Here is a 57671-nt window from a genome sequence, read left to right as displayed (position 1 = left end):
TGGTATCCAAAACGCCCAGCAAATACCGTCTAATCACACCATAGCGGGTAATTAGCGTCGGCGCACTGAAGATTATTTGTTCCACTACTGATGCATAAATCCGATTCAATGATCATTTTTTGTTTTAACAATATCAATGACTTTCCAGATATTGTCAATCATGAACGTGGGTTTACACTTTTCAAGAGCAAGGGGTGTATTATAGCCCCAGTTAACCGCAGCAACATCGACCCCAACCTTATGACAGGCTTCAATATCTCGGACTTCGTCACCGATATATAACATTTCACTAGGTTTAATATCATGCTTACGCAGCACCTTCTTGATTTTTTTTGACTTCGACATCAGTGCCGAGCACATGATAAATTCAATCTCATGACTGATGTCGTAAGTTATTAAGAAATCAGAAACAGTTTTCTTTATATTCGAGGTGAGAATGCCAATATGCTTGGTTTCCCGTCTCAACGCCGTAAAAAACGCATGAATATCTGGGGCAAAAGCATGGATTTCATTTGATTCCTTGCGCATCATTTTTTGCCCATCCCGCAGTGCTCGAGGAAATTGATAAAATGGGATATCAACAATTTCCTTTATCTCTTTCACATGAAGATTCTTAATATGCTGAAGTTCTTCCATGGTGACAGTGCTGTATTTATATTTTGTTGCCAGTTCGTTGTATATATTAAAGGCTTTCTCTTCAGTATCCGCAAGGGTACCATCAAAATCGAAAACCACACATTTATAGGCCATAGATGACTCCTCAATTTAATTGTTTTTTTGTTTGTATCCAATCACTTTGCTTTTTAATTTCTTTTCTAATGAATCATAAAAAAAATAGTAATCCAGACCTAATCGCTGCGCCTCATGCATCGCTGCGCTACCAAAGCGGATTAAATCATCCTTAGTATTTGCATGGTCAGGAAATTTTGAAATTCCAATATGGCATTTTAATGTAAATGCGTTTTCCTCAATAACAAAGGGCACATCAAACAATTTCGATATCAATTGACAAATCTCCATAACTATTTTAATACCCGTGTCACACGGATAAAACAAAACAAACTGATCCGTATAACGACGAACGAAAAGCCCATATTTCCCAACACAACCATATAACCGCTCACTCAACGACTGCATCAAATGATCTTCAACAGCCTGACCAAATGCGTCACCGACCAAATGAATTCCCTCAACGTGAATAAAAATCAAAGCCAGGTTCTTATCAGGGTTTTTCCCGTTCTTGTCAAAGTAATTATCCAAAACCTGTTCCAACTTATAACGATTGGGTAATTTAGTGACTGGATCCTGAACAAACGCGGCTTCCAAGGCTTTGCGTTTTTCGATAGTTTCTGATACATCAATACCAAGCAGAATATTAGTGTTTTTTCCATCTCTTCTGGAAAAAGTCGCATGATCCCACTGAATATAATGGATATTTCCTTTGTAATCTCTAAAGGGTAATGGTCGTCGAAAATCTAAATTTTCATTAACAAACTTTCGATGTGCACGGTTAAGATTTCCAAAAACATCTCGAAGATTTTTATTTTCGATCTCATCATCAGTAATTCCACTCAATTGCTGAACCACGTGATTAATGTTTCTAACTTCAAAATTACTGTCAAATTCAATAAATAAAAGCCTGCTGTTGTTAAGCACCTTATCTGTGAAAATCAGTTGTGCATTTAGTTCTTCACGTAAATCGACCTGTTTTGTGACATCCTGAAGAATCCCAATGGTTCGAAGATGCTCATTTTCTTTAGTGAAATAATGTCGAATTCGCAAATAGATATCCCGAATTTCACCACGGTTGTTTTTTATCCGGTAATGTGTATCCACTTTTTCCTGCGCCTGAAATGCCCGTAAGAAGGCTTTCCAAACCCGGTTCTGATCATCCTCATAAGCCATCCAGTAGATGATGTCAAGATTCGGCTCGACCTCACCTTCTTCATAGCCAAGTATACTATAAAGCTCTTTTGACCAGTAAATTTTTTTTGTTAAATAATTCATTTCCCAATAGCCCAAATGGGCAAGATGCTGAATTTCTAACAGTTCTTCTTTCTGCTGACTGATATACTCATCCTTTTCATAGGTATTTTTCAAATCTGTACCGGTTACCACCATGTAGGTTTTTTCACGTCCCTTTTTACTGTTTATCTTCAACGGTTTAAAAACTAGATGAATTGGAATTACCTCACCACTTTTATGATAAAACTTGATATCCCTTTCATACACACCCTTTTCAGCAATCGCTTTTTTTAATTGGTCCATCTCGTCTTCAAAAACATAGTCCATCGGAATCCGTTGGATACTTTTTCCGATAATTTTATCTGCTGGTTTTCCCTGATACTTCAAAAATGTTTCGTTTGCTTTATGTATGATTCCATTTTTATCAACTACAACAATACTATCTGTCACTTGATTGAATACTCCCTGAAACACCTTTTCAGCCTGTTCCCACTCTTCCCGCCGATTATTGATTTTAACGAGATGATAGATAATTGTCCCTGCCAAACAAAAAATAACAATGGTTCCTAATATTACCATTGTTGTTATATTCTCTCCTAAAAAAATATTTATCTCATTTTGCATAATGAACACCTTGCTTTCTGATGTATCATGTAATCGGCATATCAACCAAGCTATTTGTTCAAAGATGATACTTAGGATATTTGCCTTCAATTCACAGATATATTATAATACATACTGTCAACAAAATCCATTACTGTCCATTTTTATTTTTTTAAATTGGACTATCTATTTTGAACTACATCTATTTTTGTCGCCGACATGTAGATAACAATGAACATATTTGGAATCAATCATACACCAATAATCTAATCGTCCTTGCTTGTAACAAGCATCCGGCAGAAGGAAAATTAATAAATCACTTAAAAAGCTTTGACAAATTGTGAATTCATGCTACAATAGAGCTAACACTTTACCAGACTACAGCAATAAAGCAAATATGAACAAGGAGGTTCACATGCTTTTCAATTATACCATCGATGGATTCGAAAACATCCAGCATCAGGATTATTTTGCCTTGCAGCAAATCAATCATAAACTTATGTCACTTTACCGGTCCTTTGGATATCATCAGATTTCCACCCCCACCTTTGAAACCTACGACCTTTACGTCAATGAAGATTCTATCCCCAGCGATGATCTCTTTAAGCTGGTGAATCATCAGGGCAAGGTCCTTGTCTTGAAGCCCGATGCCACCTTGCCGGTGACCCGTATGGCTGCTATGAACCATCCCAATGCTCAGGATGTCATTAAATTTTCTTATGAGACCAACATTTATCGTAATTTTTCATCACCAGAGATCATCAAAAAAGAGATTACCCAAATTGGGATCGAATATTTTGGCAACAACAGCCCGGAATGTGACGGCGAAGTGATTGCCCTGGCGATCCGTTCCCTGCTTCAAAACGGCATTAACGATGTCCATATTGATCTGGGCCATGTCGGCTTCATCAATTTTCTTTTTGACGATTTGGCCTTTTCCGCCAAAGAGAAGGCTACCCTATTTAAATACATCGAAAACAAAAACATTGGCGACATCGCCAACTATCTGGAAAAGCTGGCCTTGCCGGATGATAAAAAAGCCATCATTCTTAAACTGCCACTGCTTTATGGCGAGCCTAAAACGGTATTAAAACAGATGGAAGCCCTGTGCATCAATGATAAAATGCGTCAGGTTGTCGAAAAAATTTCTGAAATCTACGCCCATCTGGAGATCATTGGCCTGGCTGATTATGTCAGTTTTGATCTTGGTTTTACCAATCAGATGAACTATTACAGTGATATCAACTTTAAAGGTTATATCAACAGCTGTGGCGAGCCGGTGATCAGCGGCGGACGCTACAACCATTTATCGGAAAAATTCGGTATTCCCCGTCCGGCCTGCGGTTTTGCCATCGATCTGCTCAAAGTGATTGATTACATGGAGCAACATCAGCTACTGCCCCGGGATGACCAGCGGATCCATGTGCTTTTTTATGAAAAAGCACAAAAAGCCAACGCCTACAAAATGGCCGAGCAATTGCGATCTCAAGGAGCCATTGCCGAAGTTTTCTTGATGAATGAAACGAAAGAAACGCATGCTTTGTCTTTCCAGGCAAATGCCCTTTATAAAAATGCCGCCCTGTACTTTATAATGGACGGCAAACTCTTTTCCGAAAACAACGGAAATTTTTCAGAAATCAAAACAATTAGTTCCGAAAGCGAGGTGCAATAAATGGTCATCCGATTCGCCCTGGCCAAGGGCCGTGTCGCCAAAAAAGCGATTGAGCTGTTAATTGATCTCGGTTATGTTTTTTCCGACTACTCAGAAAAAAGCCGCAAACTGATCTTTACCGATACCACCGGTGCAATTGAGTTTTTTCTGGTGAAATCACCGGATGTTCCCACGTATGTCGAAAAAGGCGCCGCCGATATTGGGATTGTCGGCAAGGATGTGCTGCTGGAACACCCGGCCCAGGTTTATGAGATGCTAAACCTTGACATCGGCAAATGCAAAATGTGCGTGGCTGGCTTTGAAAACCGTCCCATCCCCTATGGTAAAAAAATGGTGGTCGGTACCAAATACCCGGTTATCGCCAAAGAATACTTTCATACCAAAAACCAACTGGTCGATATCATTAAAATCAATGGCTCGGTGGAGCTGGCCCCGCTGATTGGTCTGGCCGACTGCATCGTCGATATCGTCGAAAGCGGTAGCACCTTGAAAGAAAACGGACTATCGGTGCTGGCAGAAATCTGCGAGATCAGCTCCCGATTGATTGTCAATCAGGTCAGCCTGAAAACTAAACGGGAAATGATCGACCCCATTATCAAGGCATTTGAAAACCAGTTGTAGTTATTAGTGACGAGAGCTGGTTATTTAATTAAATCGAGAGGAATAAAATGAAAACTATCACTTATAAACAAGGGATGGACCTTGACACCATCTTAAAACGCAACGACGATGAGCGGGAGGATATTCGCAACGCCGTTCTGGAAATAATTAAGGGCGTCAAAAAAGAAGGCAACGCCGCTCTTTTGTATTATACGCAAGCTCTTGATCACTGTGTACTCACCCACTTGCAGGTCACCGAAGCAGAAATTGATGAAGCCTTTGCCGCGGTTCCCGCTGAACTTCTGGATATCATCCGGGAAGCGGCCGAGAACATTCGTGATTTTCACGAAAAACAGTTAGAAACTACCTGGACCTACACGCCCCAACCTGGGGTCATCCTGGGTCAGCACATCACACCGATTGAACGGGTCGGCCTCTATGTCCCAGGTGGCAAAGCAACCTACCCTTCGACCGTGCTGATGGATGCCATTCCGGCGCTGGTGGCCGGGGTCAAGTCCCTGGTGATGGTGACGCCACCGGGTCGGGACGGCAAAATCAATCCCACGATCCTGGCGGCCGCCAAAATTGCCGGCGTCCACGAAATTTATAAAATCGGCGGCGCCCAGGCGGTTGCCGCCCTGGCCTATGGCACGGAAACCATCAAAGCGGTTAATAAGATTGTCGGTCCCGGGAATATTTATGTCGCCACCGCTAAAAAAGAAGTTTTTGGCAAGGTCGATATCGATATGATTGCCGGTCCCAGCGAGGTCCTGATCATTGCTGATGAAAATGCCAACCCGGTTTATGCCGCCGCTGACCTGCTGTCGCAAGCCGAACACGATGAACTGGCAATGCCGATTCTGGTGACGACCTCAGCGGAGCTCGGCAATCAGGTTATCGATGAAGTCTACCGCCAGATCAGTGAAGACTTAAGCCGCAAAGAAATCGCCAAAAAATCTGTCGATGATTATGGCTTTATCTTTATTGTCAAAGATCTCGACGAGGCCTTTGAGCTGTCCAACCAGATTGCGCCCGAGCATCTGGAACTGCTGATCGAACACCCGATGGATTCGCTGGAAAAAGTAAAAAATGCCGGGGCCATCTTTATGGGTGCCTACACCCCAGAACCCCTGGGCGATTATTTTGCCGGGCCCAACCACACTTTGCCGACCTCCGGCACAGCTAAATTCTCTTCTCCTCTGGGAGTCTATGATTATTTGAAAAAATCCAGCATCCTATCCTATGATCAGGCCGCATTGCAGTCAGTCTATCCCAAGATTGCCGCCTTTGCCCGTTGTGAAGGATTGGATGCCCATGCCAAAGCAGTTGAAAGGCGGTTTGAAGACTAATGGAATCACTGATACGAAAAAATATTCAGCAATTAATTGCCTACAAGGTCGATGCCCCGCAGTTTGAGATCGTCGTCAATGCCAATGAAAGTCCTTATGACTTTCCCATGCAGCTCAAACGAAAATTCTGCGACGAAATCTGTAACACTGATTTAAATCGCTACCCGGAGGCCTGTTTTCCGGAACTGATCGCAGCCATTAGTGACTACACCGGTGTCCCGGGCGAAGGCATTATCTGCGGTTCCGGCTCGGATGAGCTGATTGCGATGATCAACCAGGCCTTTGTCGATCCCGGTGATGTGGTGGTCTCCCACTCACCGTCCTTTGCCATGTATGATATCTGGGCCACCATTGCCAATGCCCGACATATCATGGTCCCCGATCTGCCGAGCCACATTCCCGACGTGGAGGGATTGATTGCAGCGGCTTGTGAGAATCAGGCCAAACTGCTTTATATCTGTAACCCTAACAACCCCACCGGCTATATTTTTAGTCGAGCGGATATTGTCAAAATATTGGATGCGGTTCCTTCACTGGTGATCCTCGACGAAGCCTATATCGAGTTCTTTGGTGAATCAGGCGTTGATCTGCTGGAAAAATACCCCCGCCTGCTGGTGCTGCGGACCTTGTCTAAAGCCTTCGGTCTGGCTGGTATCCGCTGTGGCTATGCCCTCGGCAACAGTGAAATAATTGATATTCTTTACAAGGTTAAGGGTCCCTACAATCTCAATGTGCTGACCCAGAAATTGGCCGTTATCGCCCTTAAAAACTGCGATGCGATCCTGCGTAATCTGGAAATTTTAAGGGCCGAGCGCCAAAATGCGATGCAGGTGCTGGAGACCTTTCCCGGCCTGACCCTTTATCCCTCCGGCGCCAATTTTATTTATTTTGAAAGCGACCGGGCTGAAGCCATCTATCAGGCGCTCCTGAAACGAAACATCCTGATTAAACGCTTTGCCGAGACAGACGTGACTCCCGGCAGTATTCGTTTTTCGATGGGCAAACCCCAGGAAAACCAAAAGATTCTGGATATTATCCGGGAGGTCGTGTACAATGAAGCGTAAAAGCACCTTAAGCCGGTCCACTACCGAAACCGAAATTTCGCTATCACTTAATCTTGACGGCTCGGGAATCGCCCAGATCAACACCGGCGTCGGTTTTTTTGATCATATGCTGACGCTCTTCACCAAGCATGGCAAATTTGATCTGACCATCGACGCTCATGGTGACGAGGCTGACAACCACCATGCCATCGAAGATATTGGCATTCTGCTGGGAAAAGCCTTCTATGATGCCTTGGGTGACAAGGCTGGCATCAATCGCTATGCTTTCCAGTTCACTCCTATGGATGAGGCCCTGTGCCGCACCTGTGTGGACATCAGCGGCCGCAGTTACCTTGTTTTCGATGTCCCCCTGACCCGGGAATTCATTGGTGACTTTGAAACTGAAATGCTGGAAGAGTTCTTTAGCGCTTTCACCAGCAACAGCAAAATGACCCTCCATGTGGCTTCCCTCTACGGCAAGAACAACCACCATATTGTGGAAGGAATTTTTAAATCGCTGGGCCGAACACTAAAAGACGCCTGCTCGATCGCAGCTGGCAACACCGAAATTCCATCCACTAAAGGAATAATAGAATAACAGGAGGACAACCATTGATCGCAATTGTCGACTACGATGTCGGAAATTTAAAAAATGTCGCTACTGCCCTGGGTGATGTCGGTCTTTCCGGCACCATCACCCGAGATAAAAAGATTCTGGATGCGGCTGACGCCATCATTCTACCCGGGGTTGGAGCTTTCTCTGACGCCATGGATAACCTCAGAAAATTTGATCTCATTGATGCTTTGAATGATAATGTCAAAAAAGGCAAAATTCTGATGGGTATTTGCCTCGGGATGCAGCTACTTTTTGATAAAAGTTATGAGGACGGTGAATTTTTCGGACTCTCTTATATCCCTGGCGAAATTGTTCGGTTTGATGCCCCAGGGATAAAAATCCCCCACATGGGTTGGAACAATCTGGTGATCAACCGGGAAAGCCCATTGGTTAAAAACATCGGCACCGAAGACTATGTCTACTTTGTCCATTCCTACTATGCCAAACCGGACTACTTTGATGATGTGGTGGCTTATGCAAAATACAGTGTCAAGGTACCGGCGATTGTTCAAAAGGACAACGTCATTGGGATGCAGTTTCATCCGGAAAAAAGCTCCAATGTGGGCTATAAACTACTAACAAACTTTAAGGAGATGATATCATGATTGTGTTTCCGGCCATCGATTTAAAAAACGGCAAATGCGTCCGCCTGATGCAAGGGCAAAAGGATGCCGAAACCATATATTTTGACAACCCGGTGGATGTCGCCCTGAAGTGGCAGTCCAAAGGTGCCCAATATCTGCATCTCGTCGATCTGGATGGTGCCTTTGACGGCCAACCGAAAAATCTGGAACTGATTAAGGATATTGTCGCCGCGCTGGATATTCCCGTCGAACTGGGCGGTGGTATCCGGACACTGGAAATTGCCAAAGACTATATTGACAGCGGCGTCGCCCGAATCATCATTGGTACCCAGGCGGTAAAAGATTTCGATTTTATTGTCAAACTCCTGGATCTTTATGATGAAAAAGTCTGCGTCTCCATTGACGCTAAAAACGGTCTAGTTTGTACCGAAGGCTGGGTTGAGAGCAGCAATATTGAGGCCCTTGAGCTGGCCAGCAACCTGGAAAAACTGGGGCTGTCGACACTGGTTTATACCGACATATCAAAAGACGGCATGATGACTGGTCCTAATTTTGAGATGCTCAAGGTACTCAATGACAACTTAAAAATTGATATTATCGCTTCCGGCGGTATCTCCAAATCAGCCGACCTGATCCGTCTTCAGGAAATGGGACTTTACGGTGCTATTACCGGAAAAGCCCTTTATGAAGGAGCCATCGATCTGGAAAAACTGTTGCAAGAGGAGCTGAAATCATGCTGACCAAACGGATCATCCCCTGCCTGGACGTGGATCACGGCCGGGTAGTAAAAGGTAAAAAATTTCAGGATATTCAGGATGTTGCCGATCCGGTCGAACTGGGCCGATACTACTCCGACCAGGGTGCCGATGAGCTGGTTTTCTACGATATAACGGCCAGTTATGAAGATAGGGACATCTTTATCCATATTGTTGAGAAAGTTGCTGAAGCGATCCGCATCCCCTTTACCATCGGGGGCGGAATCAGCAAGGTTGAAGATTTCCGCAAAGTGCTGATGGCTGGCGCTGATAAGGTCTCAGTTAATTCATCAGCCGTTAAAAACCCCCAATTGATTCGCGAGGCGGCCCTTCGTTTTGGCGCCCAATGTGTGGTTTTATCGATCGATGCCAAACGCAATAATAAAGGTTCCTGGGATGTCTACGTTAAAGGCGGCCGGGAAAACACCGGTATCGATGCGATTGAGTGGGCGAAACAAGGCCAGGACCTGGGGGCGGGAGAGATTTGTATCAACTCCATCGATACCGATGGGGTAAAAAAAGGCTATGATCTGGAGCTCAACCAGAAACTCTCCCGTCTTTTGACCATTCCGATTATTGCCTCCGGCGGAGCCGGAAAAATGGAAGACTTTGCTGAAGTATTAAAAGTAGGCGCCGATGCGGCCCTGGCGGCATCCGTTTTTCACTATAAAGAAATTCCCATTGCTGATTTGAAAAATTATTTACATGATCAGCAAATACCTGTCAGACGGGTATAGAAAGGTAAAACATGGATTTAGAAAATATAAAATATAATGAAGCGGGACTGGTTCCTGCCATCGTTCAGGATTATGAAACCCGTCAGGTGCTGATGATGGCCTGGATGAATGAAGAAGCGTTGAAAATGACCCTGGATACTAAAAAAGCCACTTTTTACAGCCGCAGCCGCCAGGCTCTGTGGGTAAAGGGCGAAACTTCCGGCAATACTCAAACCGTGGTAAAAGTTGATTATGACTGCGACGGCGATACGCTGCTTCTTCAAGTCATTCCAGCAGGCCCTGCCTGCCATACCGGCAACACCTCCTGTTTCTATCGCAGTCTGGCAGTGAATCCCGAAACAAACCTGGGCAACATGGAAGTATTGACGATGCTTTATCATCTTATAGCTGACCGAAAAACAAACCCGGTAGAAGGTTCCTACACGAATTATTTGTTTGAAAAAGGCGTTGATAAAATCTGTAAAAAAATTGGTGAAGAAGCGGCTGAAACAATTATTGCTGCTAAAAACAATGATCCTGATGAACTAATTTATGAAGCTTCAGATCTGATCTATCACTTGCTGGTATTGCTCAATAATCAGAATGTCGACCTGGAATCGCTATTCCATGAGCTGACTAAACGCCATAAATAAGTCTTTCAAAAGCCGATTAAATAAACGTTAATCGGCTTTTTTTAGACTATTTTATCCAAACAATAAGGGGCGCTTGCCACACCCCCTACTGCTCCAATTAACAACAATCACCGCCGCAAAAACTACGATTGGCCATTTTGGCTTTCATCAACATCATAACCAGTTCGTCCTGCGTCATTCCTGACCAGGTTGCTAAATCAAGGTTCGATGGATAGGAACCGCGACGTTTTATTTCACCATCCACTACAGTAATTGGCAGTGCATCCGAGCCATTTTTTTCAATAATCTCACTGATTTCCCTATTTCTGGTGAATACTTCCGGATTTTCAATCAAACCGTATCGCAACACTTTTTTTCCTTCACTCGTTAACGCCCGAAGCATCGTTTTAATCCTTAAGACTTCCCGATCCGCTCCCGATCCGCAACCATTGCCACTATCGCATATTACCGAATCATATATCTCAATTGTCTTCATTTTTATCAACTTAGTTCATCCCTATTTATCTTGAAGTCAATCAGATTTCGATGAACTACCTTTCATATTAGTATGATTCTAAAATAATCGAATTGACTGATTCTGTCAAGTTATCTTGCAAATCACTTAAGATGTTATACAGTTAGTTTGATAAAATATTTATATTAAAGCCAACCATATTTTTATTGCACTTACGTTATTAATCGTGTATAATATAGATACTCCGAAGTTTAAGATTTCTAAGGTGCTTGCTATGAACTTAAACCCGTAGGGTATAATCGGAAACGGTTATGTCTCCCATTGTGGAAAAGGGGCTTGACAGAATAATTTTTTTGTCATTTTGCATTGTTTAAGTGCAGAAAAAAAAGGCCATTCCATCAGGAGTGGCCTTTTTTTTCCCTGAACGTCCCTGAATTTTATTTATTTGTAACCGAAATACGTAAATCAGGACACTTTCTTTTAGACGCCAAAGCCGGACTAACCAACCGGTTTTTGGTTGTTTTTTGAAAAAATGTCTTATGTAAAAGCCAAGCCCGATTATTATCAAATCTCCGGGCTTGGCTTTTATCATCAACCTCCTGCAACAGGAGGAAAAATCGCCATATATCCATCTTCTTTAATGGGAACGGCAAGCATGGCATCAACTTTCCCGTCAACCCCATCGACGATAAGAGCTGCAATTTCCGGCGCGGTGATACCCAAACTATCGATGACATCCTGTCCTGTCATTCCCGGGGTATAATCCATTTCGACGATCTTCCCTCGGCCCTCCCGAAAATTTGCAAATAATTTTATTTTGATTGACATGTTTCCTCCTAAAACGAAAGGGACGATCAAAGATCGTCCCTTAAATTTATTCTATAATAAACCTAATTTTTCAAGACGTTCTTCCGTTGGAATACCATCTTCATCCCAGCCGCGTTCTTTGTAGTACAGTGGCAGCAATTCATCCAGTTTATGAACCCAACCTTTTGTTGGTCCATCTGGCATTGCTTCTTCTAATAAACGTGGTGGCAAGGTATCTTCTTCTGGTGAAATACCAGCTTCTAAATTAAAGAGTTTTTCCAGATTCCAGATTCGTTCACCAGCTAACAAAACATCTTCAGCCGTCCATTCGGTTCCCAGAACCTCGTTGAGCATGTCAGCATATTGCTGAGCACCCAAAGCAAATGAGGTGAACAGACATAAGCCAGTGGAATCGATAACTGCAGTCAGATCCTGGAATACTTTTGCCCATACTTCTTTACCTGAGAGATCAAAACGATCCAGTTTTTCGGGTAAACCAAGGATTTCAGGAGAAATCAGGTAGCCACGAACATGGCATCCACCACGGTTGGAGGTTGCATATTGAAGACCCATCCCCTGGATTCCACGAGGGTCATATGCTGGCAAGTCTTGTTTCTTAACCGACATGGAGTATTCAGGAACGCCAAAGAAATCAGCCAATCGGTAGGAACCACGGGCCAGTAAATCACCAAAGCCTTCTCTATTCCCCATTTTTTTGAGCCAATGAACTACTGACTCAGCGTTTCCGAATTTTAGGATCACATCATCATCAAGCATTTCGTCAGTGATATAACCACGTTGGTACAATTCCATGGCAGCAGCTAAAGTCGCACCAGCAGAAATGGTATCTAAACCCAGTTCATTACACCAGTAGTTCGCATCGATAACCACTTCCATATCGTCGATACCTAAGTCACCTGCAAACACCCAGAGGGTTTCATATTCAGGTCCACCGATGCCATCAGGACTCTTATCGCTTTTGACCCAGCGACCACAGCCAATTGGGCAATGATGACAAGGATTACGCTTGATCAGATATTTTTCAGTCATGGTTTCGCCGCTAACAGCTTCAGCGTCCGGATCGACACCTTCCTGGAAGTTTTTAGTCGGGTATACCCCATGTTCATTGATAATATTAACCAGGACAGCGGTTCCATAGGTTGGTAAACCACCACCCGTAACGCCATTCTCTTTTAACATTGCACGGCATTCTTTAGTAACTGCTTTTAATCCTTCTACATTGGCAATTTCCGGTTTTAAATTTCCTTTAACAGTAATAGCTTTTAAGTTTTTCGAACCCATTACTGCCCCAACACCGGAGCGACCAGCAGCTCGATCTTTTTCATTCATGATCGCTGCCATTTGAGACAGCTTTTCACCAGCTGGACCAATCGTTAATACCTTTGAGCCTGGTTGTTTTTCAGCCAGCAAATCACTGGCTTCTGTGGTGTATTTCCCCCACAGATCCAAAGCCGGTAAGATCTCTACCTTGTCTTCATCAATATTAATGTAGACCGGGAGACTGGCTTTCCCTTCAATGATAATGGCATCATAGCCAGCATACTTCAGGTAGGCGCCCCATTCTCCACCAGAGTTTGAAGAAGCAATGCATCCTGTTAACGGTGACTTTGTAACGACCATATACCGACCACCGGTAGGAGTCGCTGTCCCTGACAACGGACCATTGATAAAGACGATCTTATTTTCTGCCGCAAAAGGATCAACCTGCGGATCAACCTCATCCATATACAGCTTTGTTCCTAAACCACGACCACCAATATATTTTTTTGCCAACTCAAAATCCAGATCTTCAGTTGTCACTTCATTGGTCGTCAAATTGACACGTAAAATTTTCCCCATGTAACCAAACATTTCGTACGCCTCCTAAATTTTATTTATTTGTAACCACTATCATTATACCCAAATTTTACCTTTTATTCAATCGATTAAAGGAAAGTAAATGACAAGCGCAAAAATTTATAGCTTTTTTAGGATTCGCTGCGCAATTTTTGATCAGTTTTTGAGCGCAAATTTTATCAGTCCACCAAGCCGATCGTTTTTAGAATGTTATAACCCAGTCTCCGTTCCTGACCTTCATAGGGATAAGCGTGCATAACAATCATCGGATTAAAATTAAGTTCGATAATTCCATAGTTTGAATCGGGATTGCGGTAGTCTTCCAGGATAATATCAATGCCACAAAATTTGGCACCAAAGGCCCTGGCCGCCTTTAAGGCAATCTCTGAAAAGTACGGATGCATTTGATCCGTGAAATCGATACTGTCGCCGCCGGTACTGATATTGGAATTGCCCCGCAGCAAGACCATTTTCCCTTTTGCCGGTATCGACTGATTAGACAGCCCCTGTTTTTTGAGAAACATTTGAGCCTGGTCATCCAGCTCAATTTTTTTAAGCGGACTGGTATGGCCATCGCCGCGATAGGGATGTTTATTCTTTTCATCGATTAATTGTTGGATCGTGGAAACCCCATCACCAACCACATTGGCCGGGCGACGATGGAGCACCGCTACAACCTCATCACCCATGGTCAGGAAACGGTATTCCAGCCCAGGAATGTAATCTTCAATTAAAATTGTATTGTCGTGTTCAAAGGCAATGCGAGCTCCTTCTAAGAGTTCCTTCAGGGTACCACCCTGATCAAAAATGCAGATCCCTAATCCAAAATTGGTGGACTTGGGCTTGATCACAACTTTATTGCCGACATATTTTGTCAATTTTTGTTTTGCTTCCATAAAGGAAAAGTATTCTTCGCCATCGGGAACCGGCAAACCATTTTCCTGCAGAATTTTTTTGGTGACAACCTTATTTTCCATTAGCAGCGGGGTAACATAATTATCAGCACTGGTCTTTGTCGCCTGCTTAACATATTCCCGGCGACCGTCTTTTTCCAATCGGACAATATTGTCAGACGCATCCATTGGGATTACTTTTATTCCCCGGGTCAGTGCCTCCTTGATTAAAACCTGGGTCGACATTTCCCAGTTTTCGAACCCCTTCAGACGATAGTGATCCGCATCAGACTGTTTTTTATAGGCTTTAGCCATTTCCAGATTGGCATCCAGACAGCCCTTTTGCTGCATTAATAATTTCAATCGATGGGCATAGGTCGTTTCCGGTTGTCTTACCCGGTTCTGCATTTCCTTGATGCAGCGATCCTGTTTTAAATCAAGGTATTCATTAACCTCTGCCACCTTTTCCAAAATATCCTCAGCCCAGGCTGATTTGAGTGTCCAGTGTCGGTGATCCAGCAATTCCAAATCTGGTTCAAGCCCATGTTCGGCCACCGCCACTTCATTAATAAGCGCTTCCTGCTGCCAGGTGTCAAAAAATTCTTCTCCTTCCAACAGTAAAAAGAGCATAAAAATATTCATGAAGTCCAGATCTATTTTTGCGATGCCACACTTATCAAAAACATTGAGATCGATGGTGCGGATCTCCAGGTATTGGATCCCCTCTGCTGCTAAGGAGTCCAGTACGTTTTTATAATCCTTCGGTTTTAAGCGGATCTGGGCATACAGCTCTTTCGCTTCAGAAATATCTCCCCGCTCCACAAACTCATTGATACTCCGGATATAATCCTTAATGGAACTGTAGTCCGGATAAAGATCGATTTCATTTTTATAACCACTGCAACTGCCATTGCGGGCCGAGGTTCCGCCGGGACTGAGATAGGTTTCATTACCACAATCGCCCATACATTGCAGGCATTCCTCAATGTATGAATTATGGAGACCGGGCGTACAGCCCATTAAATAAATAATTAGCCAGCGATAACGTAAAAAATTACGTAAGACCTTTAAATAAATTCGATCTTTAAAATCTTTATAGCTCTCCTGCGTACCCAGTTCCTGCCAGATGGTTGTTAGAAATTCCTCGCCAAAAGAAAAGTTATAGTGGATACCGGAGATCAGTTGTCGCTTGCCACCATATTTAACCATCAGTTTTTCCCGATATGCCCGGGCTTTTTTTCCTTCTTCTCCCTGATAAGAGGCAATCGGGATCTGGTTGTCATCAGGAATACTACATGGCATCGAGTATGGCCAAAACAGCTCATTATTCACGCCAATCTCACCGATCACAATATCCGTAAGCGCTTCCAGAAAATCATAGGTTTCGTCGACTGAATAAAAAACCGGTGTAACCAGTTCAATCTGGCTTTCTGAGAAATCGGTAGTGATATATGGATTTTTAAGCTTATCGCCAAAAATCGGCGGATGTGGCGTCAATGCCAGTCTTCCCTGTGGTGTCACCCGGAGTCCTTCTCTTTCTACTCCAAACCCCGCCGTTAAAATGCTTTCCGGTGTCATTTTATTTTTTAATATTTCGATCATGCGCATAGCCTTTCCGTTGTTGTACAGATAAATCGGTGTGAACTGTACAAAATTTTTTTAATTATACCATAAAAAAGATTAATTCTAACTAACTATTTCCCTTTGATTGCTAGGGAATAATCGCGATTCCTGCAAAGTCCCAATCGTTCTATCCATATTTCACTACTTATTTGTTTAAAGTATTGACAAATAAAACAGAAGATGTTAGACTCTACTCATTGAGTTAGTAATTCCTAACTCAATTTTAATAATTATTATGTTAGTTATTGCTAACCAATAGGAGGAAAACCATGTTACTATCAATGGCGACACCCGGAGAAACAAATCACATCAAAAAAATCACCGGTAAAGATACTACGCATCAATTTCTGGCGAGCCTTGGTTTTGTCGAAGGCGCTGATGTAACAATCATATCTGAGCTTTCTGGCAACATTATTTTAAACATTAAAGATACCCGGGTTGCCATCGATAAGAACATGGCCAACCGCATTATCATTTAAGGAGATCAACATGAAAACACTCAAAGCTGTAAAATGTGGGGAATCCACTAAAGTTGTAAAACTCCATGGCGACGGCCCCATTCGGCGCCGGATCATGGATATGGGCATCACCAAAGGTGTTGATGTCTTTGTCCGAAAGGTTGCCCCCCTGGGTGACCCCATCGAAATCACCGTGCTGGGCTATGAACTGAGCATTCGTAAAGCCGATGCCGAATTGATCGAAGTTTTTTAACAATTACAATGCAAGAATTTAACAGCCATGGCTGTTAAATTTTTGCACACAATGTTAGTCAATGCTATCAAATTAACGAGGAGAACTTATATGAACTTAAAAATTGCACTCGTTGGAAATCCCAACTGTGGTAAAACAACCATGTTCAATGCGCTCACCGGCAGTTCCCAGTATGTGGGCAACTGGCCGGGGGTCACGGTTGAAAAGAAATCCGGCAAATTAAAAGGCCACAACGATGTCGAAATCATCGATTTGCCTGGTATTTATTCGCTGTCCCCCTATACTCTGGAAGAAGTGGTCTCCAGAAATTATTTACTGAACGAAAAACCCGACGTCATGATTAATATCGTCGATAGCAGTAATATTGAAAGAAACCTCTATCTGACAACCCAGTTGCTGGAAACTGGTATTCCGATGATTCTGGCCCTGAATATGACCGACATTGTCAAAAAGCGTGGTGATCTCATCAATATCAAAGCGCTTGCCAAGCGGCTGGGTTGTGAAGTAATGGAAACCTCTGCTGTTAAGAGCGAAGGATGTGCTGAACTGGCCGAGAAAGCCATTACCCTTGGCAAAAGCAGACAGAAATCAAAACCACTGCCGATTTTTTCAACTGACATCACCAAAACCTTAGGTCAAATTGAATCCATCATTAAAACCAAAAGCACCACCGAACATCCGGATTTTTATGCCATCAAACTTTTTGAGCGTGATGAAAAAGCCATCGAACAGCTTAACCTTTCAGATACGGTAATGGCTGAAATTACGGCACTTACCGTATCTTGTGAAGAAGCCATGGATGATGACAGCGAAAGTATCGTTACCTCAGAACGCTATCAGACCATCGGTCGCATCGTTTCGGATACAATCAAAAAGAAAGCCAGCACCGGCATGACCCCCTCGGACAAAATCGATCGGATTGTAACCAATCGCTTTCTGGCCTTACCTATTTTTGCCGCTATTATGTTCTTAATGTACTTTGTCTCCGTTACCACGGTAGGTGCCTGGGTAACCGACTGGACCAATGACGTGCTCTTTGGCGAAATTATTCCCCCGGCTGTAGAGGCACTTCTTGTTTCCTGGGGTACCGCTGAATGGCTGAATTCACTGATTCTTGATGGCATCATCGGTGGTGTTGGTGCGGTTCTCGGTTTTGTCCCCCAGATGTTTGTCCTGTTTCTCTTCCTTGCCATTCTTGAGGATTGCGGTTACATGGCCCGGGTTGCTTTTATCATGGATCGGGTCTTTCGAAAATTCGGTCTGTCCGGCAAGTCATTCATACCATTGCTGATTGGAACCGGCTGTAGCGTTCCCGGAATTATGGCCTCCCGAACCATTGAAAATGAGCGGGACCGCAAGATGACAATCATGACGACCTCCTTTATTCCCTGCTCGGCCAAGCTGCCCGTGATCGCCCTGATTGCCGGTGCCTTATTCCCCGGATCGGTCTGGGTTGCACCGTCGGCCTACTTCATCGGGGTAGCAGCTATCATTGTTTCCGGTATCATTTTAAAGAAAACCCGGGGCTTTTCCGGTGATCCGGCCCCCTTTATTATGGAACTGCCCGCATATCATGTCCCCGGTGCTAAAGGGGTTCTGATCCACATGTGGGAACGGGGTAAATCCTTTATCAAAAAAGCCGGTACCGTTATTTTTGTGGCCAGTATCACCATCTGGTTTTTGTCAAGCTTTAACTTTGCCCTGGAAATGGTCGACACCAACGAATCGATTTTGGCCGCCCTTGGCATGATCATTGCGCCGGTCTTTATTCCCCTCGGTTTTGGTACTTGGGAAGCGACTGTTGCCACCATAACTGGTCTGATTGCCAAAGAAACAGTAGTCAGTACCTTTGGCGTCCTCTTTGGTTTTGCCGAAGTGGCCGAAGATGGTGCCGAACTGTGGCCCCAGCTGCAAATGGCCTTTACCCAGATGGCAGCCTTCTCGTTTTTGGTTTTTAATCTGCTCTGTGCCCCCTGCTTTGCTGCCATCGGCGCGATTCACCGGGAAATGGGCAGTGCCAAATGGACACTGATTGCGGTGGGTTATCAGACCGCATTTGCCTATACCATCGCCCTGATCATTTATCAATTGGGACTGTTTTTCACTGGTGGTGGTTTTGGTATCGGAACCGCTGCTGCGATCCTAATGATTGCTGCCCTACTCTATCTGCTCTTTAGAAAACCAGTCAGCAAAACAAAACAAAAACAATTGATACCGGTCAAAGAAATCTAACCTTTATCCTAAAAAAGCCAGACGCGAATGATGATCATTCGCGTCTGACCTTTTTACTTTTTTTGCTACAACCCCAACTCTTGTTTGAGTTTAGCTAATTCCTCATCCACCGACGCATTTCCGCCGTTACCATACTTTTCTTCCAGCGCTTCGGCGGGGTCAATCGGTTCAATGTTCAGTTCGGCCATGGCATTGGCCTCATCCAGCATCCGGTCGGCCTTTTCTTCCATTCGGGTAAAGGCATCCATGGCATCCTCGGTTTGATTGGCTGAGCTGCTGGCTTGATTGATGATTTCCTGGGTTTTGGCAATCGACACCTTGGACTTGATCATGGTTCGACGGGCCTGCAGGGTTTGGATATCGGAAGCCAGTTTATCATGCATCTGTCGCATCTTCATGGCATTTTCATGAGCTGCGGCATAGATATCCAGCAGTTCAGCATCACGGTTTTTCAGTTCCTGTTTTTTTGCGAGAAAGATCCGGGCATCGCCCTCGTTCCCAGCCACCAGCGCTTTTTTGGCCAACTCGGCATACTTTTCCACCTCAGCCTTGTTATTGTCGAGCAACCGTTTCGTACGGGTTTCTTCGCCCATTACTTCAGCAGTACTTCGCTTCACTTCGGCCAAATCCTCGAGCAGATCAATTAAATACTGATCAATCATCTTCGCCGGATCTTCCATCTGATCCAGAAGATCGTTAATGTTGGCCCGGATAATATCACCGAATCGTTCTAAAATTGCCATTTTTTTCCTCCTTTGAATTTTCTAATCAGTTTTTATCCTGATCGGACGGATTATCCTGATATTTCTTCGCCAAATCTTCAATTTCCACATCGTCAAATTTTTCCAGCGGGGTACTCAGTATTTCGGCGGTACGCTTATCCTCGAGATTCTTCTGCTTTTTGGCATGGCGCCACCAGACGAATAACAGAATGGCTAATATTACCACTGCAAATACAATTCCAATGGTCGTCATGGCTGCGATCCATGGTGACCTGGTAACGGTCATGATCCGGTCAGCCGCATCTCGGAAGGCGTTACTGAAGAACTCCTCGTCAGTGAGATTGCTGTCGTAATAATTGCGGTCAATGTAATCCAGCAAGATATCAGCCGCCTCCCGATCGATAACTGTTTTGGCCTGAGTACCGGCCACATAACGATCCATGTAAAAATCATTATACTCATAAAATACAAAGAGCAGATGGGCTTCATCCGTAAACAACTGATCATAAAGAGCATTTGCATAACTGTCCAACTCACTTTCGGTGGGGTGATACGAACCATTGATGTTATCAATTATCACCACATACGGTTGTACCCCGGTTTTCTGATAAAAGTATTTTAGCCCTTCCTCCATTTTTGTCTGATTTTTAATCCATCCCAATTCGTCGCGATAATATTCCGTTTCGTTGACCGAACCCGCTGGCAGTGGCTGCCGATTGATGGTTGATTTAGTGACTTCTGCGGGACCTGTTATGACGGATGCCACGAAAGCCCCGATAATCAGCACCAGAATCAGCACAATCAGTAGAATAATGATAAAACCGCAGCCACAGCCCACCGGTCCGCCGCTGCCGCCGTCGTGATTGCCACCCCCGGGAGTACCCCCTGAACTCATTCTGGTGCCACTGCCAAACAATCTACTCCCCGAACTGCCCCCGGAACTGCCAAATGACCCCCAGGAACCACCGCCACCACTGCGGTGACTGCTCCCGATGCCACCGCTGCGACCACCGCTACTGCGGCTCCCGCCACCTGAACCGCCACTGCTGCGGCCGCCTGAACCGCCACTTCTTCCCATGATACCCCTCCATTTATTTGCGCATTGTTACAATGGCTTTCTACCCCAAATGCGACCTTTCATTCATCATTGAACGTTGCAAAAAAAGAAGCACTAACGATCATTTTCTGATAAAATAAACAGATAAAAAAGCTTTACCAAGGAGAAAAAACACCAATGGCAAAACAAAAAGAAGTGAAAACCAATGCCATGCGCATTTTGGATAAATTAAAAATTGACTATACCCACCAAAGTTATGAATGCCATGAATTTGTCGACGGCTTGCAGACTGCCGATCTGCTGAAGCTGCCTTATGAACAGGTCTATAAGACCCTGGTGACGGAAGGAAAGAGCAAGAATTATTTTGTTTTTGTGATCCCCATCGATAAGGAGCTGGATATGAAGAAAGCCGCCAAAGCGGTTGGCGAAAAAGCGGTGGCAATGATTCATTTAAAAGACCTGACTGCGATCACCGGCTATGTCCGGGGTGGCTGTACCGCCATTGGCATGAAAAAACAGTTTAAAACCGTCATTAACGACACCGCCAAAGAGCTGGACACCATCTACATCAGCGGTGGAAAAATCGGATTGCAGATTCAGTTGCGCCCCGATGATTTCTGCACTGCGGCAGCGGCTGTTTATGGGGATATTATTACATCCTAAACCGCAATATGTTTTAAAGGATATTTTTCGGACGTTCAACTGCGCTGATTATTCAATCGGTGGCGATGATACGCCGATGTTTTTATCGGTGCTTTTAAAATTGGTTTGCTGATAACTATCATCTTATCAGAAAATTTTAAGCTGGATCTAGTTTCTTACTTCATCGATTTACCCTTTCTTTTATGAGTTGTTCCTGTGTATCCGCTAAGTTTTGATAACAATGGAAACGGGCAATCCCATCTTGAACCGATGCTTTGCAGATCGTTTCAAGCTCATCCAAGTGATTCAGAATCACTTGATACACCGGTTCCCCATGCTTCGTTAGAAATTCATCCTGGAGGATCTGAATAATCCGGTCCGCTGATAACCCCATCTCAACGCCAATATGAAAAGCGGCAATGGCCGTTCGGCGGTGATGGTTCTTAAGCAGATAATTGTACAGATCAATTGATTTAGTAAAAGATGTAATCAATTCTTTCAACGTTATATTCATAAACCAGTCTCCCATCAGGTTGCGATCTTTCCTATCAAATAAATTTAATCAATTGCTTATTATATGAGCATTATTGCCAGGAATAAACAGGAATTTAAATTATTTTACTTCGATTATTAATTTTTCTGGAGGCTGTACTTGTCACCTGTTAAGAAATTGTCTCATTAAGAGCATTCTGATTTCTTTGTTTCAGACAATCAAAACGTTCCCCTTGTTTTAATTACAATGCCTTGTTGGCTGCCAGCTCGGCTTCTGGCAGCTAAAACCAGAGCTTTTGCAGGAAAGTGCACCGATTGTGCAACAAAACGAAAAAAACTGGTTTTTGGCAAATAAATGCTTTAGTATAAAGCGTGTAGGAGGGAAACGCATGAAACTGATATTTAAAACGGATGCCAGCATCACCAAAGAAACGGCGCTGATTGTGACGCATCCTCAGGACACATTGATCAAGCAGCAACTTGAACGGGCTGTTGTGATGACTGAAAAAAACATCACCGCCATTAATCCACGCAACAGCCGGAATATCCAGGTGCCGATTGGAACCATCCTGATTGTCGAATCCGAGGAACGGATGTGCAATTTGCGCCTGACAACCGGCGAGATCTATCTCTACCCCAAGCGGCTCAAGTATGCCGAAGCGGATTTTATTAACCACGGCTTTATCCGGATCAACAATCAAACCATCATTAACAGCAAAGCGGTTAAACAATTTGTCCCCACCACAAACGCCCGCATCGAACTAACCTTAAGTGACGGTTCCACCTATTTTATCAGCCGTCATTACATTAATAATTTCAGGAGGTCACTATCATGATCAAAAATTTAAGTCAATCGTTCTTCCAGGTATTTTCCGTTACCCTGGTGTGGGTCACCCTGCTGTTGACGATCTTCTTCAACGGCCAAACCGTCGCTTTGAATTATCTGTGGAATTTAATCGGCATTGCTGCCATTTGCGCCCTACTGTTTGGTGTTGTTTACAGCGGTTTGTGGAACTATCTGACCTTAAAACCGGTCGTCAATATTCTGATTACTTCCGTTTTGAACATTGTCGGCGGCTTAACCGCTGTATGGCTGTTCTCTACCGACATGTTTTATTTCATTGCCCCCTGGATTCCCGGCATGACCCTGCTTTCGCTGCTTCTGCACACCCTCGCTTTTTATGTCTATGCCAAAATCGATGTCAACCGAAAAGCCGCACAACTCAATGACCTGGTCAAAAACAAGCAGGCGTAAGTCGGCTTCAACCCTTAAGATTAGCGTCTAAATAGTCGTCGATAATGTGCTCAAAATGAATTTGGCGGTATTAAATTTTGCCCACCGGCGCCATATAAATGACAAACTCCTGATCACCATCAAGATTAAGCAACGAATCGGCTCGTTGCTGATTATAGGCGGCAATGGCACAGGTTCCGGCGCCGATGACTTCACAGGTCAGATAGAGATTTTGACAAACGTGTCCGGCATCCAGAGCGATGACCTTGTAGGAGGCCTCGGCATAACGCCATTCCATTCGATAGGGAATGGTTGTCCAGATAAAGGTAACCGCTCCGGAACCGACAAAATACTGATTAAGAGCCGCATCAATCATCCGGTCTTTAAGATGATCCGGTGTTGATTCCAACACCAGTTGATGCCGGGAGGGCAGGTAGCGATAAATCCCCGGCTCCAGGCCGGTGACATGAAATACTACCAGATACGTCTCCAGGGCATGCCGGTTTCCGGCTGAGGGCACCGTTCGCAGGGCATTTTTCTGACGCCACTCCCGAACCCCCTGGGTAGACCAGAGCAGAAATGACAATTCGTCCAGAGATAGGGGCTGAGCTGTAAATTTCCGCCGGGATTCCCGGTGTGCAATGGCTTCTTTAAAGGCTATTGGGCCGATTTCAAGGGCCTCGGGTTCAGGCAGGGGGATTGTCCGGGCATCCGGTGGCACTGGTTTTTCAATTGGTGGCATCGGTATCCCGCTGTTCTGGTCGGTGCTGCGAAAATCGGTTTCCTGACGGATATCATCTTTTAAGAAGTATTTTAAGGTGCTTTTGTTTTCAGGTTTCATATCTTTCCTGCCTTTCCTATTTTGAGGGATAATTGGTTTAACAATTTATCTGATAAGATAACAAATTGAGGATTGCTTATTATATAAGCTTTATTGCTGGGGATAAACAATAATTTATAAGTTTATTTTATTTTTTCAGGTTGAGTTGGGATGCGCTGGCATAAAAAAGTTCAATCCGGCTTTGATTACCATGGATCGAACTTTTTCTTTGAGAAAGATTAAATTATTTCAGGTTAAAACCTAAAATTGAACAAAAATTTTATAATATTTTGTAGTACTTAAATTTTCCGAGACAACTTTTACCCATAAATAATGATTGCCTAAAAATTGAACATTACTGCCATACAAACCTTGAAAACTATTATCATCAGGGGTACTGGTTCCATCATTGACACTAACCGTAACTGAAGAAGCATTATCGGTAATTGGATTAAATGGGACACCAGTTACTTGCGGCGTATTAATCGAAACTTCTAAAAGTATGGGATCATTTAACTCTCCGGTTTCCCCAAATGAACCCAGATCATCCATGACAACTACATAGTCCAGTGTTGTGCTCGACTGGCCAGAAATAATCAACTCAGCACTTGAACTTCCAGGTGTTGTCATGCCTACGGCTAATACATCCAATGCTTTCACTGGTGCCGATGCATTGCTTACGCCTGCCTCAGCTTTGATTCGTACATACAGATCGCCTGTTGCCGTAGCTGTGATATCACCTGACTGTACGCCTGTTGATGGTACGTCTGCCCAACTACCTGTCGAAGATGCCGCACCGTCTGCCACGATTGCGTACTCTAAAATGCCGCCAAAGTCGGTACCATAAGTAAATGTCAATTTCGTTTTGGTACTATCCGCGCCCGCAGCACTGACAACAAAGAACTTGCCTGCTCCTTTTGCCGCTCCTGCATCAGCCTGCATTGCTGGTGGCGCTGGTGGATTGATAATCACCGGCGGATTTCCTGTGTAACCAAGGGGTGGATTCCTGAAACCAGCATTATCACCAGTAATGTTGGCACCAGTGACGTTGCCATTAAACCGGGCATTATCGCCTTCGATAATGGCATGCAATATACTAACGTTTTGACCAACGGAGACATTATCAGAAAATTCATTAACCTCAAAACGATCAATAAAACTATCACCGGAAACGACTAAGCCTGAAGCACTTTTCTGAGTGTCATCGATACCCGCAATCAACCGCATAACCGTTGTTCCCGGAGCCAGCTCAAGATTGATATCCGGCGCTTGAACCAATACATCTTTAAAAGCCCCACTCAGAATAATGGGTTGCCCTTCAGGAATGTCGATGACCTCAAAGTTACCAAGGGAGTCCCAACGGCTGCAAAAAACAGAAGATCCGCTGATCGTTGTCAATCAGTTGACCTCCTGCGCCATTGCGTATGGATTATTATGTCAGTGTGCTATTTTTTTCAGGATGAACACGTCATCGATATTGGTGCTGAGAAAGGCCATGGCCGCCATCAGAATTGTACTAATCAATCGTTTTTATTTCTGCCGGAATCCACATTTTCGGGTTGTAATTGAGGGTGTATTTATACTTGGAAACATCGTTGCCGCCGAGATCTTCCACCACATAGGTCACGTTGTCGCTTAATCCGATAAAATGCTTTTTATAACTGCCGTCTTCATCTTCGACAATCACTTCCAGCTGATTGTCGGCCGTGTCGGCGGTGATTGACATCTTTCCGGTCATTTGAAATAAGACGTCCCCCTCAATGCAATTGATCACTGTCAACTGCCGGATCACATTGAAATTGTCGGCCTGTTGGGAAAGGTTATACGAAACTTTTTCCGCTTCGCTTTCGCAGCCGGTAAGCATTAATAAACCAAGTAGGGCAATAAATACTGCTGTTTTTTTCATCATCATGGTCCTTTCATCTGTTTCTTTTATCAAACCGGCTACTGGGGCTGGCCAAGCAGCGGCCATTTTTCGGTATCGGTAAAGTGGTTCACCAGGGTGTGCGCATTTGTAATGATCTGCTGATCAAAATCCAAATAATTTAACAGGGCAATGGCATTTTTGGTCCGGGCCGGGCCGGGATGCAATTGATAATCAAAGCTGATGCTGTCATCGGTGATGGTTTCCTGAAAGTGATAATTGGCGTAACGGGCGGCCAGAATATTGGTGAGTTCGATATCATGGGTGGCAATCAGGCACAGGCAGTTCTTTTGATCCAAATAATCAAGAATGGCCGATGAAGCGGCGATCCGCTCGATGGTGTTGGTGCCTTTTAAAATCTCGTCAACAAAGCAGAGGCAAGGGTAGCGATCGACCTGATCCAGGGTGCGTTTGAGGGATTTTATTTCCGCCATAAAATAACTGTCCCCGGCTAAAATGTCATCCTTCACCGCCATGGAAGTCACCGGTAAACAATGGGCCATGGCAAAACTGCTGGCGGTGCAGGTATAAATTGTCTGGGCAAAAATGCTGTTAATCGCCAGGGCCTTGACAAAGGTCGATTTGCCCGAAGCGTTGGACCCGGTAATCAGGCTGTTTTGAGTCAGCTCAATATCATTGGCGATGGGGTCATCCAACAGGGGATGGTATATGCCGGTGGCGGCCACGCTAAAGTCTTTGGTAAACACCGGGGTAACCGTGCCGGGCAGACTTTCCCGGAATGACGCCAGGGCAATGGCCAGATCCAGTTCGCCGATGTGCTGATAAAGGCGATGAAACGCCGCACTGTTTTTTGACACCAAGGCAATGGCTTTATTATAGGTGCGGAAGTCATAGAGGGTGATAATTTTCAGATAGTCCAGCAGCAGATCAAGATCCGAGGTGCCCCCCATCATCACGCCGGAAAGCTTGCCGGCCAGCGCTTTAAACGGGCTGGCGTCCTGGCGGATGGCGGCCATTATTTCGCTGAGTTCGGCGGTTTTTTCAAAATCCAGCAGTCGGTTGGCACAGCGGAGGATGGCCGAAAAATAATGGATGGTCAATAAGTTTTTGGCGATTTCTTTCTTGAAATAATAATAGACCACGCCATTAACCAGCAGTGACCCCACCAGAGCCGCAGGTCCCACCGACAGATTAAACAGACAAAGCCCCAGACCGAAAAGCGGCAGCATTGCCAGAATGGTATAGATCCGGGGATTTTTCAGGGCTTTTAGCTGACTTTCAAAAATCAGGGCGGTGACGTCATTATAGCTGGCTTTTCCCAGGCGGGACAGGATCATCTGGATTTCCAGCCGTTCCCGGGGATGGGTGGCAAAGTAGGTGATGTATTGCTCCCGGTCTTTAAGGGGTTTATCGGTCCACAGCGGTTGATGCAGGGTGGCATAGAGGTACTCGTCGCCCACCGAGGTCAAACAGGTATCCAGCCGTTTAAAGACGTCATCCATATCCAAATCGCTCCAGGTCAGTTCATCAATGACCCCATCAATCTGTTCGTATTTTAATTTACGATCCCAATAATCCGACACGCTGCCCCAGATATCGGGATTAAAACTGGTGGGGGCCTTGCCGAATTCGTTTGCTAAACGCTGACGAAAGAGCTGGCGGGCTCGGCGACTGGAGACCAGCCCGAAAACAACAATGGAGATTACGCCAATGATGATAAAAAATAGTATTTCCATTAAACTCCTTTATCTTCAGGTCTGTGAATCGCAATTTGCTTGCATAGCCACCTGAAAAACATGCGTTAACTATACGCTTTCAGGGGGGTAATGTCAAATTTGATTCTTCATCACGAGATTAAGCAGCGCTGCTGACCCGATGGATTCCTTCCCCGATGCTCATTGTCAGTTGTTTTATAAGATAAGTGTGCCTGGCTACCCTCAATTACCAAAACCACGCCCTAAACCCGCAGCATCAGCCATTCCCGAAGCCGTTCCGGCAGCGCCAGCAGCAACGAAAAAACAAACGGCAATGCCACCGGATAGCGGCCTTTGAGCCTTTTCCTGGCCAGAATCGCGTCGATCTCCCCCGTAGCTTTGCTAAGATCGGCACGTTTCTGTTTTTTGCGAAAAGCCAGATCGCGCTGGTAAAAAGGATGGTACGGGGACTGGCTGTTTTGCATACGTTCATCCGAATTTTGCGACAGCGTCCGGAAAAAGTCGGTGTCCATAGCGCCGGGTTCAAGTACCGACACCTGAATCCCAAAGCCCTGCAGCTCCAGTCGCGCAGCATCACTGATGGCTTCCACGGCGTGCTTCGAGGCGCAGTAACCACCATTGACCAGCCCCGTCAGCCGGCCGGACACCGAACCGATGTTGATGATCTTGCCAGCCCCTTGCTGTCGCATGATGGGCGCCACGGCCTGAATCATCCGCACGATGCCGTAAACATTAACATCAAACAGATGCGCCAGTTCCTCCAGGTCAATCTCCTCGACGGCGGACCGGACCGAATAGCCGGCGTTGTTGACAAGCACATCAATCCGGCCGTACGCATTCATAACGGCGGCTATCGCCTGCTTGATGGAATCCTGATCAGTGACATCCAGCGCAACTTTCAGCGCCGCCGAGACCCCCTCCAGACGCTCAAGCGATCGGGCGGTCGCGACCACCCGATCGCCTTTTTCGGTCAAGGTCCGGCACAGTTCCCGCCCGACCCCGGACGAACACCCGGTAATTAAAACGACTTTTCCTACCATTGTTTTCACTTCCTGTTCTATCGGCGATGGCAAAACGTTGGTGAGTTTTGCCATCGTCCAATTTGTTTTAGACTAGCTTAGCAAAAACAAACAGAACTGTCATTGCCAAATGACAACTCGGTATTTAGAAAAGTGCTCCCCAGTACCGACAACTGATCGGTACAGAATTGGCCACGAACCGGGCTGCCGACTTACAGCTCCCGTTTGATGCGGCTTAAAGAACTCGGGGTGACGCCGATGTAGGAGGCGATGTATTCCTGCCGGATCTGTCCGGCCAAATCGGGATAGTTGGCGACAAATTCAAGATAGCGTTCTTTGGCCGGCAGCCGCTGGAAAGCCAGCCCCTTTTCATCACTGATAATAAAAGCCTGGCGGAATAATTTTTCATACAAATCCCGCAGTACCGGCGCTTCATCAAACGCCTGACGCAGCACCGGGACGCTAATCTGCGCCACCTGACAGTCTGCAAGTGCTTCAATCCCATATTCGGATGGCCCATCGTCCAGCAGATTGTAAATGCAGCACCAGTCGCCTGTCTGGGAAAAGCATTTGGTGATGTCTGCACCCGCTGCATCGAGGTAAAAACCCCGCACGACCCCCTGCAGAATCAGACAGACAACTTTTGTGTTTTCGCCCTGCGGAAGCAGAATTTCACCTTTCTGATAATCCCGCACGCGAAACAGCGGAGTCATGGCCTGAATCAGGTCAGGGTCAAACCCTTGCTGGTTCAGATAGTCAGGCAGATTGATTGCATTTGCCATTTTTTCCACCTTTTTCATGGGGACTTCTGTTGATCAATAATACTTTCATTTGTTCTTCCTTTCAAAGCTATTATTTATTTTTGATTTAAGTTAAGCATGTCTGACACCAGGGTATACACTATCAGAAAGATGTTTAGGTACACCCGATATTTTACTGCTAGATCCGGTTGTTCTTCTCTGCTGATTGCCGCTGGCGGCTCACCCTGCAAGCCTGACCCGACCGGCAGCCTTTGCGCTTAACATCAATAATAGATTGCGTTTAGCGGACTTTCCATCCCGATGATGCGCTTGTTCAATTTAATCATCGTATCGAGTTTTTCAACGGGCACTGCCACCGCACCCAATTTACAGGCCACTGAGCAGTGATAACAATGAATGCATTTAGCGCCTTCAATCGTTACGGCATCATCCAGCCGGATGGCGCCCACCGGGCATTCTTTGACACATTTTCCGCAGCTTTTGCAGCGATCGGCTTTAATGGTGATGGGCAGTTCCCGTTTTTTGCCGATAATGTGAACCAGCGGATAGAGCAAGTCGACCCGTTTTTTCCGAACCGCAAATAGCTCTTTCTGGCGATCGTTGGCAATCGGTGCAAAATCCTTGGCCTTTATCGCTTCATAAAAATCACCGATTAAGGCTTCGGTGGTTTTTGTCGGAAACGGATCGGGGTGATGAAAATGCGGCGCCGTCACCTTCATGGCGCCGATCACGGGAATATTCAGGGCTTCCAATACTTGTGCCGTATTGGAAAAAGCCTTCCCCGAGGTGATCCCGCCATAGTTCAAATACAAAAATGCCCTGAACTGATAGGTCTGCCCGGCCGACTGCAGCGCCTGTAAAAACATTTTCATCGGTTCGAGCATATCCATATGATAGGCCGGGGCGCCAAATCCGACGATATCGGCCGCATTGATGGTTTCCAGAATCGGTCCGAAATCTTGCCGGTACTCGCCGCGGCCTAAATTGATGTGTTCGACCGCATGTCCGTCTTTTTCAATGATATTTTTAAGCACCTGAGTGGTTTTTTCAGTGGTGCCATTTGGTGAAATATAGATTAATTTGAACTGCACTGCTGCCTCCTTTTAAGCGGCATCATGTCATGCCAAGTTCGTGAAAACATTGTTAGCTCCTTCAAAATCAATAAGAATACGAATAATACCGGAATGTCCGGATCATTACGCCTCAGTTAAGTTGCAACTGGGTACCGGGTGGCTGATGCCAGATGCTCTAAGTTTACTGATAAACACATAACATCTCCCTCTTTTTCGTTATTAACGATATTTAAAATCACTGACTTAGCAATTTATAAAATCGACCTCTGCTTTTTCCAACGGTCTCGATAATTTGTTTTGCTGTACTGAAACAAGCAGCCGTCTTGCCTGGGCCAGTGATAACCCGGTTAATGAACTTGCCTCCTGATTGACTATTTTTCTATTTTTCATCAGGTATTCAACGATTAATTTTTAATTCGCTCATTAACCACTCATATTCGCTCTTTATCCGCTCGTTTCTGCGCATCATTAAAATCTTCTTTCTCATCAACCGTTTGTTTTTTCATGACCACAAAAAAAATCGATTGACTTGAAAAAAATTCTACTCGACTTTCATCTTCAAATGATTCCTAGCACCAGGGCTTCTTAATGATTATTTAAAACGGCATCGGCGATTAAGCGATCGAATTTTCTGATGTCGACGCCTTTTCGCAAATTGACCTTAATGTGACCGGCACGTGTCCATAGTTCAACTTCGGCATTTAAATCGAGTAGCTTACCGGCATTTTCGGTCGACCACATATTAATCGCTGAGTATGGCAGGGAGTATACTTCTACCTTTTTACCGCTCAAACCCTGCGCATCTCTGACAATTAAACGTTGTTGGTAAAAACCGCACTATCTCTGATTGTCTTATATGCAGCGACAGCTTGTTCACCTTCAACCAGCAATTCCTGGACATCTTGGGGAATCGGACACTCCGAAATGAAGGTCCATGATAAAATTAGACTTGTTTCTGCCATTTTTTTCTCCTCTTTTGTTTGATTCAATTTTTCTGCTTTATAATCGTTAACTATGCGTTTATAGCAAATTTAAGTGGTGCCTGACACGGGGGCTTTCCAAAGTTTTCAATCGGGATAAATACTTTGTTTTAATGTTTGAAAATATTTTCGAGTATTTGCTTTTTTTTCAGGTGTAAGGTCATAATTCAATTTTTTTTCAGAGATAATTTTCCTAAAAACTCTTCGTACATAATCATCTACAATACTTGATAAGTTTTTTAAACTTTCATAATTATTTTCTTTTAAATATTTTAAATTGTCACCGTGGGAACAATCCGAACGTACCCCGTATGCTTCTTTCATATAATTAATAATTTTTTCTCTTTCCTCATTATTCTTACCAATATAAACTGCTTTAATATATGATATATTTGTTTTGTGCTGTTTATTTATCGCATACAGGCATTCTAAAATTGAGCAATATTTATCAATCTTACTTGTTATCACGCCTGTCCTTCTTGCCTCTTGTAACAGTATTAGGGCCCTTGAATAACTATTTCCTTCCTTACTAATTGCTTTGTCAATTTCCCATACTGTTGTACCCTCACTGCTCGTACAATTGATATGTACCATTTTTGATTCATCCGGTAGCAGACAGCTATACACTTCATACATTCTTTCAATTGCCTCTTTTACTTCATCAGCTGTTAAAAATGTCTCTGCTATAGAACCATTACTTAAAGTTACTGCCATTTCCCTATCAGACTGTGAATTATAAGCACTAAACAGATTAAGCCAATAAATTTTCGTAGTCGAAATACAAGAATCTTTTATAAACCAACTTCCTATAGAAAATGTTTGTGCAAAATTATTTAAATGTATTGCTTTGATGCCATATTTTTCATCACATTCATTTTTTGACCATGTAAATTCTTCTTCAATAGTTGGCATAAAACAAACCATCATTGGTTTTCTTAATAATGCATTATACATATTCACACCAATTTGATTTTTTAAGTTTGTCTTTTTTATCAAATCCATTACATTCATATTATTAATAATAAATTCTACATTTGTTCCAATTATAGCTCCCTCAATATTGATATCTTTTTTAATATCAACAGGTATAAATTCAAAGCTCCTTTCGCCAATATTTAGTTATCTAGTCTATTCAAAAATATATTCATTTTTATCCTTTCGAAAGCTAAAAATAATAATCTATCAGCAAATCAACTAAACTGCCGGTGGGGCTAATCCAGACCTGCAGCTCCTTGGGGATGTTGGCATCACTGCGGACGTCCCGGAACCAGATGCCGGATTTGGTTTCGAGTTGTTTTAAGTATTTGCGGCCGTTGGTGGCAAAGAGCAAGGGCGCCTTGTAGCCGTTCCAGTTGCCGATGATGTAGGGGGCGTCGGCTTCCCGGACGGTTTGGGCGTAGGACTTGCACTGGTAGTCGATCACCGAGGAGCTGTAGATGGCGGAGCGTTTGGCTTCAATCATACCGACCAGTTTGGTGCCGACAAACAGGGCGTAGTCGGCATAGCCGCTTTTTCTGACGGTGGAGTCGGTGGGCCACTCGGCAATGGCCCGGGCTTTGCCCTTTTCGGGGCGGGCGCCACTGGCATAGGTGAGACTGACGGTGTCCGCCTCCCAGCCGACTTTGCGGAGCTGGCTGTCGATCAGGTATCGGGTCTGGGCTTCGCTGAGCTTAAGATGATCTGCTGCGGTTTTGGCCTGTTTGGCCCGTTGCGGAAGGGTGGCCGGGGTAACAGAAAAGTGTTTTTCAACAATGCTTTGCAGTTGGGCGATCAGGGCTTCTTTTTCGGCCAGCGCTTTTTTAAGAGTCTCTGTTTCAGCCGCTTCCTGTTTTTCATAAGCCCTCCGACTGGCTTGGCTATTTCCGGTATAGAGTCGTTCCTTGACAATTTTCCGGGGTTCTGGCAACGCAAAAACAACGGGCTGATAGCCCCAGTCGCCGTAGACCTGCATAAACCAGACACCCAGTTGCCAGGCCATTTCCAATAAGATCACCGCCTTGTCACTGCTGCCGTAGTCCTCATGGACCGCCCGGTTTCAGGCTTTACGCAGGGTATAGAAAACATCGTCAATTTCCGGTGAAATCAGCCCTTCCCGTTTCAGGACTTTGAGGCGATTGGCATGGGTGTTTTCGAGCTCCGGGGGCGTGACATTGTCAAAATCCAACATCAGATTGACCATGGTTTCGCCGAACAGTTCCAGTTTGATCAGGCAGGTATTACTGTCGGTGTGGAGGTAACCTTCGGCCAGGCTACCCAGGATGGCCAGTTCTGGAAAACGATCGTTTAAAAATGCATAATTTAATTTCATAAAACATCCCATCAGTTGTTTGATTGAGTCATCTTTATTTAGATGTAATGCTTGGAATTATTGTATCATTTAATTGCCGGTAATGAAAGATTATAAAACAAAAAGACGATCCGGCCCCCACTTGGATAACGAATGAATAAAAACGGGCCAACAAAAAAACAGCGACCTGACATCGCTGTTTTTTATTACTTCAAACACACTGACGCGGCTAGTGTTTCTTAACTCAGAATGTTTTATTATCATTACTTCTTTATTCAGTTGTTAACTGTTGTTCATTTTTATTCGATTTCTTAGCATCCCGGTGCTAGAATTAATTCAGACCATTTTTGCGGTCGTGTCAATTTTTCAGACGATGCTAATGACCAGCTACCGCCAAATCATACTACAGTTCCCGGCCGTCCCGGAGGCATTTAATCTGAACGATGCCCGGCCTATAAAAATTGAGCATCAAAAGATTGTCGTTTGCACAGCTCGCATTTTTACAGTTTCATCAGCTGACTCAACCATTTGTATTCCACCGTTTCCGGTTTAATATGCCAGACCTGATTGCCATTAATCACCCTCGTCATAACCTTTTTCTGATAAAGATGGTTTTTTAGGGTATACTATACCCTATCAGCAGACGATCAAACGGACTGAAATAAAAAGGAGGTGCCCGATGAAAAATGACACTGCACCCAACACAAAGTTATCCACCAACGTGATCCGGATCACCGTGATTGCTCTGGCCATTAATGCCCTGGACTATTTTTTAATCCGCAACCTGTTTTCTGACGTTGCCAACCCTGCTATTTTTTACGGTCTTGGTTTTATGGTGCTGTTTATGCCAGTGCTCGCTGTTTATCTGCACCGACAACAAAAAAGCGCTAATCCGGAGGACAACGACCAGCCTGACAGCTGTGAAATCGATAAAACTGCTTTAACCCGTGAAATTGATGAAAGTGAAGCCCGCTATCGGGTTCTGGTCGAAAACTCACCGGCAGGCATTATCACCTGTGACCTCGACGGTAACATCACCACCGTCAATCCGGCTACCCTGAAACTACTGGGATCGCCTTCCGCACAAGCCACCAAACAGATCAATGTGTTTACCTTCGGGCCCTTGGTTGAATGCGGTATCGCTGGCAGTCTGAAAAAAAGTCTGGAAACCGGAGAAATCGTCACCTGCGAAACTTTCTATACCACCAAATGGGGCAAAAAGGTTTATATGCGGATGCATTGTGCCCCGCTTCACAGCTTTTCCGGTGCCATCGTCGGGGTTCAGGGAATTCTTGAGGATTTCACGGCTAATAAAAAAGCCCAGGATCAACTTAAGACCTATTATCACGTCATTGAGCACAGTCCGGTGGCGGTGCTCATCAGTGATAATAAAGGGCAGATTGAATACATTAATCCCAAATATGTTGAGCTGACCGGTTATACCCCGGATGACGTCATCGGCAACAATGTCAGTATGTTATATGCCAGAGACCAAGCGTCAGCGGAATATTATCAAGAACTACTTCATGAGGTCCAGACGGGTAATGTCTGGCGTAGAGAAGCTTTTAATGTGCGCAAGAATGGCGAGGGTTACTGGGAGAATATTTCCGTCTCCCCGGTACTGGATGAAAATGGCCAAATTTATCATTTTGTTGTTTTGAAGGAAGATATCACCAAGCGCCGGGAGGAATCAGAAAAAGCAAAATACCTGGCCTATCATGACAGTCTGACCGGGTTGTCCAATCGCAGCCTTTTTTATGACCGACTGATGATAGCCGTGGCTAATGCCGCCCGTTATCAGAGCCAGATGGCGGTCATGTTTCTGGATCTTGACGGCTTCAAGGAAATTAATGACACCTATGGACATGATACTGGCGACGACGTTTTAAAGGCCGTCGCCGAACAGCTCAAAACAGTCATGCGCAAAGGCGATACCGTCGCCAGAATGGGTGGTGATGAGTTCACCCTGATTGTTCCGGAGTTTGAAGATATAAGGGATGTGGAATTAGTGGCCGAAAAAATTCTTAAGTCGCTGCGTCAGCCCTTAACGGAAAAAGCACTACTGGTTACCCCCAGCATCGGGATTGCCTTTTATCCCCAGCACGGCATCAATCATGAAGCCCTGTTAAGCCATGCCGACAAGGCCATGTATCAGGCCAAAAAACAGGGTAAAAATAATTATCAGATTTATGAACCGGATCAGGAAACCACAAATCCAGACCGGCACCAGTACAACACGTAGCCAATAAAACCAAACCCGCAAAAAAAGACAGCCATCACTAGCTGTCTTAACTGTTTTTTAATGGTCGGAGTGAGAGGATTTGAACCTCCGGCCTCATGGTCCCGAACCATGCGCTCTACCAAGCTGAGCCACACCCCGTAATATGTTGCATTTCCGACTCATATATTGTAAACTATAATAGATAAAAACACAATCATAAATTTAAATTTTTTCGATGTTAAGGAGGAACCCTACCATGCACAAAAGAAACCCACTCTATCGTGTTGGCGCATTGGTTTTAGTCGCCGTTATTGTTTTAAGTCTTCTTGTTGTTTACAGTTTCTAATCTGAATGAATATTCGCGTTATTGCTGTTGGAAAAATAAAAGAAAAATATTTAACCCAGGCTATTCAGGAATACACCAAACGACTAAGCGCCTATTGTCGCCTGGAATTAATCGAAGTTAAAGATGAGAAAATTCCAGAAAACGCCAGCGAAGCTCAGCGCCAAAAAGCCGTGGACAGTGAAGGACGCCGAGTTCTTTCTCATTTGAAAGATGATGAAATTCTGGCCACCCTGGAAATACAGGGCGATCAACTGGACTCACCAACTTTTGCCAGGAAAATCGAAAACTATGGCATTCAGGGAAAAAGCCAAATCACCTTTGTCATTGGCGGTTCCATCGGGCTTTCCCCTGAGATTACCAGTCGTTCACAATGGAAATGCTCCTTTTCTAAAATGACATTTCCCCACCAGTTATTTCGAGTGATGCTGTTAGAGCAAATCTATCGTTCCTTTAAGATAATCCGTGGCGAAACATATCATAAATAGCTAATTCAATTTAAACACTGAGAGGTAAAACATGCCGGACTATATACTAAAAGCCACCGCCGGAAACGGACAGATTCGGGTCTTTGCGGCAACGACACAGGGACTCGCCGAAACCGCCCGTAAGCTTCATCACACCAGCCCAGTCGTTACCCAGGCATTGGGCCGATTATTGACTGCCGGTTCACTGATGGGGTCAATGATGAAAAATGCGGATGAACTGATCACTTTAAAAATCGCCAGTGATGGCCCACTCAGCGGCTTATTGGTAACCGCCGATGCCAGCGGCAATGTCAAAGGTTATCCCTATGTCAGTGATCTTTCTGACACCATGGAATCCCCCATGCCGGTTTCAGAAGCCATTGGCGATGGTGCCTTGAACATTTTAAAAGATATCGGTTTAAAAGAGCCTTATGTTGGTTATTCACCACTTGTCAGCGGTGAACTGGCCGAAGATTTAACTTATTATTATGCGCAATCTGAACAAATTCCCACCTCGGTTTCCCTAGGCGTTTTATTAAATGATGATGGCACTGTCCGACAGGCTGGGGGATTTATTATTCAATTAATGCCGGATACCGATGATGACGTGATTGATGCCCTGGAAGCAGCCCTAGCTGATACCCCATCTTTGACCAAACAGCTTGACGAAGGAAAAACGCTGGAAGAAATTATGGAAGGTCTGTTTAAACACCTGAACTTAAAGATTTCCAAAACAGAAATCACCCGGTTTATTTGTGATTGCTCCCGCCAGCGTATTACCAAAGCACTGATATCGATTGGAAAAAAAGATCTAATCGACATGATCGCAGATCAGGAAGATATCGAAATCAACTGTGACTTTTGTAAGGAAAAATATCTCTTTACCCCCGAAGACCTACAGTCCATCCTGGATCGCATCATAGAAAAAGAGGGTTGATATGGCTATAAAATCGCGCTCCAGTGGTGTCTTGATGCCAGTTCCCGCCTTACCGGGGGATTACGGCATCGGAACGTTAGGCAGTGATGCCCGCACTTTTGTTGACCTGCTTCAATCCATGGGCTTTGGCTACTGGCAAATTCTGCCAGTAGGTCCTGTGGACAGCTGTTTTTCGCCATATAAAAGTACATCCGCTTTTGCTGGTAATCCCCTTTTGATTGACCTTGAACGGTTATACCAATGGGATTTATTAACTGCGGATGAACTGGCAACCGGTAAATCTACTGCTCCTGCTTACTCCATTAATTATCCCGATCTGATCTGCAATCGTCATTCTATTTTCAAGCTGGCTTTTTCTCGACTCACACCAAAGCAAAAAACAGACATTCAAAACTATGTCGAAGCCAACAGCGAGTGGCTTCCAGATTTTTCCTTATATACAGTTTTAGCCCAATATTATTCTGAAGAAGACTGGACTAAATGGGACAATCAGGATCTGATAAAGCGAACGCCAGCCGCACTTTCCATCGCCCGATCTGACTTTTGTGAAGAGATTAATTTTCAGAATTTTCTCCAATACACCTATGCTAAACAATGGTCGGCTCTTAAAGATTATGCTAATACAAAAGCGATAAAAATTATCGGCGATATGCCCATATATGTTGCGCATACCAGTGCCGATGTGTGGTGCCATCCGGAGCTTTTCCTGTTGGACGAAAAAGGCTCTCCCATTGAAATTTCCGGGGTTCCTCCAGACTATTTTGCCAAAAACGGTCAACTATGGGGTAATCCATTATATCGTTGGGATGTGATGAAAAAAGACCACTATTCCTGGTGGATGCGACGGATAAAAAAAGCACTGGCGGATTTTGACATGGTTCGAATCGATCATTTTCGGGGCTTTTCTGCATATTGGTCAGTCCCGGCAAGTGAAGCAACTGCCAAAAATGGTCGTTGGATTCCCGGCCCGGCGATGGATTTCTTCAGGCAATTGGAAAAGACCTTTCCCAAACCGAGTATCATTGCTGAAGATCTGGGGCTTCAGGATGAAGACCTGGTCAAATTGTTAAAAAACACCGGTTTTCCCGGAATGCGGATCATGGAATTTGCCTTCATTGATGATTTGGATAATATTCATCTGCCCCATAACTACAGCGCCAATACCGTAGCCTACTCAGGGACCCATGACAATAATACACTACTGGGGACTTTTTTTGACTACACCCCGGAACATCGTCGTTATGCTTTTGACTACTGCGGCTACACTGAGGCCTGGGAAAACCAATGGCAGATCGGCGGCCACCAGAGTCCTTCCTGTCGGGCTTTTATCCGCACCCTTTTTCAGAGTGCTGCCAATTTAGTCATCCTGCCCATTCAAGATATTTGCGGATATGGCTGCGACACACGCATGAATGAACCCGGAACCACAGCGAATAACTGGGTTTTTCGAATGACCCGGGACGGTCTTTTACAAATCGATGTTGATTGGTACAATCGTATCAATCATCTCTATCATCGAAAAGCTCTGTCTGTCATCTGACTACGGACGATCTGATTTCCTGATTTATTCTGCAAACCTTTACTTTAGCGCGCTAATGCAATACTGCGGATTGCGTAAATCAGTGTCATTAAAACAAGTGTCCGTATGATTCAAACATTTCTTAATATAAACTTGCAATAAAAGTGTAAACTTTGGTATAATAGCCACAGGTAAAAATTAGGAAAAAAAGAAAAAGGAGGACTTTACCTTGAAAAAACCTTTATCAGTATTATTGTCTCTGGCTTTGGTCGTAACCATGGCCGCTGGTTGTTCTAGCGGAACAACAACAACTTCTTCTGGGGATAGCGACGTCATTAAAATTGGCGTATTCGAACCCTTAACCGGTGCAAATGCCGCTGGTGGCGAGCTGGAAGTTGAAGGGGTCGAATTGGCCAACAAATTGCGTCCAGAAGTATTAGGCAAAAAGGTTGAATTGGTCATTGCTGATAACAAATCAGACAAGGCTGAAGCAACAACTGCTGCTGCCCGTTTAATTGAAAAAGACAAAGTTGTTGCCATCTTAGGTTCCTGGGGATCTTCACTCTCCATTGCTGCTGGTGACGTTGTCAAAACAAACCAAATTCCTGCCGTTGCGCTTTCAGCAACCAATCCACAGGTTACCGCCGGAAATGATTACTACTTCCGTGTTTGCTTCCTTGATCCTTTCCAGGGAACGGTCATGGCCAACTATGCGTCTAAAAAACTGAATGCAAAAAAAGTTGCCATCATCCAGGAAGTTTCCAATGACTACTCAGTTGGCTTAGCTAAATTCTTTACCGATTCTTTTGTTAAACTAACTGGCGATCCAAATGCCATCGTAGCTACTGGTAATTACAATACTGGCGATCAGGATTTCAACGGAATCTTAACCAATATTAAAGCTGCCAATCCCGATGCCATTTTTGCTCCTGGTAATTTCACCGAATCCGCATTGATTATCAAACAGGCCCGTGCTCTTGGCATCACTGCTCCATTTATTGGTGGTGATACCTGGGAAACAAACGAATTCATCACCGTTGGTGGTGCTGATGTAGAAGGCGCAGTCATGTCAACATTCTTTGACGATACCAATCCACTGACAGAAGCCGGTAAAACATTTGTTGCCGAATACAAAAAAGCTTATCCTGACCGTGAAAACATTGCAGCTGTAACAGCCCTTGGTTATGACGGCTACATGATGACCCTGGATGCGATTGAGCGAGCAGGATCTGCTGATCCTGTTGCCATCCGTGACGCACTGGCGGCCACTAAAGACTTTGAAGGCGCTACTGGGATGATTACCATTGATGCCAATGGTGACGCTACTAAAAATGAAGCGATCATTAAAACCGTTAAAGATGGTAAATTCACCTACATGGATTCCGTTACAATTGACTAACAAAAAGTCACAAATTACCATAAAGAAGTCATATTTTATGTGACTTCTTTTATGCGCAAGGGTGCGCAAAACAAAACGTACACTGTCTGTTTTGTTTGTGCTGCCTTCACAACAACTAACTTTGAGGGTATTTGTATGATCAGATACCCTCAATTTAAATTAAATGATATAACGAGGTTATAATTATGGTCGTTGGAATGACAATGGAAACATTCTTGCAGCAACTAATAAATGGTTTATCTCTTGGGAGTTTGTACGCGTTGATCGCCATCGGTTACACGATGGTTTATGGTATCTTAAGACTGATCAACTTTGCCCATGGCGATATCTTTATGATGGCTGCCTATTTCACATATTTTGGGATTGCCGTGTTCTTTCTTCCCTGGTATGTCACGTTTATTATTACAATTGGGTTAACCATTTTACTCGGTGTCACGATTGAACGGGTAGCCTATCGTCCGCTCCGTGATGCACCTAAAACATCACTATTAATTTCAGCGATTGGGGTATCATTTTTGCTTGAAAATGTTGCCACTTACTTATTTTCAGGAAAGCCACAAGCGTTTCCAGAATTCCCGCTTTTGACAACACCTTTCTTTATAGGCGGTTTGTCGATTCAACCGGTTTCTATTGTTATTCCAATTGTTGCGTTTATCTTGATGTCAGCACTACTTTTTATGATTAATAAAACCAAACTTGGTATGGCCATGCGGGCTGTCGCAGTCGATTATGATACCGCCAAACTCATGGGTATTAAGATCAATGGGGTCATTTCTTCAACCTTTGCCATCGGTTCTGCGCTAGCTGCCGTCGGTGCTATTTTATGGTGTATGAAATACCCATCGGTGTTACCCCTCATGGGCGTTGTTCCCGGATTAAAATGTTTTATTGCCGCCGTAATCGGTGGAATTGGTAATGTTAAAGGCGCCGTTCTTGGGGGCCTGATCCTCGGGTTTTCGGAAGTACTGATGGTCGCCTTCTTTCCAGCACTTACCGGTTACCGGGACGCCATCGCATTTGTCATCTTAATTATTATTCTGCTCTTTCTTCCCAATGGTCTCCTTGGTAAGAAACAAGTGGAAAAGGTTTAGGGGAGGTACCAAAAATGAACGAAACTCAAAACAGCCTCGGTGCCTACTTAAAACTTCACTGGAAAACAGCGGTTTTCTTAGTTGTTCTCCTGATTGGAATAGGTTTAGCCGATATTTTTGTTGATTCCTATATGCGTCGTTTACTGAATTTATGCGCAATTTATGTCATCGTCAGTTTGGCAATGAATCTGGTTAATGGTTTTACCGGTCAGTTTTCATTGGGACAGGCCGGTTTTATGGCGATCGGCGCCTATACAGTAGCGATCTTTACAGTGCCTGTTGAATCTCGTACGGCCATTTTTTATCTGGAACCGATGGCGCCTTTCTTAGCTAATATCCAGTTGCCCTTTGTGGTGGCATTGATTCTGGGTGGTCTGGCTTCAGTGGTGGTGGCCTTCTTTATTGGCTCCCCCTGTCTACGGCTTCGGGGTGATTATCTGGCCATCGCAACTCTCGGGTTTTCGGAAATTATTCGGATTGTCTTTACCAATACGCAATCGATCACAAATGGCGCCCTGGGTATTAAGAGTATTCCCACCATCAGCAGTCTCTGGTGGACCTATGGAACCGCTCTGCTGATCATTATCGCAACCATTTTACTTGTTTACTCGTCCTATGGCCGGGCCTTCAAGTCCATCCGGGAGGACGAAATTGCTGCCGAAGCGATGGGGGTTGGGCTCTTTAAAACAAAGATGACTTCCTTCCTGATTGGAGCATTTTTTACTGGCATCGGTGGTGGATTATTCGCCGCCCTATTGGGTACTGTTGATCCCAAACAGTTTTATTTCACCCTGACGTATAACTTTTTGCTGATCATTGTCCTTGGTGGAATGGGCAGCATCTCCGGAACCATCATTGCCAGTTTCCTGGTTACACTGGGACAGGAAGCCCTGCGTTTTCTGGATGAGCCCATGGCCTTCGGCCTGGATCTGCCGATCTTTCGACCCGGTCTGCGAATGGTTGTATTTTCATTCCTGCTGATGATTATCGTACTTTTCTATCGCAAAGGCTTAATGGGTACCAATGAACTCACCTGGGATTTCATGGCGCAGAAATTCCAGTCCATCAAGAAAAAACTGAGCCGAAAAAAGACCTCGACTGAAGGAGGTGGCAAGTAATGAGTCTGCTTAGAACAGAAAATGTCATCATGCAGTTTGGCGGTGTTGTCGCCGTCAACGACTTAAATATCAATATTAAAAAGGGTGAACTGGCTGCCCTGATCGGACCCAATGGGGCGGGTAAAACCACTGCCTTTAATGTCATCACCGGGGTTTATACGCCCACCAGCGGCAAGGTTCTTTTTACCCCAACCGATAAAAGCGGCACCGCCACTGAAATTGATATTACCGGTAAAAAGCCGGATAAAATCACAGCTCTGGGTGTCGCCCGAACCTTTCAGAACATCCGCTTATTCAAGGAATTGTCTGTTCTTGAAAATGTTCAGGTTGCTACCCACTTAAATACTGATTATAGTTTTTTATCTGCGATTTTGAGAACCCCCAAAGCCCGGAAGGGCGAAGCTCAGGCTAAAGCCGACTGTGAATTTTTGCTGGAACGATTGGGACTTATTGATTTAAGAAATGAAAAAGCTTCATCGCTCCCCTATGGACAACAGCGGCATCTGGAAATTGCCCGGGCCTTGGCAACCAAGCCACAGTTACTGCTGCTTGATGAGCCAGCAGCCGGAATGAATCCTCAGGAAACTGATGAACTGACGGATCTGATTTTTAAACTGAAAACGGATTTTGATCTGACCATTTTTATGATTGAACATCATATGGATCTGGTCATGGAAATTTCTGATCATATCTATGTATTGGATTTTGGCTGTACCATCGCCAAAGGAACCCCAGATGAGGTTCAGAATAATCCTAAGGTTATTGAAGCATATTTGGGGGTAGACGCCGATGTTGAAGATTAGTAATTTACAGGTCGCTTATGGCGGTATTGAAGCGGTTAAGGGCATTGATCTGGAAGTGCCAGAAGGCAAAATCGTGACTCTGATCGGAGCCAATGGGGCGGGAAAAAGCACCACGCTGCGAGCCATTGTCAATTTGGTTAAATCAAAAGCTGGCAGCATCACCTATAACGGTGAAGAACTGCTGGGCCTTGATACCACCAAAGTCGTTGACAAGGGTATTACTCTGGTTCCGGAAGGACGGCATGTATTTCCCGATCTGACAGTGCTGGAAAATCTCAAGATTGGCGCTTATATGCGCAAGGATAATCTGGACGCCGACATCAAGCATATTTACAGTCTCTTCCCCCGGCTGGAAGAACGTTCCTGGCAGGCCGCAGGCACCTTATCCGGTGGCGAGCAGCAAATGCTTGCAGTTGGTCGGGCCATGATGAGCCGGCCAAAACTATTGATGATGGATGAACCATCCTTGGGTCTGGCCCCCTTGGTTGTTCAGGGTATTTTTGATATCATCGAGACCCTTAATAAAGAAGGAATGACCATTCTTTTAATTGAACAAAATGCCAATATGGCCCTTCGGGTCGCTGATTATGCCTACGTACTGGAAACAGGCAAGATTACCAAAGCTGGAACTGGCCGGGAACTACTGGCTGATGAAAGCATTAAAGAAGCCTATCTGGGCAAAAGCCAACGAAACAAATAAGAAAAACTCCAATTATTCAGTTTTGAATAATTGGAGTTTTTTTATCGTCGCGAAATAATGACTTTGTTATTAATCGTCAGCGTTTTGTTAAACACCCGTTTGAATTTTTTGCCACATTCGTTGATGATCATATTATCAAATACTGAATGACCGGTTGTGAGGACATTCAGCTGGACTTCTTTTTCCAGAATCACGCAATTCACATCCTTGACGACACCATCCATACTGCGATCCAGATATTCTGATATTTGCAGAAACAAGCTCAATTGATCGATGAGGTGCCGCTCTTCATTCTGGAGCAGCCCCATGTATTCTTCCGAAATATGGATTTTTTTATTGGTACGATGATTAAGCGCAATAAAGGCACTCATTAAAAGCTCTTTCTGTTCGATCCCCAACAAACCGGAGTTTAAAATAATATAAAAACTATGCTCGTGATGATTTCCAAATTGAAGCTTGATGCCAACATCATGAAGCATGGCCGAGGCCCGGATCATCTTGCGGACGTCTTCTTTGATGCCATGGAGTGGTTTGAGCTGCTCAAACAGGTTTTCGGTCAGCTTCAGCACATGATAGGCGTGAGGGATATTCACATTAAAGTTTAGCATGATATTGACCAGCGACAATTCAAAAATATCATAAACGAGATTGTCTTCATTATAGCCAAAATAATCGTAGATGATCCCATCCCGTAACCCGGCATTACTGATAATGAGTTCTGGCGAATCAATATATCTCATGACCCGTTCGAGGGTGTGGCTTGATCCCACAAAAATATCGATTCGTCCCTTGGACAATCCTTTAAGATTTGAACGTTCCGCTAAATTCATACTGGCGGCCATTTCGCAGATCCGCTTGACATCATTGGATTTCATCCGATAATTATGGGCAATTTCCAAAGGATAATCGATGAAACTCCGGTGGATCCGGCCAACATTTCGAATTGTCCCACCCACGCCAATAACCGGCAACCCCTCAGCCTTTTTAAGGATTGCAATCGTACTAAATGCTTCTTTTAAAAACTCATCGAGAGCTTTCAGTTTTTTCTCTGATACCTCGTCGGTCAAATCAAATTTTTCGGCCAAATCGATGGAACCAAAGGGCAAACTCACCGCCTCTACCTTCTTGCGGTCTTTGATCAGCACAAACTCGGTACTCCCACCGCCGATGTCCATCAGCAAGGCGTCTTTAACATCAAGGGTGTTAATCGCGCCCAGGTAATCCATTGAAGCCTCGACTTCTCCGGGAATAATGGCCACATCCAAACCGACTTCGGTTTTAATTCGCGCCACATAGTCAGCTCCATTTGATGCTTTACGAACCGCTGCCGTTGCTACCGCAATCACCTTTTCGATCCCATAGGCATCACACATACTGACAAACATGGTCAGGGTTTCAATTCCAAAGTCCATCCGATCCTGCTGGAGTTTTCCGGTTTCAGCCAGCTTATCATTTAGACGGACATTCACCTTGACATCATCGATAATCTGAAAATATTCATTGTTGTAGTATTCACCAATCACCAGATGGACACTGTTTGAGCCAATGTCGATGACCCCGATATTTCGTCTATCCATTGCTATTCTCCCTCAATATTATGTTTTATAACGGCTTTATTCTTGACCTGTTCAAATTCTGCTTCAGCTTCTTTGCAGAAGTAATCCTGACAGGAAAGCAATTCCTTGCCACGTTTGTCAACCCGGATATACTCTCCTGTTTCAGTCATTATCCGGGTTTTGATGGTGTCTTTTAAGGTAATCTCCAAAATGTGTTTTAATTTTTTCTTTAAGCTCTCTTCTTCAACCGGAAACAGGGTCTCAATTCGCCGGTTCAGGTTTCGCTCCATCCAATCGGCACTGGACAGAAAAATATCTTCCTTGCCCTGGTTGTAAAAATAATAGATCCGGCTGTGTTCCAGGAAGGTTCCCACAATGCTGTGAACCGTGATGTGCTCACTGATGCCCGGTAACCCTGGTTTGAGTGAGCACATTCCCCGAACAATCAGTTGAATTTCCACCCCAGCCTGAGAGGCCTCATAAAGCTTGTTGATGATATCTTCATCGACAAGGGCATTCATTTTGGCAAGGATTTTACCTTTTTCTCCCATTTTGACATTTTCAATTTCCCGGTCAATGGCGATGTAAAAGGCATTTCTGAGCGTTTTCGGCGCCACCTCGATCTTTTTCCACAAGGTGTAGTGACTGTAGCCGGACAGGAGGTTAAACAGGGTTGAAACATCCGACCCATAACTCTCTTTAGCGGTGAACATTCCCAAATCGGTATAAAGACCGGCGGTCACATCATTATAATTCCCGGTTCCGAGATGGACATACCGCCGGATCCCATCGGACTCTTTGCGAACCACCAGAATCATTTTACAATGGATTTTTAGCCCCACCAGCCCATAAATGACATGACACCCAGCCTGCTCCAGTTTCTTCGCCCAGACAATATTATTGGCTTCGTCAAAGCGCGCTTTGAGTTCGACCAATACAGTAACCTGTTTACCATTTTGGGCTGCCTGAATCAATGCTTCAATGATTGGCGAGTCGCCACTGACCCGATACAACGTTTGTTTGATGGCCAGCACATCGGGATCGATGGATGCCGCCCGGACAAAATCAACCACTGTTTGAAAAGACTGATACGGATGGTGCAAGAGGCGATCCTTCTCCCGGATGACTTCAAAGATGTCGTCAACCTCATAGAATTCATTGGAGATAAGCGGGGTATAGCGGGGCTCCCGGAGTTCATTAAACTCGCTGCGGTTCTGAAATTTCATAAAGCAGGTCAAATCCAGGTTTCCCTTGAGTTCATAAAGCTCACTTTCGACAATTTCCAATTCATGCATCAACCATTTTTTCATTTTTTTACTCATGTCCCGGGTTACTTCCAGTTTAATGCTGGCTCCCCATTTACGTTGCTGAATTGATTTCTCAATTTCAATCAGTAAATCCTCGGCTTCATCCTCATCGATGGCTAAATCGCCATTACGGGTAATCCGGAATTCACTGACCTGCTTGACATCATAACCGGTAAAAAGTTCATTTACAAACGGGCTGATTAAATCTTCAATAAAAATATAGTTTAGCACTTCCGACTCTTTCGCTTTCGGTAAGGCAATGATTCGATCCAGAACCTTGGGGATTTCCAGGATCGCCATAAAATCTTTTTCATCCTTAATCTTCGCCTCGGTGTCATGGAGCATGATACACAGATAAACCTGATTGTTTTTTACTAACGGAAACGGGCGACTGTTGTCAATTGCTTGTGGCGTCAAAACCGGATAACACTCATGCCGGAAATAATGAAGGGCAAAGTCTTTGCCTTCCTCATTCAGTTCATCATAACGCAAAAAAAAGATATTATTCTGATTAAGCTCCGGAATGATCGATTTTGATAAGCAGGTATACTGCCGGGCCATCATTTCCTGAGTCATGCTGTTAAGAACTGCCAACTGTTCGATCGGGGTTAGTCCATCTACCGATTTTTTGTTGTAGCCAACATTAATCTGATCCATAATCCCAGCAACCCGTACCATAAAAAACTCATCCAGATTCGATGCCGTAATCGCCAAAAATTTCAACCGATCCATTACCAGGTTGCATTTGTCATAAGCCTCGTCTAATACCCGGTAATTAAAATCCAGCCAACTGATTTCACGGTTTATAAATAATCTACTTTTCATGATTCAACCCTCTTAATCTTTAATATCGGTTTAATGCCATAAACATTCTCCATGGTTGCCCGACTTGCCTTAAAGAAATACTCTTCCAACTGAAAATTTTTCCCGGTGGTTAATTCAAGCATCAGTTTTTCGTCCTTGACATGACAGTGAAGGTTTTGTATTTTTTGCTGATAACTCTTATCCAGGGCAATGGCTAGCTTTAAAATAGCTGCCAGTTTAGCTACCAGCAACTGTTCTTTTTCATCACTGGAATGAACCTTTTCTTCCACTTTAATAAAATTCGTTTTAACCGCCTCGGCGACCTTACCCATCACCGCTTTCTCTTCCTGGTTAACCCCGATAATGTCGGTTGTTTCAATAATATAGCGGCTTTGCACCCAAAAATTTTTATGATCAATAAAACTGCCCACCTCCATCAGATAACAGAGCATCGATAAGAGCTGCCGCTCTCTTTTTCCCAGTTGGTGATATTTTTTGAGCGAGTCAAATATCTTTAAGCTGATTTTTTCAACAAATTCCGAATGCCTGTGACTGGTATGATACTTTTTACCGATGGTTTTAGCAGAAAGATAACTGCCCTCTTCGATCCATTCAATCAACTGTTGTTTTTTTGTGATCTGGAATTCAAAATCCAAAAAAGCATCGCCGATAATCATCGGAATCAAAATAAAGGTTTCGACGCCTGTTTCAGCCAGTAGCTTTAAATAAAGCATCAGGGTATGATTCAGGGTTTCTGCTTCGCTCTGATCCAAAAGTGGGTACTTTTTCAATAATTGGTTCACGGTCAGATCGCCCGCCACCTTGCACAGCTTCCCAAAATCCTCAGCATTGATCACATAATAATCCCGTCGTTCCGTGAAGCCACAAAGCTGGGCAATAACATCAACTTCGTGGGAGGATACAAAAAGTCTTTTAATGTGGCGTTTTCTGATGTTTTCAACAATATCCTGGGTATTGATGGAGATGAACTCCATCAATAGCGTTTCAAAGCGCTCCGAGTTTTCTTCAATGGATTTCAGGATTTCCTTCATTTTTAAATAACCCAGCTCAGCGGTCTGATGATAATCAATAATGCCATTTTTTAGAAGTGCCACTGACACATTCCCGCTGGAGATGGACGCCAGCATCTGATCCTCTTTTGTATCAGTGATTATATTAAATTCCGGGTCGCATTTTAACACCATATGGCGATAAATAAGATGGGTTTCTTCTTCCTTGTCGAGAATTTCCACCTCGTAACCACCGGTATTGATTTTGATTTGTTCAAGAATATAAAGCCGATTTCTGGCTTCACGGAGAGCTGTTGTTCCAAATATTTTAATCGATTCAACGCCGTAGGTTTTAGACATTTCGATGTATTCATTAATCGTTTGACACAAGGCATATACAGATTTAAATGAGATCTCCCCTTTAGTAAAGCTCTGACTCCCAAAATTAATGGGAAACATGGCTCGATCCAATATTTTAATGCAGCCTTTGCCCCGCTGTCCAACGATCAGTTCACAACGGATTGAACCAATATAGATTACTGAAAACCGCTTAATCATAAACGTCACCTCGCATTCTTTTTTCTATTTTATCACAATTTAAACACTTTTTTTGTTAAAACTAATCGAAACACTGATTTTTTTTCAATAAAACAGCTCATCAGGGTAGTTATGTTTTCAGCGCTAGCGCTTTTATGTTACAATAGTAAAAGACTTTACATCAGGAGGAAAATCTTTTGCTTGGAACCATTATCAATGCCGCCGCCATTGTTGTCTGCGGCCTCATCGGCCTATTATTTAAACGGGCTTTACCACAACGTCTCTGTGAAACCATTACCCAAGGTCTGGGACTGGGCGTAGTTGTCATTGGCATCACGATGACCATCGAAACCGAAAACATTATGCTGATGCTGCTGAGTCTATTATTTGGCGGCATCCTGGGGGAACTGATCAATATTGAAAAACAATTAAAACGAATTGGCGACAGTCTGGAAAAAAAGATGAAAAACAATAGCAATAATATCTCCCACGGCTTTGTCAGTGCCTCCCTGCTTTTCTGCACCGGCTCAATGGCCATTATGGGTGCTTTGGAAAATGGGCTCACCGGGACGGTCAGTATTCTTCTGAGCAAGTCGCTCTTGGATGGTATTTTTTCGATGATTCTCTCATCGACTTTAGGAATCGGCGTCGTCTTTTCCGCTATTCCAGTTCTTCTCTACCAGGGCAGCATTTCACTTTTAGCTGGCTCAGTCAAAACCCTGCTCTCTCCGGAAATGATCACCGAAATGAATGCTGTTGGTGGCGTTCTAATCATGGCCATTGGTATTAATATGCTTAAAATCAAAGATCTTAAGGTCGGCAACCTGCTGCCAGCAGTTTTTATGCCGATTCTGTTTATCTGGATCATGGGAATTTTGGGAATTTAGCATAAAAAAAGTGTAGAATTCAAAACCGATTCGGTTAAATTCTACACTTTTTAAGCAAGCCATCATTATGACTTCTTTTATACTAATTGAAAACGCTGTTTAGACTTCTGAAAATGCGTTTTTATCAACGCCACATTCTGGACATACCCAATCTTCAGGAATATCGGCAAACGCAGTTCCAGCTGCTACCCCGTTGTCTGGATCTCCTAATTCTGGATCATATACATAACCACAGATATCACATTCAAATTTTTGCATTGTATTTCTCCTTTACTCTTAGAATGACATATTTCTATTATAATCATTCTAAGCAATATTACAATGTTTTTTTTTTACTATTCAGTTTTTTCTCGCAATTTTCATTAAAAAGCAAATGCGTCAGATGAATTGTCGAAGATTGGCCGCACCGATCAAACCGGCTTCATTTCGAAAGGTAGCCAGCACAATTTCAGGCATTGCATACTGGGGATAGGTTAAACAACTTTTGGCGCTGGCCTGAATCCGGTTTAAAAGAAAATCTCCAGCCTCAGACAAGCCACCACCAATTACGAATATCCCGGGATCTATGAGATCGTTGATGTTGGAAATGGCCCAACCTAAATATTTAGCCAGCCGATTGACTGCTGCCAACGCCAGTACATCGCCAGCTTTGGCAGCATCAAAAATTCGTTTGGCATCATAAGTGTCGTCTTTTTTTAATTCGGACTCCACGCCTTCATCTAGTTGTTTCTGACAATAGCGAATCAGTGCTGTTGCCGAAGCAAAGGTTTCAAGACAGCCGTTTTTGCCGCAATTGCAGTCGTAGAAATTTTCTTCCATGATCATGTGGCCGGCTTCTGAGGCGACCCCATGGGCTCCCGAAATAATCCGATCATTGATGATCACACCACCACCGACACCGGTGCCAAGGGTTAATAACACCGAGCTGGTTCGACCCCGAGTGCTGCCAAATGCCGCTTCAGCAATACAAGCTGCCGTGGCATCATTAACCAGAAGCACCTCAAGTGCCAGGACTGCTTCGAGATCTTGCTTTAGTGCTTTGTTCTTCCAATTAAGATTAGGACAGGAAACGACGGTTGATCCATCCCCTGAGAGGATTCCGGGAATTCCGATTCCCACGGTGGTTTCTTCCGGTGAAAGCTGAACCAGTTCGTTTATTAATGCAGCAAGATCACTCACTACACGATCATAGCCCATTTGGCTTTGGGTTTTGACTCGCCGTTCTTCCTGAATGACACCCCGATGATTGACAATACCACCTTTAATTGCGGTGCCACCTAAATCAATACCGATTCCCATCCTATTCCTCCCTTTTTAACTGATGGCTGTGGTTGATAATCCCGCCATCGAATTAAGACTAATCAACGACACACCTAGACTAAGACCAGCGGCTACCACTTCCAGTCCAATCACTGGAAGCGCCGTTTTTTTGTAACTCACACCGTAGACAATGGCCAGACCAATAATGGTCAGGACAATCTGCCAGATATTGAAAATGCTGAAAATCCCTCCCAGGAAGGCCACCCAATCCATCTCATAAACCTTGGTCATATCAATCGGTTTTTGAAAGAAAATATTGAGAATGTTCTGGAAAATTTTGGGGAAATAACTCAGGCCGACCACATACACTGCTGTCTTAAACGAACCCTCACCCCCCATTTTCTTTAACACCAGATTAAAGATGGCTGCCTTCACCACCATGGCAACTGCCACGCTGATGATCCCGGAGATGATTCCGGTAACAATGCTAATGGTTTTAACCATTCCCATCTGATCAGCTGGCAGATCCATGGTGCCTACCACATTTCCGGCAATGACACCTGTTAAACAGCCGATCATGGCAATAATCAAAATTGGGATAATCAGAGAATGTTTTTCTTTTTCGGCAACCTGTTTAAAAAATCTGACCGGATTAATTAATAAATATAAATAGTTCATCCTTACTCCTTCTCGTTTCAAATTTTTATCCTGTCTTTGCAACCGCTTATTCACACCTTAAAAATTGCAAGCTCAGTTATTTTTATTATCGCTTTCTGATATTTTTGCGCTCTTTCACTATTCACTGCGGATCGCATCCAGGGAACTGAGATTGGCTGCTTTGATAGCCGGACGAACGCCGGACAAGAGCCCGACCAGCGCCGAAAAAAACAAGGCAAAAACAACCAGACCGGGGGTGATGTAGGAAATCGTCACACCCCCTTCACCACCGATAAATAAACCCGCAATCAGATTGATCAGTACCGATAGCACCAGGCTGATGACAATCCCCACCAGACCGCCGATCAATCCAATCATGGTTGATTCGGCAATAAACATGTTGCGGATATCCGAAATCGATGCCCCAATGACCTTCATGATCCCAATTTCCTTGGTGCGTTCATAAATGGACATGGTCATGGTATTGACAATTCCGATACAGGCAACCAACAAAGCGACCCCACCGATACCACCCAGCAGAATCTGAAGCATCTGAAAGACGCTGCCCATCGAATCCAAAATCTGTTGCATCGAAAAGACTGTAAATTTCATCGCTTCAACTTCAGAAGTGACATCATTTACCACCGAAGAATCCTCGACGGTCACCAACGCCTGGGAATAGCCCTGCTTCTTGACATTGGCTTTCCTCCCGGTCTGCCATTCGTTCAGGTCTGTCACTAGATGATAGTCAGCGATGATCGAGTAATCCTCATTTCCCCCAGTGGCTTCCAGCACACCAGTCACCTTCAGCTTCTGAGTCTTTATCTCTTCTTCGCCGTTGGCATTGGTACGTTTGATGGTCATGGTAATGTTCTGGCCTATTAGATCTTCCGGTTTAACCTCACTGGCTTCGAGTTGGGTTGACGCACCGGTGTAGGTAAAGCTGGTTAATACATCTTTGCCAAGGATCACACTGTTTTCATCGTTGGCTCCAGGCTTTTTACCACTGGTTGTAACATAGCGCATATCTTCCAGGACAGCATAGTCCACGCCCATCAGAGAAACCCCATATTGCTCACGATCAACTTCTATTTCCCCGCCGCTTAGATTGACCACCGGCGTAACCGCCACGACCCCATCGATTTTCTTTAAATCTTTGATGGCATCATCATTAAGGATTGCTTTATCGTCCGTTTTTCCACCACCCATCGCAGTCATCCCCATCGAAGAGAGATCCTGATAGACCTGTAGCGTGGTCACAGAACCAATCCCGGACAATTCATCCGTAATGCTCTTTTGAGCCCCGTTTCCAATGGAAACCATCACGATGATCGAGGCCGTTCCGATGACTACCCCAATAATTGTGAGGATTGTTCGAAATTTCATCCGCCAGAGATTCTCCCAGGATAATCGCAGGAGTTCTTGCTTATTCACACCTTCACCCCGCTAAGCGCCAATGCCAAAGATGACTCTGAGAAATTTTTGAAAAAAGTTCTCGTCTCCCGATTCCGCCGTCTGAGTTGTGGCTTCCTCAGAAACAATGGTAATGTTCTTTTCGATTACCCGTTCATTATTGAAACTGTCCATGTATTTTACGGATATTTTCCCGGGAAATTCACCACTTTGACTCGTGGTGACATCAGCGGAGAAGTCATCGTTATCATCTTTTTCGAAGGTGCCATAATACTGATAATCTTTGGAGAAATCGACACCATCAGCAGATACACTAACCTGCACCCCACGCACCGGATTTGATCCAAAATTAGCAATTTCAAAATTGATCGGGGTAACCCCTTTATCATTCTTAGCTAAAACAAAACGATCTGGGGCAATAATCGACATCGATTCACTTTCATTGATTACAATCCCCACTGTTTCTGTGAAATTATAAACACTGCCACCACTGGTTTCGCAATTGATTTGCAAATTTAAATTATAATTTTTAGCCTCAGCATTTGGTGATGTCACCATGGGAATCTCAATCGTTGCACTTTCACCAGAAGGAATTTCTTCCCGATAGAAATGACTGCCGCTTCCTACCATCGAAAAGACCCCCAAGTCATTCGCGCCCGACTGGGACAATACATCCAGGGTTACATTATGGGCATCATAGTCACCGTGATTGGTTAAGGTAACCACCATCTTGAATTCCTTACCGGGTGATACCGTCGCCGGATTGAAAGTGACTGAACTGATCTGAAGCAACGGTTGTTCCGGTGCCGCCAAAGCTGTTGGCATAAAACATAATGATAGCAGGATAATCACCAATAGGGCTGAAAGCAGCGGTTTTGTCTTCATTTCGATTTTTGTTCTTTCTTTCATAATTTCTCCATTTCTTTGAGTATTCATTCTGATCAATGTTTATTGATTGACTTCGGCCTCAATCAGGCCATCACACATGTGGATTACCTTGGTACAGTATTTAGTCGTATCCGGATCATGGGTGACGATGACAAAGGTCTGCTTCTCTTCCCGATTGAGTCGGGTAATCATTTCCATGATGTCGGCACTGGTTTTGGAGTCCAGATTACCGGTTGGCTCATCGGCCAGAATTATTTCCGGATGATTAACCAGCGCCCGGGCAATACTCACCCGCTGTTGTTGGCCTCCAGAAAGTTCACTTGGTTTGTGTCCCATCCGATCCACTAAGCCAACAACTTCCAGCGCTTCCTGTGCCCGTTGTTGCCGGATTTCTTTTTTGACCCCGGCAAAGGTTAGTGCCAGTGCAACGTTTTCCATGGCTGTCATGGTGGAAATCAGATTATAGGACTGAAAAATAAAGCCAAGATGCTCCCTGCGAAACAGACACAGTTCATTTTCAGTCATGTCGCTGATGCGATAATCACGAATCATAATGTCGCCGGAAGTAGGCGGTACCAGTCCCCCCAGAACGTTTAAAAAGGTGGATTTGCCTGATCCTGAAGGACCAAGCAGGGCCACCATTTCTCCCTGTTCAATATCCAGATCGATTCCCTTGAGGATATGAATGTCTTCCTTCCCCAACTTGAAATCTTTGTGCAAATCTCTGACTTGAATAAATATTTAGATCGCCCCGCTTTCATTTTATCTTTTTCAACCATTTAATTGCAGATTATTATAACACAAATCAACACAAATTATTCCAGATTTAGTCTTTTTTTCATAATGGTTAGGGTCGTGTAATAAAAACCCACTCCCATTACCACATTAAGTACGGTTGAACTATTAAGAAGCCAATTGATGGTAGTGATGGCATCGCTGCCATTTAGAACACTGTTCTCCAGATTTCCGATGGCAAAAACAGTCATAAAAATCGACATGATAATCTGGAGTGCAATCGTAATGACGATATAAGCCCCAAACGCAGCGACAATCCGGTGCTGATTAAATAATTGGCCAATGGCTATGGCTGCATAGATCATCAGAATCGAAGCAACGGTTTCAACCAGTAAAAAAATGATCATTTCAAAAATAAAAAAATTCAGTTCCATTCCAGTCTGCAGGTAAAACATTGAGTAAGCTGACCGGATCGCCTGAGTCAACTCCATCATCGAAAAGTTCCCCAGCGAGAAGATAAAAAAAGTCAAAAAAATCATAATTGTACAAACAGCCGACCAGATTAGGCCAACGACAAGTTTGGAGCATACCAGCTCCCAGGTTTTAACTGGCAGCGAAAACATCAGGTAGCCTTCGTCAGTAAATAAATTTTTATAAAAGCGCTGAATGATCATGACCAACGTCATCACACATATGGCTACTACCAGCACAAAATAGAGAGTGAAGCTGATACCTAAAATGATTTCCGCTACCTTATTATTGGATACCGCTTCAGAAAAGAAATCCGGAGCACCAATTGCCATCACCAATTTGGTGAAAACTGTTAAAATCAACAGGGCGCCGTAAAGAGGAATAAAAATTCGGCTGGTGGCCCTAGTTTCATGCTTAATTAATTTTGCTAACATTTAAAAACCTCCCTGAATAATCCATCCACAGACTTATTATGGGTTTCCCGGATTTCATCCACACTGGAACTCAATGCCAGTTCGCCCTGATTAATAAAAATAATGTCATCCAATATCTGCTCAACATCAGCAATCAAATGCGTCGAAATAATTACCGAGGCCTCTTCTTTATAATTGGTGATGATCGTATTCAATATATAGTCTCTGGCGGCTGGATCCACCCCTCCAATGGGCTCATCCAGGAGGTAGAGCTCAGCTTGACGGCTCATCACCAGGATCAGTTGCACTTTCTCCTTGGTTCCCTTGGACATGGTCTTGAGTCGATCATCAGGGTTGATATTTAGATCTTTTAACATGTTTTCAGCTTTAATGCGATTAAAGTCAGTATAAAAATCTTCAAAGAAAGCAATGATTTCACTGACCCGCATCCAATCATTTAGGTAGGTTCGTTCCGATAAATATGATACTTTCGCTTTGGTGTCGACCCCTGGAGGCTGACCGTCAATAATAATTTCCCCTGCTGTTGGCACCAACAAACCAGCTGCTATCTTTATAAAGGTGCTTTTCCCGCTGCCGTTTGGTCCCAGTAATCCAATGATCCGGCCCCGAGATATTTCCAGGTTGATTTGGGAAAGGGCTGTTTTCTTTCCATAGCTTTTGGTTAAATTCTTAGTGCTTAATATGGTCATCTTCCTTCTCCCCTTCCTCGATCTTTTCCATCAATTCCAATATTTCATTACGACCCATCCCCAACTTTTTCATTTTTTCAAGGAATGCGCTAATTTCCTGAACTGCCAAACCCTTTTTTGCTTCTTCTATCACTTTCATATCCTCCGTAATAAATCTGCCGCTGGTTCGTTGTGCAAAGACGAGTCCCATTCTTTCCAGTTCTGCCAATGCTTTTTGCATCGTATTGGGATTGACGCCTGCATCCATTGCCATCTCTCTCACTGATTCAAGTTTTTCTCCCGGTGCATAAATACCGGAAATGATTCTAAGCTCTATTTGTTCCACCAACTGTTTATAGATGGGGCGATCGGAATCGATAATCCATTTCATGGCTGTCCTCCTTTGTATTATTGTATTACTTGATTAATACAATAATACTATTTAATTAAATTGTCAAGCGTTATTAAACAAAAAAGAAAAAAACAGAACTCCGAGAGCCAATGTCATTAAGTTAACGAAATAACGAAAGAGTCTTATGCTTGAAAAAGCGTAGGGCTTTTTTTATTTGTATAGATAAAAAAACTTGACAATATTATAAAAAAATGTGGCGAAGCCCCTTAAATAT

General features: G+C 44.1%; 58 protein-coding genes, 1 tRNA gene, 1 pseudogene and 1 riboswitch (1 of these 61 running past the window's edge). Of the genes and pseudogenes, 26 read left to right on the top strand and 34 right to left on the bottom strand.

Features of this window, described 5'->3' with window-relative positions:
* A protein-coding gene (locus tag ACWI_RS09285) for a hypothetical protein (RefSeq protein WP_070371160.1) crosses the window boundary here: on the top strand, positions 1-44 show its end. 373 nt of this gene lie to the left of the window's left edge; 44 of the gene's 417 nt are visible here — the last part of the coding sequence; the start codon falls outside the window, past its left edge; its stop codon occupies positions 42-44.
* A 61-nt stretch (positions 45-105) separates the two neighbouring features.
* Here ACWI_RS09285 and ACWI_RS09280 read toward each other — a convergent pair whose 3' ends face one another.
* Both ACWI_RS09280 and ACWI_RS09275 read right to left on the bottom strand, forming a co-directional pair.
* Entirely contained in the window at positions 106-750 is a 645-nt protein-coding gene (locus ACWI_RS09280; protein WP_070371159.1) for an HAD hydrolase-like protein, read from the bottom strand.
* Positions 751-765: 15 nt separating this feature from the next.
* Complete coding sequence (locus tag ACWI_RS09275) at positions 766-2589, bottom strand: sensor domain-containing protein (protein ID WP_084633604.1); 1824 nt, start codon at positions 2587-2589, stop codon at positions 766-768.
* A 394-nt stretch (positions 2590-2983) separates the two neighbouring features.
* On the opposite strand from ACWI_RS09275, the gene ACWI_RS09270 reads away from it, so the two are divergent.
* The 9 genes from ACWI_RS09270 to hisIE are packed head-to-tail and all read left to right on the top strand — an operon-like array spanning position 2984 to position 10556.
* Positions 2984-4240 carry an ATP phosphoribosyltransferase regulatory subunit gene (locus ACWI_RS09270; protein WP_070371157.1) on the top strand — a complete coding sequence of 419 codons (1257 nt, stop codon included), beginning with the start codon at positions 2984-2986 and terminating at the stop codon, positions 4238-4240.
* Complete coding sequence (gene hisG, locus ACWI_RS09265) at positions 4241-4861, top strand: ATP phosphoribosyltransferase (RefSeq protein ID WP_070371156.1); 621 nt, start codon at positions 4241-4243, stop codon at positions 4859-4861.
* Positions 4862-4908: 47 nt separating this feature from the next.
* Positions 4909-6189: a histidinol dehydrogenase gene (gene hisD, locus ACWI_RS09260; RefSeq protein WP_070371155.1), complete on the top strand. Its 1281-nt coding sequence runs from the start codon at positions 4909-4911 to the stop codon at positions 6187-6189.
* A complete protein-coding gene (hisC, locus tag ACWI_RS09255; RefSeq protein WP_070371154.1) occupies positions 6189-7253 on the top strand; it encodes a histidinol-phosphate transaminase in 1065 nt (354 codons plus the stop codon). The genes hisD and hisC overlap by 1 nt, the downstream gene beginning before the upstream one ends.
* The gene (gene hisB, locus ACWI_RS09250) at positions 7243-7830 is read left to right on the top strand and encodes an imidazoleglycerol-phosphate dehydratase HisB (RefSeq protein ID WP_070371153.1); all 588 of its coding nucleotides are present in this window, start codon (positions 7243-7245) and stop codon (positions 7828-7830) included. The genes hisC and hisB overlap by 11 nt, the downstream gene beginning before the upstream one ends.
* Before the next feature lie 14 nt (positions 7831-7844).
* A complete protein-coding gene (hisH, locus tag ACWI_RS09245; RefSeq protein ID WP_070371152.1) occupies positions 7845-8453 on the top strand; it encodes an imidazole glycerol phosphate synthase subunit HisH in 609 nt (202 codons plus the stop codon).
* Positions 8450-9172 carry a 1-(5-phosphoribosyl)-5-[(5-phosphoribosylamino)methylideneamino]imidazole-4-carboxamide isomerase gene (gene hisA, locus ACWI_RS09240; RefSeq protein ID WP_070371151.1) on the top strand — a complete coding sequence of 241 codons (723 nt, stop codon included), beginning with the start codon at positions 8450-8452 and terminating at the stop codon, positions 9170-9172. The genes hisH and hisA overlap by 4 nt, the downstream gene beginning before the upstream one ends.
* On the top strand, positions 9166-9924 hold the full coding sequence (gene hisF / locus ACWI_RS09235; protein WP_070371150.1) for an imidazole glycerol phosphate synthase subunit HisF: 759 nt from the start codon (positions 9166-9168) through the stop codon (positions 9922-9924). Before hisA ends, hisF begins: the two co-directional genes overlap by 7 nt.
* An 11-nt stretch (positions 9925-9935) precedes the next feature.
* Positions 9936-10556 carry a bifunctional phosphoribosyl-AMP cyclohydrolase/phosphoribosyl-ATP diphosphatase HisIE gene (gene hisIE / locus ACWI_RS09230; RefSeq protein WP_070371149.1) on the top strand — a complete coding sequence of 207 codons (621 nt, stop codon included), beginning with the start codon at positions 9936-9938 and terminating at the stop codon, positions 10554-10556.
* A gap of 97 nt (positions 10557-10653) precedes the next feature.
* Here hisIE and ACWI_RS09225 read toward each other — a convergent pair whose 3' ends face one another.
* The 5 genes from ACWI_RS09225 to gshAB all read right to left on the bottom strand — a co-directional run bounded on the left by ACWI_RS09225 (position 10654) and on the right by gshAB (position 16169).
* A complete protein-coding gene (locus tag ACWI_RS09225; RefSeq protein WP_070371230.1) occupies positions 10654-11031 on the bottom strand; it encodes an arsenic metallochaperone ArsD family protein in 378 nt (125 codons plus the stop codon).
* Positions 11032-11241: 210 nt separating this feature from the next.
* Positions 11242-11359: riboswitch (molybdenum cofactor riboswitch) on the top strand.
* Between the two features lie 21 nt (positions 11360-11380).
* Positions 11381-11602 carry a hypothetical protein gene (locus tag ACWI_RS09220; protein ID WP_070371148.1) on the bottom strand — a complete coding sequence of 74 codons (222 nt, stop codon included), beginning with the start codon at positions 11600-11602 and terminating at the stop codon, positions 11381-11383.
* Positions 11602-11838 carry a MoaD/ThiS family protein gene (locus tag ACWI_RS09215; RefSeq protein ID WP_070371147.1) on the bottom strand — a complete coding sequence of 79 codons (237 nt, stop codon included), beginning with the start codon at positions 11836-11838 and terminating at the stop codon, positions 11602-11604. Before ACWI_RS09215 ends, ACWI_RS09220 begins: the two co-directional genes overlap by 1 nt.
* Before the next feature lie 51 nt (positions 11839-11889).
* A complete protein-coding gene (locus ACWI_RS09210) occupies positions 11890-13689 on the bottom strand; it encodes an aldehyde ferredoxin oxidoreductase family protein (protein ID WP_070371146.1) in 1800 nt (599 codons plus the stop codon).
* A 164-nt stretch (positions 13690-13853) separates the two neighbouring features.
* A complete protein-coding gene (gene gshAB, locus ACWI_RS09205; protein WP_070371229.1) occupies positions 13854-16169 on the bottom strand; it encodes a bifunctional glutamate--cysteine ligase GshA/glutathione synthetase GshB in 2316 nt (771 codons plus the stop codon).
* A 290-nt stretch (positions 16170-16459) separates the two neighbouring features.
* Between gshAB and ACWI_RS09200 the strand changes: the two genes are divergently transcribed.
* The 3 genes from ACWI_RS09200 to feoB all read left to right on the top strand — a co-directional run bounded on the left by ACWI_RS09200 (position 16460) and on the right by feoB (position 19133).
* Positions 16460-16669 carry a FeoA family protein gene (locus ACWI_RS09200; protein ID WP_070371145.1) on the top strand — a complete coding sequence of 70 codons (210 nt, stop codon included), beginning with the start codon at positions 16460-16462 and terminating at the stop codon, positions 16667-16669.
* A 10-nt stretch (positions 16670-16679) separates the two neighbouring features.
* Positions 16680-16901, top strand: a complete 222-nt coding sequence (locus ACWI_RS09195) for a FeoA family protein (protein WP_070371144.1) — start codon at positions 16680-16682, stop codon at positions 16899-16901.
* 90 nt (positions 16902-16991) lie between these two features.
* Entirely contained in the window at positions 16992-19133 is a 2142-nt protein-coding gene (gene feoB / locus ACWI_RS09190; RefSeq protein ID WP_070371143.1) for a ferrous iron transport protein B, read from the top strand.
* 65 nt (positions 19134-19198) lie between these two features.
* On the opposite strand, the gene ACWI_RS09185 is transcribed toward feoB, so the two are convergent.
* Both ACWI_RS09185 and ACWI_RS09180 read right to left on the bottom strand, forming a co-directional pair.
* The gene (locus ACWI_RS09185; RefSeq protein WP_070371142.1) at positions 19199-19876 is read right to left on the bottom strand and encodes a PspA/IM30 family protein; all 678 of its coding nucleotides are present in this window, start codon (positions 19874-19876) and stop codon (positions 19199-19201) included.
* A gap of 25 nt (positions 19877-19901) precedes the next feature.
* A complete protein-coding gene (locus ACWI_RS09180; RefSeq protein ID WP_070371141.1) occupies positions 19902-20933 on the bottom strand; it encodes a TPM domain-containing protein in 1032 nt (343 codons plus the stop codon).
* A 156-nt stretch (positions 20934-21089) separates the two neighbouring features.
* Between ACWI_RS09180 and ybaK the strand changes: the two genes are divergently transcribed.
* Positions 21090-21575 (top strand): Cys-tRNA(Pro) deacylase, encoded by a 486-nt coding sequence (gene ybaK / locus ACWI_RS09175; protein ID WP_070371140.1) that lies wholly within the window; start codon positions 21090-21092, stop codon positions 21573-21575.
* Positions 21576-21735: 160 nt separating this feature from the next.
* Here the strand turns inward: ybaK and ACWI_RS09170 are convergent, their stop codons facing one another.
* Positions 21736-22068, bottom strand: a complete 333-nt coding sequence (locus ACWI_RS09170) for a hypothetical protein (RefSeq protein ID WP_070371139.1) — start codon at positions 22066-22068, stop codon at positions 21736-21738.
* A 367-nt stretch (positions 22069-22435) separates the two neighbouring features.
* Here ACWI_RS09170 and ACWI_RS09165 point away from each other — a divergent pair, with 367 nt between their 5' ends.
* A complete protein-coding gene (locus ACWI_RS09165; protein ID WP_070371138.1) occupies positions 22436-22882 on the top strand; it encodes a LytTR family DNA-binding domain-containing protein in 447 nt (148 codons plus the stop codon).
* Positions 22879-23301 (top strand): hypothetical protein, encoded by a 423-nt coding sequence (locus tag ACWI_RS09160; protein ID WP_070371137.1) that lies wholly within the window; start codon positions 22879-22881, stop codon positions 23299-23301. The genes ACWI_RS09165 and ACWI_RS09160 overlap by 4 nt, the downstream gene beginning before the upstream one ends.
* Before the next feature lie 70 nt (positions 23302-23371).
* On the opposite strand, the gene ACWI_RS09155 is transcribed toward ACWI_RS09160, so the two are convergent.
* The 11 genes and pseudogenes from ACWI_RS09155 to ACWI_RS09105 form a co-directional block, all read right to left on the bottom strand.
* Positions 23372-24121: a SagB/ThcOx family dehydrogenase gene (locus tag ACWI_RS09155; RefSeq protein WP_070371136.1), complete on the bottom strand. Its 750-nt coding sequence runs from the start codon at positions 24119-24121 to the stop codon at positions 23372-23374.
* A 240-nt stretch (positions 24122-24361) separates the two neighbouring features.
* On the bottom strand, positions 24362-25498 hold the full coding sequence (locus ACWI_RS09150) for a hypothetical protein (RefSeq protein WP_070371135.1): 1137 nt from the start codon (positions 25496-25498) through the stop codon (positions 24362-24364).
* Positions 25499-25616: 118 nt separating this feature from the next.
* Positions 25617-26006 (bottom strand): beta-sandwich lipoprotein, encoded by a 390-nt coding sequence (locus ACWI_RS09145; RefSeq protein ID WP_070371228.1) that lies wholly within the window; start codon positions 26004-26006, stop codon positions 25617-25619.
* 38 nt (positions 26007-26044) lie between these two features.
* Positions 26045-27721, bottom strand: a complete 1677-nt coding sequence (locus tag ACWI_RS09140) for a MutS-related protein (RefSeq protein WP_070371134.1) — start codon at positions 27719-27721, stop codon at positions 26045-26047.
* Between the two features lie 221 nt (positions 27722-27942).
* Positions 27943-28794 carry an SDR family oxidoreductase gene (locus ACWI_RS09135; protein WP_242871602.1) on the bottom strand — a complete coding sequence of 284 codons (852 nt, stop codon included), beginning with the start codon at positions 28792-28794 and terminating at the stop codon, positions 27943-27945.
* A gap of 137 nt (positions 28795-28931) precedes the next feature.
* Positions 28932-29501, bottom strand: coding sequence for a Crp/Fnr family transcriptional regulator (locus ACWI_RS09130; protein ID WP_175440929.1), 570 nt, complete (start codon positions 29499-29501; stop codon positions 28932-28934).
* Positions 29502-29743: 242 nt separating this feature from the next.
* Positions 29744-30571, bottom strand: a complete 828-nt coding sequence (locus tag ACWI_RS09125; RefSeq protein WP_070371131.1) for a 4Fe-4S binding protein — start codon at positions 30569-30571, stop codon at positions 29744-29746.
* Between the two features lie 567 nt (positions 30572-31138).
* Positions 31139-31515 (bottom strand): annotated as a pseudogene (locus ACWI_RS09120) (PH domain-containing protein).
* Between the two features lie 105 nt (positions 31516-31620).
* Positions 31621-32535: a HEPN domain-containing protein gene (locus tag ACWI_RS09115; RefSeq protein ID WP_242871601.1), complete on the bottom strand. Its 915-nt coding sequence runs from the start codon at positions 32533-32535 to the stop codon at positions 31621-31623.
* A gap of 163 nt (positions 32536-32698) precedes the next feature.
* The gene (locus tag ACWI_RS09110; RefSeq protein ID WP_139142346.1) at positions 32699-33526 is read right to left on the bottom strand and encodes a type I restriction endonuclease; all 828 of its coding nucleotides are present in this window, start codon (positions 33524-33526) and stop codon (positions 32699-32701) included.
* Positions 33527-33568: 42 nt separating this feature from the next.
* Positions 33569-33841 (bottom strand): hypothetical protein, encoded by a 273-nt coding sequence (locus ACWI_RS09105; RefSeq protein ID WP_070371129.1) that lies wholly within the window; start codon positions 33839-33841, stop codon positions 33569-33571.
* A 658-nt stretch (positions 33842-34499) separates the two neighbouring features.
* Between ACWI_RS09105 and ACWI_RS09100 the strand changes: the two genes are divergently transcribed.
* A complete protein-coding gene (locus tag ACWI_RS09100; RefSeq protein WP_070371128.1) occupies positions 34500-36062 on the top strand; it encodes a sensor domain-containing protein in 1563 nt (520 codons plus the stop codon).
* Positions 36063-36123: 61 nt separating this feature from the next.
* Here the strand turns inward: ACWI_RS09100 and ACWI_RS09095 are convergent.
* Positions 36124-36200, bottom strand: a tRNA-Pro gene (locus tag ACWI_RS09095).
* A gap of 192 nt (positions 36201-36392) precedes the next feature.
* Here ACWI_RS09095 and rlmH point away from each other — a divergent pair.
* The 8 genes from rlmH to ACWI_RS09055 all read left to right on the top strand — a co-directional run bounded on the left by rlmH (position 36393) and on the right by ACWI_RS09055 (position 44418).
* Entirely contained in the window at positions 36393-36872 is a 480-nt protein-coding gene (gene rlmH, locus ACWI_RS09090) for a 23S rRNA (pseudouridine(1915)-N(3))-methyltransferase RlmH (RefSeq protein WP_070371127.1), read from the top strand.
* Positions 36873-36903: 31 nt separating this feature from the next.
* Positions 36904-37788, top strand: a complete 885-nt coding sequence (gene hslO, locus ACWI_RS09085) for an Hsp33 family molecular chaperone HslO (protein WP_070371126.1) — start codon at positions 36904-36906, stop codon at positions 37786-37788.
* A 1-nt stretch (position 37789) separates the two neighbouring features.
* The gene (gene malQ, locus ACWI_RS09080; protein WP_070371125.1) at positions 37790-39328 is read left to right on the top strand and encodes a 4-alpha-glucanotransferase; all 1539 of its coding nucleotides are present in this window, start codon (positions 37790-37792) and stop codon (positions 39326-39328) included.
* A 208-nt stretch (positions 39329-39536) separates the two neighbouring features.
* A complete protein-coding gene (locus tag ACWI_RS09075) occupies positions 39537-40706 on the top strand; it encodes an ABC transporter substrate-binding protein (protein WP_070371124.1) in 1170 nt (389 codons plus the stop codon).
* A gap of 197 nt (positions 40707-40903) precedes the next feature.
* Positions 40904-41797, top strand: a complete 894-nt coding sequence (locus ACWI_RS09070) for a branched-chain amino acid ABC transporter permease (protein WP_070371226.1) — start codon at positions 40904-40906, stop codon at positions 41795-41797.
* Positions 41798-41811: 14 nt separating this feature from the next.
* Entirely contained in the window at positions 41812-42915 is a 1104-nt protein-coding gene (locus ACWI_RS09065) for a branched-chain amino acid ABC transporter permease (protein WP_070371123.1), read from the top strand.
* Positions 42915-43718: an ABC transporter ATP-binding protein gene (locus ACWI_RS09060; RefSeq protein ID WP_070371122.1), complete on the top strand. Its 804-nt coding sequence runs from the start codon at positions 42915-42917 to the stop codon at positions 43716-43718. Before ACWI_RS09065 ends, ACWI_RS09060 begins: the two co-directional genes overlap by 1 nt.
* Complete coding sequence (locus tag ACWI_RS09055; RefSeq protein WP_070371121.1) at positions 43705-44418, top strand: ABC transporter ATP-binding protein; 714 nt, start codon at positions 43705-43707, stop codon at positions 44416-44418. The genes ACWI_RS09060 and ACWI_RS09055 overlap by 14 nt, the downstream gene beginning before the upstream one ends.
* Positions 44419-44459: 41 nt before the next feature.
* On the opposite strand, the gene ACWI_RS09050 is transcribed toward ACWI_RS09055, so the two are convergent.
* Genes ACWI_RS09050 through ACWI_RS09040 form a run of 3 tightly spaced genes read right to left on the bottom strand, consistent with a single transcriptional unit; the run spans position 44460 to position 49653 of the window.
* Complete coding sequence (locus ACWI_RS09050; RefSeq protein WP_070371120.1) at positions 44460-45995, bottom strand: Ppx/GppA phosphatase family protein; 1536 nt, start codon at positions 45993-45995, stop codon at positions 44460-44462.
* A gap of 2 nt (positions 45996-45997) precedes the next feature.
* On the bottom strand, positions 45998-48106 hold the full coding sequence (locus ACWI_RS09045; RefSeq protein ID WP_070371119.1) for an RNA degradosome polyphosphate kinase: 2109 nt from the start codon (positions 48104-48106) through the stop codon (positions 45998-46000).
* Complete coding sequence (locus ACWI_RS09040) at positions 48103-49653, bottom strand: Ppx/GppA phosphatase family protein (protein WP_070371118.1); 1551 nt, start codon at positions 49651-49653, stop codon at positions 48103-48105. Before ACWI_RS09040 ends, ACWI_RS09045 begins: the two co-directional genes overlap by 4 nt.
* A 176-nt stretch (positions 49654-49829) precedes the next feature.
* On the opposite strand from ACWI_RS09040, the gene ACWI_RS09035 reads away from it, so the two are divergent.
* Positions 49830-50519 (top strand): DUF554 domain-containing protein, encoded by a 690-nt coding sequence (locus tag ACWI_RS09035; RefSeq protein WP_070371117.1) that lies wholly within the window; start codon positions 49830-49832, stop codon positions 50517-50519.
* Positions 50520-50618: 99 nt separating this feature from the next.
* Here ACWI_RS09035 and rd read toward each other — a convergent pair whose 3' ends face one another.
* From rd to ACWI_RS08990, 9 genes are all read right to left on the bottom strand, one after another.
* On the bottom strand, positions 50619-50777 hold the full coding sequence (gene rd, locus ACWI_RS09030; protein ID WP_070371116.1) for a rubredoxin: 159 nt from the start codon (positions 50775-50777) through the stop codon (positions 50619-50621).
* Positions 50778-50897: 120 nt separating this feature from the next.
* Entirely contained in the window at positions 50898-51818 is a 921-nt protein-coding gene (locus tag ACWI_RS09025) for an ROK family protein (protein ID WP_070371115.1), read from the bottom strand.
* Between the two features lie 15 nt (positions 51819-51833).
* The gene (locus tag ACWI_RS09020; protein WP_070371114.1) at positions 51834-52457 is read right to left on the bottom strand and encodes a Yip1 family protein; all 624 of its coding nucleotides are present in this window, start codon (positions 52455-52457) and stop codon (positions 51834-51836) included.
* Between the two features lie 117 nt (positions 52458-52574).
* Positions 52575-53822, bottom strand: coding sequence for an ABC transporter permease (locus tag ACWI_RS09015; RefSeq protein ID WP_070371113.1), 1248 nt, complete (start codon positions 53820-53822; stop codon positions 52575-52577).
* A 60-nt stretch (positions 53823-53882) separates the two neighbouring features.
* Positions 53883-54758 carry a COG1361 S-layer family protein gene (locus tag ACWI_RS09010; protein WP_070371112.1) on the bottom strand — a complete coding sequence of 292 codons (876 nt, stop codon included), beginning with the start codon at positions 54756-54758 and terminating at the stop codon, positions 53883-53885.
* 39 nt (positions 54759-54797) lie between these two features.
* On the bottom strand, positions 54798-55478 hold the full coding sequence (locus tag ACWI_RS09005; RefSeq protein WP_070371111.1) for an ABC transporter ATP-binding protein: 681 nt from the start codon (positions 55476-55478) through the stop codon (positions 54798-54800).
* 74 nt (positions 55479-55552) lie between these two features.
* Positions 55553-56377, bottom strand: a complete 825-nt coding sequence (locus ACWI_RS09000; protein ID WP_070371110.1) for a hypothetical protein — start codon at positions 56375-56377, stop codon at positions 55553-55555.
* Positions 56371-57066, bottom strand: coding sequence for an ABC transporter ATP-binding protein (locus ACWI_RS08995; protein ID WP_070371109.1), 696 nt, complete (start codon positions 57064-57066; stop codon positions 56371-56373). Before ACWI_RS08995 ends, ACWI_RS09000 begins: the two co-directional genes overlap by 7 nt.
* The gene (locus ACWI_RS08990; protein WP_070371108.1) at positions 57047-57436 is read right to left on the bottom strand and encodes a GntR family transcriptional regulator; all 390 of its coding nucleotides are present in this window, start codon (positions 57434-57436) and stop codon (positions 57047-57049) included. Before ACWI_RS08990 ends, ACWI_RS08995 begins: the two co-directional genes overlap by 20 nt.
* Positions 57437-57671: the final 235 nt, after the last annotated feature.

This window comes from Acetobacterium wieringae (assembly GCF_001766835.1).
GTDB classification, from domain to species: domain Bacteria; phylum Bacillota; class Clostridia; order Eubacteriales; family Eubacteriaceae; genus Acetobacterium; species Acetobacterium wieringae.
The sequence above is the reverse complement of the archived record's forward strand: the minus strand, read 5'-3'. Positions and strand labels throughout refer to the sequence as shown.

Bases quoted from the DNA above. Each gene is read 5' to 3' on its own strand.
- ACWI_RS09280 (WP_070371159.1), bottom strand. From the start codon at position 750: ATGGCCTATAAATGTGTGGTTTTCGATTTTGATGGTACCCTTGCGGAT.
- ACWI_RS09275 (WP_084633604.1), bottom strand. From the start codon at position 2,589: ATGCAAAATGAGATAAATATTTTTTTAGGAGAGAATATAACAACAATG.
- ACWI_RS09270 (WP_070371157.1), top strand. From the start codon at position 2,984: ATGCTTTTCAATTATACCATCGATGGATTCGAAAACATCCAGCATCAG.
- hisG (WP_070371156.1), top strand. From the start codon at position 4,241: ATGGTCATCCGATTCGCCCTGGCCAAGGGCCGTGTCGCCAAAAAAGCG.
- hisD (WP_070371155.1), top strand. From the start codon at position 4,909: ATGAAAACTATCACTTATAAACAAGGGATGGACCTTGACACCATCTTA.
- hisC (WP_070371154.1), top strand. From the start codon at position 6,189: ATGGAATCACTGATACGAAAAAATATTCAGCAATTAATTGCCTACAAG.
- hisB (WP_070371153.1), top strand. From the start codon at position 7,243: ATGAAGCGTAAAAGCACCTTAAGCCGGTCCACTACCGAAACCGAAATT.
- hisA (WP_070371151.1), top strand. From the start codon at position 8,450: ATGATTGTGTTTCCGGCCATCGATTTAAAAAACGGCAAATGCGTCCGC.
- hisF (WP_070371150.1), top strand. From the start codon at position 9,166: ATGCTGACCAAACGGATCATCCCCTGCCTGGACGTGGATCACGGCCGG.
- hisIE (WP_070371149.1), top strand. From the start codon at position 9,936: ATGGATTTAGAAAATATAAAATATAATGAAGCGGGACTGGTTCCTGCC.
- ACWI_RS09225 (WP_070371230.1), bottom strand. From the start codon at position 11,031: ATGAAGACAATTGAGATATATGATTCGGTAATATGCGATAGTGGCAAT.
- ACWI_RS09220 (WP_070371148.1), bottom strand. From the start codon at position 11,602: ATGATAAAAGCCAAGCCCGGAGATTTGATAATAATCGGGCTTGGCTTT.
- ACWI_RS09215 (WP_070371147.1), bottom strand. From the start codon at position 11,838: ATGTCAATCAAAATAAAATTATTTGCAAATTTTCGGGAGGGCCGAGGG.
- ACWI_RS09210 (WP_070371146.1), bottom strand. From the start codon at position 13,689: ATGTTTGGTTACATGGGGAAAATTTTACGTGTCAATTTGACGACCAAT.
- gshAB (WP_070371229.1), bottom strand. From the start codon at position 16,169: ATGATCGAAATATTAAAAAATAAAATGACACCGGAAAGCATTTTAACG.
- ACWI_RS09200 (WP_070371145.1), top strand. From the start codon at position 16,460: ATGTTACTATCAATGGCGACACCCGGAGAAACAAATCACATCAAAAAA.
- ACWI_RS09195 (WP_070371144.1), top strand. From the start codon at position 16,680: ATGAAAACACTCAAAGCTGTAAAATGTGGGGAATCCACTAAAGTTGTA.
- feoB (WP_070371143.1), top strand. From the start codon at position 16,992: ATGAACTTAAAAATTGCACTCGTTGGAAATCCCAACTGTGGTAAAACA.
- ACWI_RS09185 (WP_070371142.1), bottom strand. From the start codon at position 19,876: ATGGCAATTTTAGAACGATTCGGTGATATTATCCGGGCCAACATTAAC.
- ACWI_RS09180 (WP_070371141.1), bottom strand. From the start codon at position 20,933: ATGGGAAGAAGTGGCGGTTCAGGCGGCCGCAGCAGTGGCGGTTCAGGT.
- ybaK (WP_070371140.1), top strand. From the start codon at position 21,090: ATGGCAAAACAAAAAGAAGTGAAAACCAATGCCATGCGCATTTTGGAT.
- ACWI_RS09170 (WP_070371139.1), bottom strand. From the start codon at position 22,068: ATGAATATAACGTTGAAAGAATTGATTACATCTTTTACTAAATCAATT.
- ACWI_RS09165 (WP_070371138.1), top strand. From the start codon at position 22,436: ATGAAACTGATATTTAAAACGGATGCCAGCATCACCAAAGAAACGGCG.
- ACWI_RS09160 (WP_070371137.1), top strand. From the start codon at position 22,879: ATGATCAAAAATTTAAGTCAATCGTTCTTCCAGGTATTTTCCGTTACC.
- ACWI_RS09155 (WP_070371136.1), bottom strand. From the start codon at position 24,121: ATGAAACCTGAAAACAAAAGCACCTTAAAATACTTCTTAAAAGATGAT.
- ACWI_RS09145 (WP_070371228.1), bottom strand. From the start codon at position 26,006: ATGAAAAAAACAGCAGTATTTATTGCCCTACTTGGTTTATTAATGCTT.
- ACWI_RS09140 (WP_070371134.1), bottom strand. From the start codon at position 27,721: ATGGAAATACTATTTTTTATCATCATTGGCGTAATCTCCATTGTTGTT.
- ACWI_RS09135 (WP_242871602.1), bottom strand. From the start codon at position 28,794: ATGGCAAAACTCACCAACGTTTTGCCATCGCCGATAGAACAGGAAGTG.
- ACWI_RS09130 (WP_175440929.1), bottom strand. From the start codon at position 29,501: ATGGCAAATGCAATCAATCTGCCTGACTATCTGAACCAGCAAGGGTTT.
- ACWI_RS09115 (WP_242871601.1), bottom strand. From the start codon at position 32,535: ATGGATTTGATAAAAAAGACAAACTTAAAAAATCAAATTGGTGTGAAT.
- ACWI_RS09105 (WP_070371129.1), bottom strand. From the start codon at position 33,841: ATGAAATTAAATTATGCATTTTTAAACGATCGTTTTCCAGAACTGGCC.
- ACWI_RS09100 (WP_070371128.1), top strand. From the start codon at position 34,500: ATGAAAAATGACACTGCACCCAACACAAAGTTATCCACCAACGTGATC.
- rlmH (WP_070371127.1), top strand. From the start codon at position 36,393: ATGAATATTCGCGTTATTGCTGTTGGAAAAATAAAAGAAAAATATTTA.
- hslO (WP_070371126.1), top strand. From the start codon at position 36,904: ATGCCGGACTATATACTAAAAGCCACCGCCGGAAACGGACAGATTCGG.
- malQ (WP_070371125.1), top strand. From the start codon at position 37,790: ATGGCTATAAAATCGCGCTCCAGTGGTGTCTTGATGCCAGTTCCCGCC.
- ACWI_RS09070 (WP_070371226.1), top strand. From the start codon at position 40,904: ATGACAATGGAAACATTCTTGCAGCAACTAATAAATGGTTTATCTCTT.
- ACWI_RS09065 (WP_070371123.1), top strand. From the start codon at position 41,812: ATGAACGAAACTCAAAACAGCCTCGGTGCCTACTTAAAACTTCACTGG.
- ACWI_RS09060 (WP_070371122.1), top strand. From the start codon at position 42,915: ATGAGTCTGCTTAGAACAGAAAATGTCATCATGCAGTTTGGCGGTGTT.
- ACWI_RS09055 (WP_070371121.1), top strand. From the start codon at position 43,705: ATGTTGAAGATTAGTAATTTACAGGTCGCTTATGGCGGTATTGAAGCG.
- ACWI_RS09050 (WP_070371120.1), bottom strand. From the start codon at position 45,995: ATGGATAGACGAAATATCGGGGTCATCGACATTGGCTCAAACAGTGTC.
- ACWI_RS09045 (WP_070371119.1), bottom strand. From the start codon at position 48,106: ATGAAAAGTAGATTATTTATAAACCGTGAAATCAGTTGGCTGGATTTT.
- ACWI_RS09040 (WP_070371118.1), bottom strand. From the start codon at position 49,653: ATGATTAAGCGGTTTTCAGTAATCTATATTGGTTCAATCCGTTGTGAA.
- rd (WP_070371116.1), bottom strand. From the start codon at position 50,777: ATGCAAAAATTTGAATGTGATATCTGTGGTTATGTATATGATCCAGAA.
- ACWI_RS09025 (WP_070371115.1), bottom strand. From the start codon at position 51,818: ATGGGAATCGGTATTGATTTAGGTGGCACCGCAATTAAAGGTGGTATT.
- ACWI_RS09020 (WP_070371114.1), bottom strand. From the start codon at position 52,457: ATGAACTATTTATATTTATTAATTAATCCGGTCAGATTTTTTAAACAG.
- ACWI_RS09015 (WP_070371113.1), bottom strand. From the start codon at position 53,822: ATGAAATTTCGAACAATCCTCACAATTATTGGGGTAGTCATCGGAACG.
- ACWI_RS09010 (WP_070371112.1), bottom strand. From the start codon at position 54,758: ATGAAAGAAAGAACAAAAATCGAAATGAAGACAAAACCGCTGCTTTCA.
- ACWI_RS09000 (WP_070371110.1), bottom strand. From the start codon at position 56,377: ATGTTAGCAAAATTAATTAAGCATGAAACTAGGGCCACCAGCCGAATT.
- ACWI_RS08995 (WP_070371109.1), bottom strand. From the start codon at position 57,066: ATGACCATATTAAGCACTAAGAATTTAACCAAAAGCTATGGAAAGAAA.
- ACWI_RS08990 (WP_070371108.1), bottom strand. From the start codon at position 57,436: ATGAAATGGATTATCGATTCCGATCGCCCCATCTATAAACAGTTGGTG.